Raw genomic sequence first — 57671 nt, 5'->3', positions numbered from 1 at the left:
GACCAGCTCGCAATGACGGCGTCACCGGCCTCGAGCGGCTCACTGGCATGCAGAATCGTTTCCATGAACGCGCTGGTGAGCTCTTCTCCCTCATCGGTGATGCCGACAGAGTACCTAAGATCCCAGGTGTCGAGGTTCCCGAGCGTGATGGGGACTTCGACCTCGATGAGCTCGATATGCGGATGAGCGTCCAGGACATCGTGCAGGCCCGCCCCGCGCTGCTCTTCCTGCGCGGTCGCCATCTGCGGCTTTACGTAGAGCACCCGGCGCGGGCAGCGCTCGATCACGCGGTCTGCAAGCAGCCGCGCACCCCCGCGGTAATCGAAGTCAACGGAGCTGAAGGCATCGGAGGACTGCTGGCAATCGAACGTCACGAACGGAACCCCGTCGCTCCCGATCCGCTCGACGCTCGCATCATCAGGGCCCACGTTATCCTTACCGAGGAAAATGACCCCGTCGACCCTGCCCTCGTAATACGCGAGAAGATAATCGGACAGGCCGTTGTCCTTCATCTTGTTGGTGCACAGCAAAACCATGAGGCCATTGCGCTCAAGCTCGCTTTGGATTCCTTGAATCGTCTGGCTGAAGCGAGGGACCGCAAGGTTCTTCTTCGCAACGACGCCCACGCATCCCGAACGTTTGCGCCTCAATGCACGTGCCGCGCTACTGGGTATGTAATGGAGGTCGCGGGCAACGCGCAGCACACGTTTACGGGTCTCGGGCGCGATCTTCTGCCCGGGGGTGTCGTTGATGACATAGGAGACCGTAGCCGTGGTCACGTTCGCTGCCTGCGCGATGTCCTTCAACGTGACGCGCTTGCCCATCTCCAGCCCCTCCCGATCATTCCCGCGCAAAGTCATTCGCATGCCGTATATACACCCATAGCATATAACTTATACGATTAAGTAAGAAGAAGTATTTTGCCGAAAAACCGCTGACGGCGAAACAGAATGGAAATCAACCACTCGCGCGTGATTCCGTACCGTTCGCAGAATGGCACCAGGGTGTTCATGATGATTTTCATGGCATGTTACCTGCTCGTTCACTCATGGACGGTAGGTTTTTAGCGATGAACGGTAACCGGTTTGTCCCAACATTTCTTCAAATCGCGCTTTACACTTTGATTACCTGAGTCCTGCATGACTACTTAAACGTATAAGTGATAGTTCAGGACTTTGGACCGCGTGAGGAAGGAGTCCCATACGATGGATCAAAAGAAAGTGCCAATCTGGGCGAAGATCCCCAACGTAGTTTGGGTTTTGATCTCGTTCGCCTGCGCGATCGTGCTCTGGCTGGCGGCATCCAGCCAGATGCCCGCGGTGTTCGCCCCACCCGCCGAGGTGTTCGACGCCATGATGAGCCAGATCGAGAGCGGACGCCTATTCGAGCACATCTTCGCATCGCTGTCGCGCGTGCTCATCGGCTTCGGCCTCGCGTTCGTGACCTCGATTCCGGTCGCGTTCCTCATGGCCTGGTACGACCCGATCCGCCACATCGTCGAGCCGTGGATCCAGTTCGTCCGCAACATCCCGCCGCTGGCCTACGTGTTCCTGCTCATCGCATGGCTCGGCATCGGTAACGAGTCCAAGATCGCGGTCATCTTCATCGCTGCCTTCCTCGTTCAGGTGGTCACCATCTACCAGGGCGTCAAGGGCGTCGACACCACGCTCATCAAGGCTGCCCGCGTGCTGGGCGCCAAGCAGAAGGACATCTTCTTCAAGGTCACCATCCCGGCAACGACCCCGTTCATCCTCGTCGCAGCGCGTCTGGGCCTCTCCACCTCCCTCACCACGCTCATGGCGTCCGAGATCGTCGGTGGCGACCGCGGCCTGGGCATGATGATCCAGCAGGCAAGTGGTTACTACGACATGGCGACGGTCCTTCTGGGCATCATCCTGCTCGGCGTGATCGGCATCTGCTTCGAGAAGATCGTTCGCTTCCTTGAAAGGAGGTTCACCGGATGGCAGGAAACGATGCAGCAGTAAAGGTCCACATCGACCATGTGGTGAAGAAGTTCCAGACTCGCAAGGGTGAGATGACCGCGCTCAACGGCGTGGACCTCGACATCCACGAGAACGAGTTCATCACGGTGGTCGGCCCCTCCGGCTGCGGCAAATCCACGCTTCTGAACATCATCGGCGGCCTTGAGACCCCCACCGAAGGCCAGGTTCTCGTGGACGGCAAGCCCGTCGACGGCCCGAGCCCCGAGCGCGGCATCGTGTTCCAGCAGTACGCGCTCTTCCCTTGGCTCACGGTCATCAAGAACGTCATGTTCGGCCTTAAGCTCCAGGGCAAGTCCAAGGAAGAAGCCGAGGAGATCGCCCACAAGTACCTCAAGATGGTCGATCTCGAGGACTTCGCCAACCATTACCCCAAGGAGCTCTCCGGCGGCATGAAGCAGCGCGTCGCCATCGCCCGCGCCTACGCCACCAACCCGAAGGTCCTGCTCATGGACGAACCCTTCGGTGCATTGGACGCGCAGACCCGCACCCAGCTCCAGCAGGAACTCATCGAGACCTGGGAGAAGGAGCGCAAGACCTGCTTCTTCATCACCCATGACGTCGAAGAGGCCATCATCTTGGGCCAGCGCTGCGTCATCATGTGCGCACGCCCCGGCCGCGTGAAGGACATCATCGACATCGATATCCCCTATCCGCGCGACCAGGCCACCAAGATGAGCCCGCGGTTCCTCGAACTCAAGAACGAGATCTGGAGCCAGGTCTATCAGGAGTACCTGTCTGTCCGCAAATAGCGGATGCAAGGATACCCGCAGCGAATCGGCGCGATGCGATGCGGGTACGACATCGGTAATCATGCGCACCCGAATCCAGGGGCGCAGGAAGAGAAGGAGTGCCTTATGAAGTACCTCAACGATCTCATGGTCAGCCGTCGCGGCGTGCTCGCCGGCACCGCCGGTCTCGGCGCGGCTGCCGCGCTCGCCGGTTGCTCCGGCGGCGGCACCACCTCCGGCAGCACCGCCGGCAGCGCCGCTTCCGGGAGCAGCTACGAGCCGGTGACCCTGCGCGTGGCATACATGCCCAACCTGGGTTCCGCCTCCTCCCTCTTCACGGCCATCGAGCAGGGCTACTTCGAGGAGGTCGGCATCACCGTCGAGCCGCAGCAGTTCGAGGCCGGCCCGGCCGAGATCACCGCTATGCAGTCCGGTGACATCGACATCGCCCAGATCGGCCATGGCGCGCACTCGCTGTGCATCAACGGCGACGCCGTCGTGTTCCAGTTCGACCAGCTCTCCCAGGCTGACGCCGTCGTGTGCGACAAGAGCCGCGTAGCTTCTGCTGAGGAGCTCGCCGGCAAGACCGTCGGCGTGTCCTCTGGTACCTCCTCCGAGATCATCCTCCAGTTCGTGCTCGAGGATGCCGGCCTCACCATGGACGACATCAACGCCGTCGAGATGCAGGTCTCCGGTATGACCACCGCCCTGATCCAGGGACAGATCGACGCCGCCGCCACCTGGTCGCCCAACACCGTGACCATCGAGCAGGAGCTCGGCGAGAACTACCTGGTCCTTGGCACCAACATCGACTACACCGACCGCGCCGCCTTCCCCTCGAGCTTCGTCTGCCTGCCCGATTACGCCGAGGAGAACGCTGAGATCCTCGCCCGCTTCGGCGCCGCCATCGAGAAGGCCCAGGTCTATCGCGCCGAGAACATCGACGACGTCGCCTCCATGCTCGCTGGCGAGCTCGGTGTCTCCGAGGATACGATGCTTCAGGCAACCGGCGAGGGCGACTGGCAGGGTGCTGCCGACGCCATCGGCGACAACGAGACCATTCTCGGCTACTACGAGGCCCAGCAGCAGGTCTTCCTCAACAACGGCACCGTCGAGGCCGAGGTTCCCGTCGAGGACTACGTCAAGACCGACATTATGGACCAGTCCTACGGGATCTACGAGACGCTGTAGTGCCCCAACCTGCATCTCAGTGGCTCAGGTCTGACCTGTAGCGACTAACGACAGCCGGACCATGCGAGCGCGCAGAGTCCGGCTGTCTTATTTTGAAAGGAGCCCTTCCATGATTCATGACTACTACCGCATCCCGGCTGATAAGCTCGGTGAGGACGCGAAGATACCGCTGATGGTGCTCGGCGACTCCGGCGAGGTGTTCTACGAGATGGCCCTCGAGATGGTAAGCACCATCGAGGAGCATAACGCCAAGGGCGAGAAGACCGTCTTCATCTGCCCGGTAGGGCCAACGGGCCACTACCCCATCTTCGTGCGTCTGGTGAACGAGCGCAAGCTGTCCCTCAAGGACTGCTGGTTCATCAATATGGACGAGTACCTCGCCGACGATGACTCCTGGATCGATCACGACGACCCCCTCTCGTTCCGCGGCTTCATGGACCGCGAGGTCTACGGCAAGATCGCGCCCGAGCTCCTTATGCCTGAGAGCCAGCGCGTCTTCCCCGATCCCAAGGATCCGGAGCGGGTGCCTGCGCTCATCGACGAGCTCGGCGGCGTCGACATCGCCTTTGGCGGCATCGGCATCACGGGGCACCTCGCCTTCAACGAACCGCAGGAAGAGCTCACGCCGGAAGAGTTCGCCGCACTCAAGACGCGCACGCTCGACATCCGCCCCGAAACCCGCGCCGTAAACGCCATGAACGACTCGGGCGGCGTGCTCGAGGACATGCCGCGCCGCTGCGTGACCATCGGCATGCATGAGATCCTGCACGCGCGCAAGGTGCGCCTGGGCGTCTTCCGCGTGCTGCACCGCGCCGTCGTTCGCCGCGCTGCCTACGGCGACATCACCGCATCCTTCCCCGTCACGATCCTCCAGAACCACCCCGATGCGCTCATCTATGTGAATGCCATCGCCGCTGAGCAGCCGCTCTAACGCATCGCCTGAAAGGACGTTACCATGGATCAATCTCTTTATGTCACCGGTGCCAACGTCCTGACGCCCGAGGGCATCGAGCGGCGCGACATCGTGGTTGAGGACGGTCGCATCACCGGCCTTCCATGCTCCTATGCCAACCTCCGAGGCTTGCCCGAACTCGACGCAACCGGTCTCACCGTGCTCCCCGGCTTTATCGACGTGCACACCCATGGTGCTGCCAACGTCGACGTCAATGCCGCCGATGAAGAAGGGCTTCGCACCATCGGCCGCTTCTTCGCGTCCCAGGGTGTCACCGGTTGGCTCTGCTCCGTGCTCACCGACACGCCCGAGCAGACGCTCTGGTGCATGGAGCAGGCGCGCAAGGTCATCGAGGGAGGCCCTTACGATGGGGCGGCGCTTTTGGGCATTCACCTCGAGGGGCCGTGCCTATCAAGCGAGTACAAAGGCGCCATGCCCGAGCACCTGCTTATGCACGAGGCCAGCGTAGAGCTCTTCCGCCAATACCAGGAGGCGTCGGGCGGGCACGTGCGCTACACGACGCTCGCCCCCGAGATCCCCGGCGTCGAGAAGCTCATCCCCGAACTCAACGCCATGGGCATCACCTGCGCCATCGGACACAGCGGCGCGGGATACGATCAATCGATGGCATGCGTGAGGGCGGGAGCGGCGAGCGCGACCCATCTGGGCAACGCCATGCGCCTCTTCCACCAGCACGATCCCGCCATCTGGGGCGTGGCGCTCGAGACGGACCTGTACGTCGAGGCCATATGCGACGGTCGCCATCTACATCCAGGGAGCGTGCGTCTCTACCTCAAGGCAAAGGGCTGGGACCGCGTCGTCGCGATCACCGACTCCATCATGGCGGCGGGCCTCCCCGATGGAAACTATAAGCTCGGGGTAAACGATGTCGTGGTGGAGGATGGCGACGCAAAGCTCGCCAGCACGGGTGTGCGCGCGGGTTCCACGCTCACGCTCGCCCAGGCGCTCCGCAACATCGTGAAGTTCGCGGACACCGATGTCGAGCATGCCGCCCGCCTTATGACCGCAAACCCCGCAAAGCTCATCGGCTTCCCCACCAAGGGCAGCATCTCGCATGGCTTCGATGCCGACCTCACGTTTGTCGATGACGACCTCGAGGTCGTACGCACCATCGTGGGCGGGCGAACGGCTTTCGAACGCTAGCCTGCGTGAATCGGCCTAGCTGGAGCACATGAGCAGCTCACAGCGAACGAGGCCGGCACCGCTGACAGCAGAGGCGATGATCCCATTGCCTCCGCGCTGCCAAGTGATGCCGGCCTCAATTGTCTCAATTCATGGCGAGAAGCGGTCCTGCAGGCGCTACGCGCTTCGTCCCGGGAGATGGTTGATGAGCGACGCCTGGAAAGCGGCGCCGAAGCCATTGTCGATGTTCACGACCGAGACCCCGCTCGCGCAGCTGTTCACCATCGCCAGCAGCGTCGTGAGCCCGCCCAGGTTCGCACCGTAGCCCACGCTCGTGGGAACCGCGATCACCGGGCATGAGGCGAGTCCGCCCACCACGCTCGGCAGCGCCCCCTCCATGCCAGCGATCGCAATGATCACCTGTGCGCGGGCTATCTCGTCGCCATGCCGGAGCAGGCGATGGATCCCCGCCACGCCCGCATCGTGCACACAGGTCACCTTATTGCCCAAAAATCGCGCCGTCAGCACCGCCTCCTCCGCCACGGGCACATCGCTCGTTCCCGCCGTGAGCACCAGGATCTCGCCATTGCCATCGGCCTCGGGCAGGTCGCCGACGACGCCGGCACGTGCCTGCTCGAAGAAGGTGAAGGCGCAGCCAAGGCGCTCGAGCTCAGCTGCCTTGCCGGCATCAAGGCGGGTGATGAGCACGCGGCTCTGGCCCGCCTCGCGCATGGCGCCGACGATACCCGCAATCTGCTCAGCAGTCTTTCCGGCACCGTAAATGACCTCGGAGACTCCGGTGCGCACGCCGCGAAGGGTATCAACCTGCGCGTAACCCAGCTCTGCCACCGAATCGACGCGCACCCGTTCGACAAGTTCATGGGGGGCAAGGCTCCCCGCTGCCACGGCTCGCACCAGCCGCTCCAGCTCAGATGCATCCATGCTTCGCCTTTCCGTTCGTTTTCCGTCTTCTATGGTACCCGCTATGCGCCCGCAAAGGCATGCACTATCCTGTGGTGGAGACAACGGCACCGCGTCGCGCGGAAGGTGACGGCGGTCACGCGAACGGAAGGCGGCTACCATGAGCGAGCTCAAGAAGAACAGGCTGGAAGATGCCGACCATGGTCCTCGTACCGGCGGGCGCCATAGCCGTGGCCCTGCATCCACTGGTCCAGCGCTCTCTATAGCCGCGCTCCTCGCATGCGTGGTGGGCGCTCCCGTCGGCTACTTCGCCAGCTGGCCGGTGGGGATATTCCTCATCATCGCGAGCCTCGTATGCGCCATCGTCGCCATCCGCAAGCACGCTTCCATGCGCCCCCTCGCCATACTCGCCCTCGTTCTCGATCTGGTGCTCATCATCGCGATCATCGTGGTGTTCGCGATGCTCTTGCATCAAATCAACCAGATGAACGAGCTCATGGGTACCGTCTCATAGCAACAGCGCGCTAATCTAAGCCGTCGGAGGAAGCGGTCCAGCTGCCGCCGCAGCCGTTACAGGAGCGCCGCCTCCCATTCCTTCTCACGGAAACCCACCAGCACCGTATCGCCGGTCACGACGACGGGACGCTTGACGAGCATGCCGTTGCTCGCCAGCAGAGCGCGGGCATCTTCATCGGACATGCCGGCGTCAAGCTGTGCCTTCACGCCGAGTTCGCGGTACTTCATCCCGCTCGTATTGAAGAAGCGGCGCAGCGGCAAACCAGATGCCTGCTGCCAAGAGGCTATTTCTTCCGCTCGGGGATTATCTTCCACGATATGCCGGTCGATATGGGCAATGCCGTGCTCATCGAGCCAGCGCTTTGCCTTCTTGCAGGTGGAGCATGGTGGATACTCGATGAACAGCACCGGTTCGTTAGCAGGCATGGGCCCTCCTCGCTAGCAGGTTCGCGTCTCGGTTGCGCGATACGTGGCGCGCAATGCCAGTATGCCCCTTAGCCGCAAGTCGCAAACGGAGGAGCCCGATGAGCGTCGTTCGCGGTACGATACCGTTGAGTCCAGGCACCGCGATCGAGGAGTTCCCATGAGCACGCTCACCATCCCCCTTATCGACTGCCATACGCACACCTGCTTCTCGGACGGCACGTCCACCTTTGAGGAGAACGTACGAGCGGCGGCAGCTCGGGGCTGTCGCGTTCTGGTCTCGACCGATCATCTGACCTTGCCCGCCTCCATGGACCCTGCCTGCGAAGCTTCGGTGCCTGAAGCCAACCTCGCAGCGCACCGGGCCGCCTTCGAGGAGGCGCGCGAACTTGCCGCCGCACTCGCTCCGTCCTTGGAGCTCGTATACGGCTTTGAATGCGATTGGTACGAGGGGTGCGAGCCGCTGGTCGAGCACTGGGCTGCGGGCGCTATGGTGCGCCTAGGCAGCGTGCACTGGCTCGGAACAGCTGAGCTCGGTGATCGGATACCCCTCACCTCGGCAGAAGCTTCGCGAGGAACGGACGCGGTTGCAGGAGATGGCACCGACCATCCCGCGGGATGGATAGACGACGGCAGCGATATGCATCTTTGGGAGGAGCTCGGCGCTGATGAGGTATGGCGTCGCTACGTCGTTACCTGGTGCCGCGCCTGCGAGAGCCCGCTCGCCTTCGACGTGATGGCCCATCCGGACTTGCCTGCCCGCTTCTCGAGGGAGGGCTGGGCGCCGACCATAGACCTTGCGCCCCTCTGGGAAGAGATGGCTGCCTGCGCACACGACACCGGACGGCGCATCGAGCTTTCCACAGCCGCCCTTCGCAAGGGCGTTGGCGATTACTATCCTTCCTTTGGCCTACTTGAACGCTTCGCCCGCGCCGGCGTGCCGCTCACCTTTGGCTCCGATGCTCATCGGGCGCAGGATATCTGCTACGGCATCGAGGGCGCTCGAGAACAAGCGTACCGCTCAGGCTTTCGAACCTTCGACCTTCCTCATATCGACGGCTCTTGGGAAACCTGCGAACTCGTATAGGAACCACGATCATAGGTCGTGGAGGGTGCGAGGCATCAGGGCGCGGAACCAGCGCCGATGCCGTCCAGCATGGCCGAAGCAAGCCCCGCGATTGGCGGTCCCTGCGAGCGGCCGCCCCTATCTCATGCGCGCATCGAGCTCGCCTGCGAGCTCCTCGACGGTAACGCCGTAGCGCTCAAGCGCTACGAGCAGATGGTACACGAGGTCTCCCGCCTCGTAGCGGATATGATCGTGGTCGCAGTCCTTTGCCGCCATCACGACCTCGCAAGCCTCCTCGACCACCTTCTTCAAGAGCTTGTCCTCCGGACCGAAGAGCAAGCGCGCGGTATAGCTTTCCTCGGGCACCGCAGCGCGCCTGCCGTGTATGGTCGCCGCCAAGCTGGTGATGGTGGCGCCGATGTCCCCATCGTGCACGTGAGCGGTTCTCTCTCCCATGGAAGACCCCCTAGTAGTCATCTCCGCACCTTGCGGCACGGCTCGCAATCGATCGTGTGTGCCGAACGTTCCGCCCGGCTGCATACGCGTCGTCTAGGTGTCGAGCCGCCTGAAGAAGCAGCTCCGGTTACCGGTATGGCAAGCAGGGCCAGGCGAATCGACCTTCACAAGAAGGGTATCGCCATCGCAATCCGCCCAGAGCTCCCGCACCTGCTGCATGTTGCCGCTCGTCGCGCCCTTGTTCCACAGCTCCTGGCGGCTCCGGCTCCAAAACCAGGTGGTCCCCGTCTCGAGCGTGAGGCGCAGGGATTCCGCGTTCATCCACGCGACCATGAGCACCTCGCCTGTATCGTGCTGCTGCACCACCGCCGGGATGAGCCCGTCCGCATCGAATTTCAGCTCTTTGAGGTCCATCTTCTTCCCCTCAGAAGTCGAGTCGCATGGGGATGCCCTGAGCCGCCATGTACTCTTTGACCTGACGGATGCTGAACGTTCCGAAATGGAACACGCTCGCCGCGAGCACCGCATCCGCCTCGCCCTCGATGATGCCCTCGGCGAAGTGCTCGAGCGTGCCCACGCCGCCGGACGCGATGACGGGGATGGACACCGCGCGCGCCACCGCGCGCGTGAGCGCCAGGTCGAAGCCCTCCTTGGTGCCATCACGATCCATGCTGGTGAGCAAGATCTCTCCGGCGCCGCGACGCGCGGCCTCCTCGGCCCATGCCACGGCATCGATGCCCGTGGGCGTGCGTCCGCCCGCAACATAGACCTCCCAGCGGTCGGCACCGGGCGCACCTGGCTCTCCCACCCGCTTCGCATCGATAGCGCAGATGACGGCCTGGCTGCCGAACGCCTGCGCCGCAAGCGCGATGAGGTTTGGGTCGCGCACCGCGGCCGAGTTGAGCGAGATCTTGTCCGCACCCGCAGCGACCATGCGGCGCATGCCCGCGAGGTCCCGGAACCCTCCGCCCACGGTGTAGGGAATGGAGAGCTCCTCTGCCGCATGGGCCGCCATTTCGATGGTGGTCGCACGATCGTCGCTCGTCGCGGTGATATCGAGGAACACGACCTCGTCGGCTCCGGCGCGGTCATAGGCAGCTGCGAGCTCGACCGGATCGCCCGCATCGCGCAGCGCCACGAAGTTCACGCCCTTCACGACGCGGCCGTTCTTAACATCAAGGCAGGGTATCACCCGTTTGGTGAGCATAGCGGTCCTTTCAGCGTTCGCCCGCGGCGGCTTCGAGCGCCTCGGGAAGGGCGAAGGCGCCCTCGTAGAGCGCACGGCCCGTGATTGCCCCCTCGATCACCTGGGGGCCCGCAGCGGCGAGCGCGCGTATATCATCGACCGAGGAAATGCCGCCGGATGCGATCACGGGGAAGCCCGCGATGGCCGCCACATGCCGGTAGGCGTCGACGTCGATACCGGTTTGCATGCCGTCGCGGGAAATATCGGTGAACACGAGGTGCTTGAAGCCCAATCCGGCGAGCTCGCCCACGACGTCATCGACGGAACGCGCGACGCCCTCGCGCCAACCGTTGACCTTCACCTCGCCGTCGCGTGCGGCAACGTCGGCGGCGAGCAGCTCGCCGAACCCGCGGGCGGCGATCTCGGCAAAACCAGGCTCGAGCACGAGCACCGTGCCGAGCGCGATACGCGCCGCGCCCATCGCCGCGAGCTCGTCGATGCGCGCAAGCGAACGCACGCCGCCACCTACGTCGACGCTGATGCCATCGACGGTGCAGATCGCACGGATCGCCTCGTTGTTGGCGGCGCAAGCAGCCTCGTCTTCCTCGAGCGCGGCCGAGAGATCCACCACGTGGATCCAACGGGCGCCCTGCTCGGCAAAGGAACGCGCGACGGCGACCGGGTCATCGGCATAGACCTTCATATGCGCGCGGTCCCCGCGCTCGAGACGCACGACCTTGCCGGCTACGAGGTCGATGGCGGGAAAGAGAATCATGCATGTGCCCCTCTCGCGCGGGAAGAGATCGAAACGAAGTTGCGAAGTATCTCATGTCCGTGGTTGGATGACTTCTCGGGATGGAACTGGCAGCCGTAGAGGTTGCCGTGCCACACCACCGAACCGAAGTTCCGCCCATAATGCGTGACCGCAGCGACATCTTGAGGCTCGACATCGTCATCGAGGGCAAACGAGTGGGTGAAATAGACGTTGGAGCCCTCGGCGAAACCCGCCAGCAGCGGGCAGATGCGCCCTCGCTCGGTCAGATGCACCTGGTCCCACCCGACATGGGGCACCTTGAGGCGTCGAGCAGGCAGGATCGTGCACGAACCGGCCAGAACGCCCAAGCCGCTCACCCAACGCCGCTCGCCGGCAGAGAAGACCGTTCCTGGAGCGAGGCGCGCACCCTTGGAAACGGAATCCGCTGCTATAGGGGCGGGAGAGGCATCCCCATCCGACGGAAGCGAGGCGCCCTCGGTCTTGCCGGATGCGGGCACACCCTCGTCGCCGCGCTCGAAAAGCAACTGGAGTCCCAGGCAGATGCCCAGAAACGGCGTGCCCTCCCCTCCTGCGACCGCATCGATCACCGCCGTATCCTGGCCATGGTCGCGCATGAACGTAATGGCATCGTAAAACGACCCCACGCCGGGCAGCACGATGCCGTCCGCCGTGCGGATGCGCTCGGGGTCATCGGTCACGAGCGCCTCGGCACCCGCTCGCGCAAGCCCGCGAGCAACGCTCGACAGATTGCCCTTGTGGTAATCGACCACCGCGATGATAGGCGCATCCATAGGTACCTCCCCGTGCGCCCGCTACAGCGAGCCCTTGGTCGAGGGGACGCCCGTTACCCGCGGATCGAGCTCGCAAGCGTAGCGCATCGCGCGGCCCACGGCCTTAAAGGCCGCCTCGATGATGTGGTGGGAATTCGCGCCCGCGAGCTCGCGCACATGGAGCGTGACGCCCGCATCGCGCGCAAACGCGTAGAAGAACTCGACGGCGAGCTCGGTATCGAAGCTGCCCACCCGCTCGGTGGGGCACGGCAGCTCGCAGTATGCCTGCCCGCGCCCGGAGATGTCCACGGCAGCCATCACGAGGGTCTCGTCCATAGGAACCGCCACGTTGGCGAAGCGCGTGATGCCTCGCTTGTCGGCAAGCGCCCGAGCGAACGCCTGCCCGAGCACGATGCCCGTATCCTCTACGGTGTGATGGGCATCGACCTCGGTATCGCCCAAGGCCTCAACCTTGAGATCGAACAACCCATGGCGTCCAAACGCGTTGAGCATGTGGTCGAAGAACGGCACATCGGTCGTGATATCGCAGTGCCCGGTTCCATCGAGGCCGAGCGTGAGCGTGATGTCGGTCTCACCGGTGACGCGGTGGACGTTCGCGGTGCGCGGCTCGCCGATGGACAGGGTCGAGCCCTTGAACAGCGACGTGAGCCCGGCGCTTTGTCGCGCGGTGCTCTCGGCCATCGTTGCCTGCGACGTCTCCTCGAGGTTGCGCGGCTGCTTCTTGTAGATGGTCATCGGGTCTCCTCCTCGATAAGGGCCGCGAGCGCGGCGAGGACCTCGTCGTTTTCCTCAGGCGTGCCGACGGTGATACGCAGGCACCCATCAAGGCCGGGCGCGTAGCTAAAGTCACGCACCAAGATAGAATACTCGTCGCGCAGGCGCGTGCGGATGCGGCTTGCCTGCGGTAGCCGAGCGAGTATGAAGTTCCCGGAGCTCGGCCAGGTTCGTGCAGGCGCGGGGAGCCCCGCCACGAGAGCGGAGATTCCCTCATGGAGTCGGGCGCGCTCCTGCTTGATCCGGGCGATCACGGGCTCGAAGTCAGCACGATGCTCAAGCGCGGCGAGCGCGGCAGCCTGAGTGAGGCAGCTCACGGAATAGATCTGCCGCACAGCCGCGTAGACGTCGATGATGTCCGGAGCGGCAACCACGTAGCCGCAGCGAACGCCCGCTTCGGCGAAGGCCTTGGAGAACGTGCGCAGCACCACCAGATTGTCATGTCGGGGCAGCAACGCGAGCGCCGAAGCGCCAGGCTCCGCGAACTCCATGTACGCTTCATCGATCATGACGAGACCCGGACAGGCGTCGCACAGGCGCTCGATGAGGTCGAGCGGCATGAGGTCGCCCGTGGGGTTGTTGGGTGATGTGAAGATCGCCAGATCAGCTGTTGCTACAGCAGCCACGAGCGCGTCGGCATCGGGCAGCATCGTGTCGGGGTCGCGGAACACCTGCTTGACGGCGGTCTGCGTCAAGCCAGCGAACTGCGCGTACTCGCTGAAATCTGGAGGGCAGGTAACGAGCGTGCGGCCCGCGCCGCCAAATGCGAACAGGAAGTTGAAGATGCCCTCGTCGCCACCGTTGCCCACGCAGATCTGCTCACGATCCACTCCGAGCCACGAAGCAAGCTCGTCGCGCAGGGGATTTGCCATGGCATCCGGATAGCGGTTGAGCACCGCTTCTGCAAGCGCCTCATCGATAGCGGTACGCGCCGCATCGGGCAGGCCGTAGGTGTTCTCATTCGCCGACAGGTTGATGCGCGTGGGGGAGAACATCGGGTCATAGGGCTCGGTGTCAACGAGGTGCGCCTGCACCAGGGTACGCATACGGCTAGACAACTGCATCACTTGCCTCCGTTCCCTTCTTGGTCCCGCATGAAGCCTTCTGAAGCGGCGACCGCGCCGCGCGAGATCGTCTGAGGATCATCCTCGGGCCATGCCACGGCCGTCAAATCCTCGGCGCCGAGCACATCGAGCGCCACCGCATCCGCGCCCCCTTCGAGCATCCGGCGGCGCAGCCCAACCGAAAGCGCATGCGCCCAGAGGCCCTCTCCCTGGGCGAGCGTCTGGGTGGCGGGCGCATCGGCGATAAGACCATCCGGCGTGTAGCAGATCACCGAGGAGCGCTTTTGGAAGTCGCTCACCGACAGCGGACTCGAGAAGCGCGCCGTACCGCCGGTAGGCAGCGTGTGGTTGGGCCCGGCAACGTAATCACCGAGCGGCTCGGAACTCCAAGCGCCCACGAAGATGGCGCCCGCATTGCGAATCTTGCCAAGCAGCGAGAGGGCGTTGGCGCAGTGCAGCTCCAGATGCTCGGGCGCGATGACGTTCACCGCATCGATCGCCGCATCGATGTCGGAGGCGACCACGATGGTTCCCTCGTTGGCGAGCGAAGCCGCGGTGATATCGGCGCGCGGACTCGCCGCCACGAGGACGTCGAGCGCGCGCTCGACCTCATGTGCGAACGCCGCATCGCAGGTTACCAGGTAGCAGGCGGCAAGCGGGTCATGCTCCGCCTGGGCCATGAGGTCGGCGGCGACCACCGCGGGCATCGCCTCGGCGTCAGCGAGCACGCACACCTCCGATGGGCCCGCGACCATATCGATGCCCACATCGCCCGAGACGAGCTGCTTGGCCGCTGCGACATAGGCGTTGCCCGGACCCGTAACGACATCCACCGCGGCGATGGACTCGGTGCCATAGGCAAGCGCCGCGATCGCTTGGGCTCCGCCTACGGTGTAGATCTCGTCCACACCGGCGATGGCTGCGGCGGCCAGCGTGTAGAGTGAAATGCCACCCGTGTCGCTACCCGCCGCGTCACGCTGGGGCGGGGTAACCATGACGATGCGCTCGACACCTGCGACCTTGGCGGGAATGGCATTCATGAGCACCGTTGAGGGGTACTGCGCACGGCCGCCGGGGACATAGATGCCAGCAGCGGCAACCGGGGTGATCTTGACGCCTAGAAGCGTGCCATCCGAGCGCGTTGTGAACCACGATTGCTCTAGCTCGCGCTCGTGGAAGGCGAGGATTTGCCGGGAGGCGCGTTCGAGGGCGGCGCGGAAGGGCCCGTCGACGAGATCGAGCGCGCGATCGAGCGCAGCTCGCGGGAGCCGCAGCCCGTCCAGCTCGACACCATCGAACCGCAGGCTGTATTCCCTGAGCGCCGCATCGCCGCGACCGCGCACATCTGCCACGATGTCGCGAGCAGATGCCACGATATGCTCGGGCAGCGCGCCCTTGCGGATGAGTTGAGCGGGCTGCAAGCGCTCGCCAGGCTCGAGAACGATCGTCTTCATACGGGGATCCCCCTCTTTGCACGAGATAACTGGCAAGGGCGCCTATAGCGCCCGTTCACCCTGAGGGGGCGCACGGCGAAACCGTACGCCCCCAACTGCGATTCTCGGCTAAACTTTAGCATGATAAAGCGTTCCGCACAAACCGCGGCACATCTCTTAACCGTTTGATGTCGCCCGCACGCTGCACGGGGGCAACGACCCGAACGGCACAGACGAGCCGCACCAAATACCTCGCTCGGAACGCGGCGCGCGACGGGACGCTCAAAGCCGCAGCTGATTACGGAAGGCGTTGCGATGAAGCTCATACTTGATTTGGATACAGGCATCGATGACACCCTCGCCCTTACCTACGCGCTCGCCTCCCCCGAAGCCGAGCTCATCGGCATCACCGGGACGTTTGGCAACGTCCCCATGGAGCAAGGGATCGCGAACGACCTCGAGCTGCTCGGGCTGTTCGGGCGAGCCGACGTCCCCGTCTTCAGGGGCATCGACCACCCGAGCTGGTCGGAGTCGTTCGCCGTCATGCCTGCAAGCGGGCGGTTCCACGGAACGAACGGCACGGGCGATGTTGCCATCCCCCACGTGGAAGGATCAACGCCGGCAGCGCTGGACAGGATGCCCGCAGTCGACTTCATCATCGATGCCGTACGCGCGAACGAGTCCGATGACCTCATGATCGTCCCAACTGGCGCTTCGACCAACATCGCAGCCGCACTGAAGGCGGCACCCGACATCGTCGGGAAAGCGCGCATCACCATGATGGGCGGAGCGCTTACCCAACCGGGAAACGTCACGCCCTTTGCCGAAGCGAACATCGCGCAGGACCCCGAAGCCTCAGCCGCCCTCTTTATGAGCGGCGCGCACATCACCATGATCGGTCTTGACGTGACCACGCAGGTGAAGCTCACGCGCGAGCAAGCCGAGGAGTTCCGCGCGACCGGCACGGCAGCCGGGGCGTTCCTTGCCAACATGCTTGCCTACTACATCGACGTAACCGAGACCTCCGAGCCCCACAGCGCCCCCGGCTGCAACCTGCACGACCCGCTCGCCGTGGCGGCAGCACTCGATCCCGCGCTCGTGAGCACGTTTGCCTGCGACATCGCTGTCGATGTGGACGGAGCTGGACGCGGTCGCACGATCGGCGACCCAAGGCGCGTAGGCTGCCCGAGCGGTCGCGTCAAGGTCGCGCTTTCAGTCGATGCCGAACGCTTTGTTGATCGCTTCATGGAGCGAACGCTCGACCTCGTACGCCGTGGATGTTGAGCCCCGCGACCGGATCGAACCGCCGGCGGACGCGGTACCATAGGGGAAACCATCGGCGAAGGGGGACGATTATGCCGCGCGTCATCGTGTTCGGGAGCTTGAACATGGACCTCTCGATCGCCTGCGAGCGCGTGCCGCAAGCAGGAGAGACGCTCATGGGGTACGGGTTTCTCACGAACCCGGGCGGCAAGGGGGCGAACCAGGCTGTCGCCGCAGCAAAGCTCGGTGCGCCAACCACCATGATCGGCGCGGTGGGTGCGGACGGGTTCGGGGAACAGCTCGTCGCCACCCTGGAAAACGCCGGCGTCGATTGCTCTGAGGTCGCACGTGCCGAGGAGGTGCCGACGGGCGTGGCCTCGATCATCCGCACGAACGGTGAGAGCCGCATCATTCTCGATCCCGGTGCGAACCATGTAGTCGAAAAGAATGCCGCCGTGACCGCGCTCGACCGCGCCGCACAGCCTGGCGATGTGCTGGTGACGCAGCTCGAATGCCCGGCTGCAGCGACCTACGCCCTGCTGAGGCATGCCCGTGAACAAGGCCTCGTCACGATGTTCAACCCAGCGCCGGCACAGGAGATCCCCGCCGACGTGTGGCCCAGCATCGATTTGGTATGCCTTAACGAGACCGAATGCGCGCTCATAGCCGGCATCGAGCCCAACGACAGCGCCTCCTGCGAGCGGGCGATGCGCGAGCTCGCCGTCCGCGGGGCGCACAGCGTCGTGGTTACCCTCGGCGAGCACGGCGCGATGGCGCTTCGCGAGGGACGCATCGTTCACATCGACGCTTGCCGGGTTGACGCGGTGGACTCCACGGCGGCGGGCGATACCTTCGTGGGCGCGCTCGCAGCAGCAAGCGTAGAGAACATGCCGTTTGAAGACGCGCTGCAGCTCGCCACCTGCGCCGCGGCGCTCACGGTAACAAAGACGGGCGCGCAGCAAGCGATCCCCACGCGCACCGAGGTCGAACAGTTCCTGAAGCAGCGCTAGACAGCTGACCCGCAAAGGTTGCGAGGCGCCGCGTGAGCTCGCGAACCCGGGCGTCCAGACGAGCGCGGCCGGGGTTCACGAAGAAGCGCGCCGTGCACTCCATGATCTCGCCGGTGATGACCAGGTTGTTCTCGCGGAGTGTCGTGCCCGTGGCCGTGATGTCCACGATGCGATCGGTCATGCCCACGATGGGTCCGAGCTCGATGTTGCCATGGAGTGAAACGATATCCGCCGCGATGCCGCGCTGCTCGTACCATGCCGCCGCGATGCGCGGGTACTTGGTCGCCACGCGCAAGCAGCCGCGACGCGCATAGACGCGCTCCGCCTGGCCGGCGCGGTCGGCCGGCTCCGCTTCGATGAAACGGCAGGACCCGTAGCCCATGTCGAGCAGCTCGAGCAGGTTGAGATTCGCCTCGATGAGGGAATCGCGGCCGCAGAACCCGCAATCCGCTCCCCCGCCGGCGACGAACGCCGGGGCATCGCTCGCGCGCACGATCACGAACTCGACGCTGCCGATATCGAAGCCGTTCGCCTCGCCTCGCTCATCGCGCGAGGAGACGATCAGGTGCCTGCCGGGATCGCGCAGGGCACTCACATCGAGCCCGATAGCCTCAAGCGCCTCGATGGTCCCGGCGTTGAGCGAGCCTTTGGGGACCGCGATGCGCAGCGGCTCCTGCGCCGTGCGCGCCACGGCATGGTCGGCGCTCGCATCACGCTGTTCCGAGCGCGCCTGGCATGCGCTCTCGAGGCGTTCGAGCGAGAACGCAAAACCGGCAGCAGGCGTATGCTCGCGACCGGGAAACACCCCGTCGAAGATGGCGTCGTAGCGCCCGCCCGACCCCACCGGATCAGGCAGGTCACCCGCATAGACCTTAAGCACCAGGCCCGTGTAGTAGTCAAATGAGTTAAGTATGGAAAAATCAAAGGTGAGGGAGCTATCCGCAGACGGCTCGCCGTATGCGCGCGCAAGTGATCGAAGCTCGCCCGTAAGCTGCTCCTCGATGCCGGCCTCCCGCAGCAAGTCATCGATGCGGTCGAGCGCCTCGACGCCGCCGAACGTCCTCGGCACCTCGCAGATCGCGCGCTTCATCGCATCGGGAATCGCCGCTGCACACACAACGCTATCGAGATCGACGAGGTTGTTCGCGTGGACGCGGGCGAGCGCCTCCCGCGCAAGCTCCTCGTCGTCGCACCGGCTCAGAAGCTCCAGGAAGGGGCGGACGCTTCCGCAGACCACGCGCCACGACGATATCCCGAGCGCCTGCATGGTATCGACCACCATGCGCACGAGCTCTGCGTCTCCCGAGCTGCCTTCCTCACCGATGAGCTCGAAGCCGAGCTGCGTGAACTGCCGCGAGGCACCCGCGTAGCGCGCCTGCTCGCGCACAACCGGGGCATCATAGCGCAAACGAAGCGGAAGCGGCGCCGCGTGCATGCGCGTGGAAACGAGGCGCACGATGGAGAGCGTGTTATCTGGCCGTACCACGAGCAGGCGGCCATCGTCATCGAAGAGCTTGAACGGCGTGTCGTCCGCGCTGCGGCCGCCCTGGGTGATGGAACCCTTATCTTCCAGAAGCGGCGTTTCGATAGGAAGGTAGCCGTGCCGCTTGAAGCATGCCTTCACGGTATCGGCGATGTCCTCGCGCACCTGCGCTTCCTCGGGCAGGATGTCCCTGAACCCCCACGGCGTTGCCTTCATGCAGCAGACCCTCCTCGGGCTGATGGAATCGATCATGGTCGAATCACTTTACCACAGTAGAGTGCGCCCCTGATCGAGACCGTGCGCACAGCATACAAAGACACGCTGATGCAGGAAGCCCCGGCTCCCCTTTGGGCGCTTCCGCAGCAACTCAGGATTGCCGAGCTGCAGGCATGAGCGAAGGGGAACCGGGGCTTCCGAAGGGAGCGAAAGCTTTGGCGACTTTAAGCCTTCTCGATGGAGCCGAACTCCTCCATGAGGGCCTTGGTCTTCGCGACGATGGCATCGCGGCCGGGCTTGAGGAGCTTGCGCGGATCGAAGCCCTTGCCCTCGAGGTCCTTGCCTGCCTCGATGTACTCGCGGGTAGCGGCAGCGAACACGAGCTGAAGATCGGTGTTGACGTTGATCTTCGCGACGCCCATGGAGATGGCCTTCTTGATCTGGTCCTCGGGGATGCCCGAACCACCGTGGAGCACGAGCGGCAGCTCGCCGACCTCTGCCTTGATCTCGGAGAGGCGCTCGAAGGAGAGGCCAGCCCAATCCTCGGGATACACGCCGTGGATGTTGCCGATACCGCAAGCCAGGAAGTCGACGCCGAGCTCAGCGATCTGCTTGCACTCATTGGGATCGGCGAGCTCGCCCGAGGAGGTCACGCCGTCCTCGGTGCCGCCGATACCGCCGACCTCAGCCTCGATGGAGATGCCCTTGGAGTGGGCGAGCTCCACGAGCTCCTTGGTGCGGTCGAGATTGAGCTGGAAGGTCTCCTCATGGGAGCCGTCATACATGATGGAGGTGAAGCCGGCCTCGATGGCCTTGAAGCAATCCTCATAAGAACCGTGGTCGAGGTGCAGCGCCACGGGCACGGTCACGCCGGCGGCCTCGACAGCGGCCTTCACCATATCAGCGCAGACCTTGAAGCTGCCCATCCACTTGGCGGCACCGGCGGTGCACTGGATGATGAGCGGGCTCTTGGCCTCCTCGGCCGCCTGGAGCAGCGCAAGGGTCCATTCCAGGTTGTTGGTGTTGAACGCGCCGAGGGCGTAGTGGCCTGCCTCGGCCTTCTTGAGCATGTCGGCAGCATTGACGAGCATGTGAACCTCCAAGCGATTGGATGTGCCGATTACGACATAAGGATACCACGTCGGGCAGCGCCAGGTGCCATCGGAGCGCACATGGAAGGCGCGCTACCGAATGAATTCTGGCAACGAGATCGTCGGGCAGGCAGCTATTCGTTCTTGAGGGCGAGCTGCATGAAGGGATTCGTCTCGAGCTCGCGCGCGATAGTCGTCACCGGCCCGTGACCAGCGCACACAAGCGTGTCGACCGGCAGCAGGCGTCCCAGCTTGCCGAGCGATGCCATGATGGCAGCATCATCGCCGCCGTCGAGATCCGTCCGCCCATGGCTTCCCGGGAAGAGCGTATCGCCCACAAACGCGATGTTGCCGTCCTGCGTAGCCGCGAAGAGCACGATGCCGCCGCGCGTGTGGCCGGGCGTCTCGATGACCTGAAGCGTTACCGAGCCGAACTCAACCGTATCGCCCTCGCGAAGCAGCCGGTCGGGCTCGGGCGGCATCTCGATATTGAGGCCCCAGTTGCGCTTCATATGGGTTACGGCACCCTCGATATAGGGAGCGTCGATGGCCGAGATGACGAACGGCACCTCATCGCCAAGCTCGCGGCGCATGCCGGCAACGCCGCCAACATGATCGCCATGGCAATGCGTGCACACGATAGCGCGAATGCGCAACTCGGGATGGTCGGTGGCGATACGGCGCGCGATGCCCTCGCCTTTCCATGCGGGGTCGATCACGATGGCCTCGTCTCCGGATGCGACGAGATAGGTGTTCGTCGCGATGGGGCCCTCCTCATGGCTATCGACGTGCATGGAACCCATCGGGGTGCAATCGAGCTCAAAGGACATGTTCGCTCCTTCATAATGTCGCGGCTTCTCATGAGAAGCGCCGCGGTCGTCGCCCAACGGAAGCGGTCTTCTAAGCGAAGGGCCTCAGGGTCTTGTTGCCCTCGCCTGGCATGAGGCGGCGCGCGTCGTAGACGCTCTCCACCCTGCCGATCGTGGCAAGCAGCGGATCGAGCCCGCTCGCATCGGAGATCTCGACCAAGAACCGTAGGATGGCAACGCCCTCGCCATCGGTCGAGGTGCTCGCCGAGAGGATATTGCCGCCCGCATCGCCGATCGCGATGGTCACGTCCTTGAGCAACCCCATGCGGTCCAGGCATTCGACCACGATCTCGACCTGGAAGGTGGCATCGGCGTCGTTGTCCCACTCGACGTCGATCATGCGCTCGGCATGCTCCATAAGGCCCTTCACGTTGGGGCAGTTCGCCCGGTGCACGGAGACGCCGCGACCGCGCGTGATGAAGCCCACGATCTCATCGCCTGCAACCGGGTTGCAGCAATGGGCAAGACGGACGAGCAGGCCGTCGCCGGACTGCCCCTTGACGATGACGCCCGAGTTGCGGCGAGCGCGGCGCTGGGGTTTGCGGTTCGAGCCGCGCGATGGCTGCTGCGCGGTTTCTGCCGGGATGACGTGGCGCGCGGAATCGAGCGGCTTGGGATCGAGAATCTGCTCCACGCGGTTCCCCACCATGCGCGACGGCACCTTGCCCGAACCGATCGCGGCGAACAGGTCCTCGATCGTACGATAGTTGAGATTCTCGCATACGGTGCTGAGCGCACGCGTAGATCGCGGTGTAGAGATGCCGAACCCTCGTTTGCGAAGGTCCTTGGCGAGGATATCGCGACCGGCAGCAGCGTCCTCGTCCTTGGTCGCCGCGGAGAAGTACCGCTTGATCTTGGAACGCGCCGAGGGCGTCTTCACGATGTTCAGCCAGTCACGCGACGGCTTGGCGTTCTTGTTGGTGAGGATCTGCACCTGATCGCCGGTGAGCAGCACGTGCGTGAGCGGTGCCACCGCGCCGTTCACCTTGGCACCGATGCAGTGGTTGCCCACTTCGGTATGAACGGCATAGGCGAAGTCAAGCGGTGTCGCGCCTGCGCGCAGGCTCATCACCTCGCCCTTAGGAGTGAAGACGAAGATCTCCTGGTCGTAGAGGTCGACCTTGAGGGAGTGCAGGAACTCCTTGGGATCGTCGATCTCGTCGGAGGCCGCCCAGTCGAGTGAATGCCTGAGCATGTTGATCTGGTCGTCCAGCCGCTGGGCATCGGAGGACTTGGTCGCCGTGGAGCCGCCGGACTTCTTGTAAAGCCAGTGGGCAGCGATGCCGTACTCCGCCTGCTCGTGCATCTCGTACGTGCGGATCTGGATTTCGAGCGGGCGCGCCGTGGGACCGATGACCGTCGTGTGAAGCGACTGGTAGTTGTTGGACTTGGGCATGGCGATGTAGTCCTTGAAGCGCCCCGGCATGGGGTGCCACAGCGAGTGGACCGCACCGAGCGCAGAATAGCAATCGCCCACCGAGCGGCAGATGACGCGCAGCGCCACCAGGTCGTAGATCTCGGAGAACTCCTTGCCCTTGCGCTTCATCTTCTGGTAGATGGACCAGTAGTGCTTGGAGCGCCCGTTGACCTGGAAGCCCTCCATACCCAAGTCATGAAGCTCGTCGGTGAGCACGCGAATCGTCTCGGCAAGGAAGCGCTCGCGAACCTCACGGCTCTCGGCCACCATCCGCGCGATGCGCTGGTATGACTCGGGCTCCAAGTAGAAGAAGGAGAGGTCCTCGAGCTCCCACTTGATGGAGCTCATGCCCAGGCGGTCGGCGAGCGGCGCGTAGACGTCCATGGTCTCGCGGGCCTTGAACAGCCGCCGATCTTCTCGAAGCGCCGCCAGGGTCCGCATGTTATGCAGACGGTCTGCGAGCTTGACGATGATGACGCGAACATCCTTCGACATGGCGAGGAACATCTTGCGCAGATTCAGCGCCTGTTTCTCGTCCATACTGTCGACCTCGATATTGGTGAGCTTGGTGACGCCGTCGACGAGTTCGGCGACCGTCTCGCCAAAGATGCCCTTCACGTCGGCGAGCGAGACCTCGGTATCCTCGACGGTGTCATGAAGCAGAGCCGCGCACACCACATCGCAGTCCATGTTGAGCTCCGCCAAGATGATTGCCACCTCAACGGGATGGTTGATGTAGAGCTCACCCGAACGCCGCTTCTGGCTCGCATGCTTCTCCGCGGCAAAGCAGTACGCGTGCTCGACCATGGCGTTATCGGCCTCGCTCATGTACTTGCTGCAGAGCTGCTGCAGGCGATCGAAGTTGTCGGCGCAGATCTCGGGCGGGAGCTCGCTAGCGGAGGTGTAGTGCGCCATTTGCGAGAACGAGGTGAGCGACGCATCGTGCGCCGCGCGCGTTGCAGCATCCATCGAGATCCCCTACCCTTCACGGCCTTCGGTGAACCGCTCCGACCACGGCACGATCGGACGGTTTACCTGTGCAAGCATATCACGAGCAGACGCCGTGAACGCCCAGTTGCGAAACGCAGTGAACGCCGAGCGCGTGCGCAAGCCCTCGAGATACCTGATGGAGCGCGTGAGCGCGATGTGCCCGGGCTGCTCGATCATCTTGATCGAGCGCGTACCGGCGCGGTCGCGCACCTGCGCGAACCCGAGCTCCTCGAAGATGGCGATGCCGCTCTCGACCGAACGCTCGTCCACCGGCGTGCGCGCATCGATTGCCAGGCACATGTTGGCGATGTCCACATCGCTTGCCGAGAAGCTCTGCTCCCCGGTTTTACCGCGGTGGGCGCGCCACATCGTTTGCAGCGCCCGGTAGAGCGTCACGAGCTCCTCGCGCTCGGGCGCGGCGGCGTCAAGCATGCGCTCGTTGATGCGAGCATCTCGCGTGGAGTAGAGCAGGTGGATGCAGGCCGGCTCGCCATCGCGCCCGGCACGGCCGCTCATCTGGTTGAACTCGGTCGCGGAGAACGGCATGTGGTAGAGAACCACATGCCGGATATCCGGCAGGTTCACTCCCTCGCCGAACGCGGAGGTCGAGACGATGCAGGTTAGGGCATCCGAGCGGAAGGCCTCCTCGACCCGAGCGCGCTCCTCGCGCGTGAGCCCGGCGTGGTAGAAGGCGATGCGCTGCGCGAGTTCGGGCACGCGTTTGCGCAGCGTCCGCACGAGCGTCATCGATTGGTCGCGCGAGTTCACGTAGACGACGCACTTCTCGCAGGTGGCGACGATGGAGACCAGCCGCATCTCGCGCGCCGCCGAGTCGCGGTCGTCCTCGAGCTCGAGGTTCTCGCGCACCGTCCCGTCGATGACCGTGTGCCCGATGGAGAGGAGCCGTCCGATTTCCTCCGCGCAGGAGGCATCGGCGGTCGCCGTGACGGCGAGCACGGTAGGGTTCCTGAGCGCCCGTATCACCTCGGGCAGCTCGAGGTAGGCCGAGCGCTCGCCGCTCTTGGCGCGCGCCGCATGATGCGCCTCATCAACCACGATGAAGCCGGTCCTTGCCGCCCCCGCGAAGCGCACACGATGAATGGCGAGAAACTCGGGCGTGGTGAGCACGATATCGAGCTTGCCGGCTGCATAGGCGGCGAAGGCGCGCTCGCGGGCGGCGTAGACCGTCTCGCCGGTGAGCACCGCCGCGCGAATTCCCAGGCGCGCGCAAGAGGAAACGAGATGGAACGCCTGGTCCGCGACGAGCGCGCGCAACGGGTAGACGAGGATGCTTCCGCGCCGGTTCGCGATTGCCTCGCGCGCAGCGTGAACTTGGAAGATCAGCGACTTTCCGCGGCCCGTGCCCATGACGGCAAGGGTGTTCTCACCCTCCGCTAGGGCATCGAGCGCCTCGCGTTGAGCGGGGTGCGGGGACGCTTCACCGATGAACTCGTGGATGAGGGTACGGGTGAGCTCGTCGTAGGAAAGGCTCTCCAGGGCGTGCCGACGCCGAGCCGCCTCATCGGGGCTTGCCGGGAGGGTAGCAGCCTGGACGTCGCGAGCAGCCGCTTCCTCGGTAAAGAGGGCGTCGCCATCCCCCGCGCTGGATTCTTCGGCAAGGCGTGCGACACCGTCCTCGAGGTGCGGCAGCTTCGCATCGCCCGGAGCGCGGCACAGGATATCCTTCACCATGAGCTTGGGCTTCACGCGCCCCTGCCAATGCTCGGCCACCGCCTCGAAGACAAGATCGACCACCGAATCGCAGGCGCACATCGAATCCACGTCGGGCACCCGGAACATGATGGCAGCAACGCTCGCCTGTCCATCCGTCGCCGTGAAACGCATATGGTCGCCGGTCTTACCCACGCAGAACCGGTCGGTCATGGAGACGCCGGTCGCGGCGAGCAGGGGGACCTTGTTTCCCTGGCCAAAGGGCTCCAGCAGGGAGATCTTCTCGATGGTATCGACATCGAGCTCGGAGAGGTGCACCACGGCAGCAATCTCGCCGGTATCCTCGAAGGCATCTTCCGGCAGCTCCGAAAGGACCGCATCGAGCCTCACCCGCAGCTCATCGAGCTTCTCAGCAGGAAGCGTGACGCCCACGGCGCCCGCATGTCCGCCGAAGCGCGTGAGCAGATCCGAGCATCGCTCGACAGCATCGAAGAGGTTCACCGCACCCACTGAGCGGCCCGAGCCGCGGGCGACCCCGTCCTCGATCGAGAACAGCAGCACCGGCACGTGGTAACGGTTGACGAGGCGACTTGCGACGATGCCCTTGACACCCTCGTGCCAGCCCTCGCCACCGACCACGATCACGCGGCCGCCGGTATAGGTCTCCTCGACACGGGCGACCGCCTCATCGGCAAGCGCGGCTTCGATGTCGCGTCGCTCCTGGTTGATGGCCTCGAGCTCCGACGCCAAGCGCCCTGCCTCGACCGGATCGCGCTCGAGAAGGAGGTTGAGGGCGAGCGCCGGGTCTGCCATGCGGCCGGCTGCATTGAGCCGCGGAATAAGGGAGAAGGAGAGCGCATCGGCGGTGATGGTTGAAAGGTCGGTGCGGGTGACCGCAGCCAGCGCGATGAAGCCCGGCCGTTCAGTCGAGCGCATCTGCGCGATGCCCTCGGCCACCAGCGCGCGATTCTCAGGCGTGAGCAGCATCATGTCCGAAACGGTTCCGAGCGCTGCCACCTCGATGTAGCGTCGCCACAGATCAGAAGCACCCAGGCGGGACCCCAAAGCCTGCACGAGCTTGAGCGCTACCCCCGCGCCGGCGAGCTCGTGCGAGGGGCCATTCGCCACCAGCTTGGGATCGGTGAGGGGAATCCCCTCTGGAACCATATCGGCTGGCTCGTGATGATCGGTGACCACCAGATCAACACCGCGCTCGGAAAGAAATGCGACTTCGTTACGGGCGGCGATCCCGTTGTCGACCGTCACTACGAGCGCGGGGTCGCACACCTCCATCACGCGATCGAGGGCTGTCTGAGAAAGGCCGTACCCCTCTTCGAACCGATGCGGAATGAACGGATGCACCGATGCCCCGAGCTCGCGAAGCGCCTCGGTGAGCAAGCAGGTCGAGGTGATCCCGTCGACATCGAAGTCACCGAATACCGCAATCCGCTCGCCATCGCGCACCGCACGCGCCACGCGCTCAACCACCGCAGGCATACCCGGAATATCCAGTGGATCCGCCCAATCGCGGTCCAGCGAAGGCGTCAGGAAGGCACGGCCTTCCTCAACGGACCCGATGCCGTGCGCCACCATGATGCGCGCGACAAGCGAGGGGACTCCGAGGCCCACGGCAAGGTCATCGGCAAGGCGCGGGTTCTCGGGAGCGAGGACCCACCGATGGGTGGTCTTAAGCGATGCCATGGGGCATCACCTCGACAGGCTCAGACGTAGCGGAAACAGAAGCGAAGCGTGCACAGACGAGGTCGCATACGAAGCGACCGCACGCACGGGAAATGCGTTTCATAGCGGCATCCTTGTAAAAGCGCCCGCTGCGGCGGGCTAGGCTGTTGTCCGCTGTCCATTATAGCCGCCGGGCAAACAAGCCCGTGCGTTTCCCGGCGAACGGTATATCCCGCTTCAGCAACCCCTAGCCGCGCGCGGCGAGATACCTCACCGAATAAGGCTCCAGCTCGATAGCGCCGTTGAGTTCGACGGGCTCCCCGTTCTCGATCAGATCGTCGAAGGTGCCCGCGAGCTCGCCTGCACTGAGATGCGCCGGCTGGGCGCTGGCGTTCACGGCGACGAGCACCCGCGCGCCTTCGCAAGCGCGCTCGAACAGCAGCTGTTCGCTCGCGATGACCACATTGCGGTAGCTGCCATAGGCAAGCGCCGCCGACGCCGGCGCGAGGGCGCCCGTCGTTGCATCTCGCGCGGTACGCGCCCTGATCAGCCGCTCGATGAAGGCAGTGACCTCGGTGTGCTCAGGCTGCTCGAGCGCGGGCCTCAGCGACCAGTCGCTACCAGCGCCCTTGACGCCTTCTATCCCCCACTCGCTGCCATAATACAGGCAGGGAATGCCCGGCATGCCGAAGAGCACGCCGTATGCGCAGGGAATATGTCCGGGATCTGCAAGGATGCTTGCCAGCCGCGTCACATCGTGGTTATCAGCGAACGAGAGGAGATGCATGCCGCGGTAGATGCACCAAGGATCGCCACCAAACTGGCGGTGCAGCGAATGGGCGATCTCGAACATGTTATGGGAGTTGAAACTGGAGTAGAGGCCCTTGTAGCACTCGTAATTCGTGCACGAATGAAGCATGCCATCGCCTACGAGCTGGCTGTAGTCTCCATGGAGGGTCTCGCCGATGAGCACGAACTCCCGACCGGGGCCCCCTTGCGCCCCGAGCTCATCCGCAAGCACGCGGAGCCGCCCTATGAACCCTCGATCCAACGAATAGGCGACGTCGAGCCTCAGGCCATCGATTCCAAACCGCTCGCGCCAGAAGCGCACGCAGTCCAGAAGGTACTCCACCACCTCAGGGTTGGTGAGGTTGAGTTTAACAAGCTCGAAATGACCCTCCCAGCCCTCGTACCAGAATCCATCCCCGTAAGGCGAATCGCCGTCGAAATTCGTGATGAACCAGTCGCGATAGCGCGAATCCCAGCCATGCTCTTTCAGATCCTCGAACGCCCAGAACTCACGACCAACATGGTTGAAAACGGCATCGAGCACGACGCGGATCCCGCGATTGTGCAGCTCGTCTACCACAAGCGCGAAATCATCTTCGGAACCGAGCCTGCAATCGATGCATCGGAGGTCGCGCGTATCATAGCCATGCGTGCTGGATTCGAACACCGGATTAAGCAGTACCGATCCGATACCGAGGTCGTGCAGGTAATCAGCCCAATCGATGATGCGCTTGATACGCGGCTCGAATATGCCGTCGTTTTCTTGCGGCGCCCCGCACAGACCCAGCGGAAAAATCTGATAGAAGATGCTCTCATACGCCCACATGATTTGCCCTCCCCATGCAGCTGCCCCTCAATCAACGGCATCATGCTCGCAGAATATCTCATATTCCGCATGCACCATAGACAAACGCACGCCGACCATGCATGCCGGCGGCAGTTCGCATACTCATTTTGACGGTTTATCAACGAGCACTCAAGCACGCTGTCAATTGGCACCGACGATATCCTCGATGCTTGCAGCGCGGGCTGGCTCTCTCCTCGACAATCAGCTGAAAGTAATGAAGAGGCCTCCAAATCGAAATAGGGCAGATCCATTGCACATTATTCGAATCTATGATCTTCTATCGCAATATAAATCCGTTTCTTTTTTGTCGTAAATTTATGCATTCTTTTAAACTCTTATCGTTAATATTATTCATTCTATAATACACATCGTAAGATATCTGCAATTATCAGATGGTTGTCGTAGTTTTATTTCATTAAATATAATAGTTATCAATTATTTTTACGATATGTATCACTATTTTGCAATTATTTTACGATTCCATTCGTTAAATGCGAGAATCTTACGTTGGAGCGGGACGGTGCGCGCCCGAGCGATGCCGCTTCCCAGCCGCCTTTAGGCCTCATGTACGGTTCAAGCCTTATCCGGCCAGCGCTCCCCATTTGCCCCAGGGCGAGACCGACTGTCCACGAGCGCCACCGAGAGCATGCCGAACTCCATACGCGACCCCTGCATCCAGCTCTTGCGTACAAGAAACAGGGCCGCGAGCGAACCCGCGACCCTGTTTGATCTGATGCTCGATATCGACCGTGCTCGGAGGCTACTCCTCCACCAGCTCGAACTGATCGGGACCGACTCCGCAAACGGGGCACACGAAGTCCTCAGGCAGCTCGGGAGTGTCGACCTCGACCTCGTAGCCGCAGACGACGCACACGAACTTGTAGGTCTTCTCGTCAGACATGGAAACCATCCTTTCGTAGGCGATGAAACTTATCCGCTAGTATATCCACACCGCGCCATCTCAAACGGCATAACACGCGATCAGGAAATCTTAAACATTTAGGACATAATCTCGATAACAGGAGCATTCGCCGCTCGGTGCACTCAAGCAGAAACTCATGCGCCAAGGCGCTTATGATGCCTGGTATGAAGAGGCCTTGGGCGGCGTCTTGCCTTTGAGCACCGCGTGGTAATAGCTGTAGGTGAGAGGCTCTTCGTCAGAAAGCACCCGAGCGTCTTCAACCTCGCCGATAAACAGCAGGTGCGTGCCCACATCGACGGTATCGATAAGGCGGCATGCGAGCAACGCGCAGACGTGTTCGGGGGAGTAGGGGCTCCCCACGGCAGATGTTTCGCAACCGTACTTCTCGAACTTGTCGTAGGTATCACTCGAACGGAACCCAAAGTTGCCGATATAGGGCATGTCCGCCGTCTTGTCGATAACGGTGATCGTGAAAGCCCCTGCATCGGCTATGACGCCAGCAGTGACGTTGTCCTTGTTCACCGCAACTGAAACCGCTGGCGGCGCGGCCGTTACCTGCACAGCCGTGTTCACCACGCAGCCGGCCCGCTTGCCCTCGGCCTCAGCCGAAACGACATAGAGACCGTAACTCATCTTGAAGAATGCCGAGAGATCCATGCGGGCTCCTTACCTTTGGGTGCAGATTAGGCCGTTGCCCGTATGGTACCCGATGGCAGCGCCTGCGCGCAGATGGATTCCGCGAACGCGCGACGCGAGGTGAAAGGCAGCTAGGATGGGCAACGCTAGCGCCTAGCGGTAGCGCTCCTTGAGGGCGCGCTCGATCTCGCGCTGCATGTCGCGCTTAGCCATATCCTCGCGCTTGTCGTAGAGCTTTTTGCCACGGCCAAGACCGAGCAGCAGCTTGACGCGACCGTTGGCGTCGAAGTAGAGCTCAAGCGGCACGAGCGCGTACCCGCGCGTACGGAGCTTCTCGTCAAGATGGTCTATCTCCTTGCGATGAAGCAGCAGCTTGCGGCGGCGCTCGGGATCGCGGTTGAAGATGGTGCCGTGGCTATAGGGGTGAATGTGCACGCCCACGAGCCAGCACTCGCCTCCGCGAATCAAAGCGAAGGTGTCGGTGATCTGGCAGGCGCGCTCGCGCAGGCTCTTCACCTCGGTACCGGTGAGGGCGACGCCGCACTCATAGGTCTCCTCGATGAAGTACTCATGCCGGGCAGAGCGGTTTTTGGCTATGGTCTTGCGCTCCCTACGCGTTGGCATCGCGATCCTCCTCGGAATTCTCACCGCGCTCGGCGGCAAGCTCGGCATCGGATTCATGAACGAGCTGGATGAGGGCCTTTACGACGTTCTCCCCCACCAAGTCGCGAGCGCGGAGCGTGAGCCGCGCCGCCTCGTTGCGATCGCCGGCGCGAGATGCATCCATGGCGCACATGATGAGGCAGATGGCAATCTCGGCATTGGGCTCGGTGGGGATACCTTGGGCGGCGAGCGCTGCGGTCGCCTCGTCTTCGCCAAGCTCAGCGGCATCGGATGCGACCTCCATGAGGTGCGTGATGAGCCTCCGCGTGACCATATCTTCTGGGGCGAAGCGCGCGGCGCGGCGAGCGCACCCCGCCGCAGCGGACGCCTCATCTTCATCGAGGAAGAACTCGCCTAAACCAGCGTACGCACGACCGACATGCGCCGCATCCGCCGCGCGCTCGAGCACGGAGAAAAGCAGCGATGCCCATTCGCGCCTGTCACCCAAGATGTGGAAAACTTCGGCGAGATCAAGTCGATAGGCACAGTGCATGGGGTTCCACCTGACCGCCTGCATGAGGGCATCACGCGCAAGAGCGTGCTCCTGGCTCTGGATGTAAGCGAAGGCCAGATCGGCATAGAGACGGTCAAAAGGCGCCCCCACCTGCACGAGCGTGCGTGGATCACCTTCTACGCGGCGGTATGCAAGGCGCTCGAAGGCGTCAGAGAAGCAGAAATACTGCACCTCGTCGGTGGTGGTGCACTCCGTCTCCACATACTCCTCGACGGCATCGCGCAGCTCGAGCAAGGCGGGCAGCGAGGCCTCGACATCGCCCTGTCCCAGGAAATTCTCTATACGGTTAAGGTCGCCCACATCGAACGGTAGGTCCATAGCCCCTCCTAGCGTCAAGGGTATCAGTGTAGCGTACGCGGGCCCGCGATGAGCGCGAGATCGAGATGCCCGCGCAGCACATCGCAGCGGAGCACCTCCGCAACCACCCGGTCGCCCGGCCGCACCAAGCGCCCGGTTGCCGAACCTGTGTAGGTGAGGGTCCGCTCGTCGAGGTCGAACCACTCGTCACCCAAATCGCGCACGTGGATGAGCCCCTCGGCATGGAAGTCATCAAGCCGTACGAACGCGCCAAGCTGATCCACCCAGGTCACCGTGCCGCGGAAGCGCTCACCCACCCGCCGAGAGAAGAAGCGGGCCACCTCGACCTTTTGCGATGCACGGGCGGCGGCGTCAGCGATGCGCTCTCGGTCGCTCGATGCGCTGCAGAGCTGTGAAGCGATTCGCTCCAAGCACTCGCGCCCCGCGCCGATGAGAGCACGGGAGCGCTCGCGGGCGGCGCGCTCGCCCAAGTGCTCGCGGACGAGCTCCACCTTAAGCGCCCGGTGCACCAGCAGGTCGGGATAGCGCCGGATAGGACTCGTGAAATGGCAGTAAGCATCCGCCCCCAGGGCGTAGTGCCCCTCGTTGCTCGGGCGATAGACCGCGCGTTGCATAGCACGCAGGAGCAACGCGTTCACCAGCTCTGCTGCCGGCGTCCCCGCAGCACGCGCAAGCACGGACCTCATGGCAGCCTGCTCGCCGAGCGAAATCTCCGCAGCCTCCGTACGGGTCGCTATCTGCAGCTCTGCCAGCGTCATCGCCGCATCATGCAAATGGTCGGGAGATGGCCGGTCGTGAACGCGATAGGCGCATACCGTACCGCGGTCGGCAAGCCATGCCGCCACGCATTCATTGGCGGCGAGCATTGCCTCCTCGATCAGGCCAGTCGCCTCGGTCCGCTGTCGGCTCACGAGATCCACGGGCTCACCGTCATCACCGAGCAAGGCATGGACCTCGACGGTATCGAAATCGACCGCCCCGCGATCGAAGCGGATCTGGCGCCGCAGGCGCGCCAGCTCTGCAGCATCCGCTAAGAACGATGCGAGATCCACGCCCTCCGCCGCCGAAGCGCTCACCTCGTCTGCCGCCGACGAAGCATCGCCACGGAGCAAGGCGTCCGCCTGCTCGTAGGAAAGGCGCACCCGCGAGCGCATCGCACTGGGATAGAACTCGCTGGTACGCAGGCGTCCCTGGCGATCGAAGCGCATGGCGGCCGTGAATGCGAGACGGTCCTCGCCGGGGCGCAGCGAGCACAGATCGCAGGAGAGCCGCTCCGGCAGCATTGGCAGCACGCGATCGGCCAGATAGACAGAGGTCGCGCGGCGGCGCGCCTCCAGATCGATCGCATCTTCCCAGCCCACGTAGTGCGAGACGTCGGCGATGTGCACCATGAGCGCAAAACCGCCATCCGCCGTTCGCTCGATCGAGATGGCATCGTCGAAATCCCGCGCATCCACCGGATCGATCGTAAGCGCGAAGCGGTCGCGCAAGTCGCGGCGGAGCGGGTCGGCGAGCGCGCCATCGATATCGAGGTCGAGCTCATCGGCAGCGCTTGTTGCCGCCTCGGGATAACCATCCTCGAGGTCGTAGCGCGCCATGATGCAGCGAATCCCTAGATCGGGCGCATCGGCATCACCAATCCTGCGCTCGATGGTCACGACCCCCGACTCATAACGCGAAGGATAGCTCTCGATGCGCGCGCTCACCACGTCGCCCTCATGCACGCCGAGCTCCTGAGCTGAGCGATCGCGCGGCAGGACGAAGAAGTCTGCCTTGAGGCGCGTGTCAAGCGGACGCACGCAGCCCAGGGGACCGGCAGGCGCATACGTGCCCACAACGGAAGCCGCCGCGCGCTCGACAACGCTCTCGACGACCGCGCGCCGCTCGCCACGGTGCCCGCGGTGCATGCTTATGGCAACGACATCGCCCGCCATAACCTGGCGCAGCGAGCTCCCAGCAAGTTTGAAGGAGCCCTCAGCCGTCTCGACCATGCCGCCGGCATCGGAAAGCCGAACGGTACCGGTAAGGCTCGGACGACGCTGGCTGCGCGTCGGTTTGCGCCGATTGGTTGCGCGTCGCTTGCGTCCCATGGGATCACTCCTTCCCATCGATTCGACCGCGTCCCATCAATAGAGCAAAAGGCCGGCCCCCTTGACACCCCATGCGACTTAATCGTCTCCATGCGGTGGCAAGGAAAGGCCGGCCCCAATACAGCCTGCAGGCGGCTACACCTTGAGGTAGCGCCTCATGGCGATCGCGGAGCCAAACAGGCCGATCACGATACCAACGATCACGAGGGCGCCGTACGTCATGAGGAAGACGTCGAGCGGCACATCGAACGACAGCCAGCTCACCATCGTGTGCAAGCGCGGCATGAGCAGGTTGCGGATGAGCTCGAGCACGCCGATCGAGAGGGCAGCGCCGAGCAGGGCCTGCAGCACGCCCTCCGTGATGAACGGCCCGCGGATGAAGCCGTTCGAAGCGCCCACGAGGCGCATAATCGCGATCTCGCGACGACGCGCGGTGATGGAGAGGCGAATCGTGTTGTTGATGAAGATGAAGGCGATGAACGTGAGCAGCGCCACGAGCACGATGAGCGCGACGCGGATGTAGCCGGTGATCTGGAAGAGGCGACCGACCTCCTCCTGGCTGTAAAGCACGCTGCCTTCAACGTCGCCGCCGTCAGCGATCGCCTGGAAGCCAGGATCATCCTTGATCTGCTGGGCCATGGCCTCAACCTGGGAGGAGTCCTCCATCTCGATCACGAACGAGCGCGGAAGCGGGTTCTCACCGTCGAGCGCGGAAAGCGTGGAGTCGGCATTATCCGTCATGCCCTGCCAAGCCTCGAGCGCCTCATCCTTGGTGCGGAAGTCGACGTGCGCGACGTTGTCCCAGCTCTCAAGCGTGGCACGGAACGCCTCGACATCCTCATCGGATGCCTCGTCCGAAATGAACGCGTTGATGGTGACCGAGTCCTCGATCGTACCGATGGCCGAGGTGATCATGGCGGAACCGATGATGAACAGGCCGATGATGAACAGCGACAGGAAGATGGTGATGACTGCGCCGACCGACGTGGTCCAGTTGCGGCCGAAGTGGCTGAAGGCCTCGCGCAGCGAGTAGCCAAGGTTAGAAGGAGCCATAGTTACCGTAGCCTCCCCTCTCCTGGTCGCGGATGACATGGCCTGCTTCGAGCGCGATGACGCGCCGGTGCATGGAGTCGACCATCTCGCGGTCATGGGTGGCCACGATGACCGTGGTGCCCGTACGGTTGATGCGCTCCAAGAGCTTCATGATACCGAGCGAGATCGCCGGGTCGAGATTGCCCGTGGGCTCGTCGCAGATGAGCAGCGGCGGGCGGTTGACCATGGCGCGCGCGACGTTCACGCGCTGCTGCTCGCCACCGGAGAGCTGGTCGGGGCGAGATTTCATCTGGTCGCCGAGGCCCACAAGGCGAAGCACCTCGGGCACCTGCGAGCGGATGACGCCACGCGGCTTGCCGATGCACTCAAGCGCGAAGGCCACGTTCTCGTACGCCGTCTTGTTGGGCAGCAGACGGAAGTCCTGGAAGACGATGCCCATCTGGCGGCGCAGATAGGGGACCTTGCGGTTGCGAATGCGGGTGAGGTCCTGCCCCGCCACGATCACGCGGCCGGAGGTGGGCTTGACCTCGCGCATGATGGTGCGTAGGAGCGTCGACTTGCCGGAACCCGAGTGACCTACGAGGAAGACGAACTCTCCCGGATAGATCTCGAGGTTGACGTCCTCGAGCGCGGGCTTGTTGGGCTGTGCCGGATAGACCTTGGTAACATGCTCCATCAAGATCACGGGCTCGACGCCGGCATCGCGCGCCATCTTCTTGCGCGACTCGCCTATCGGTGCGAAGACGGACGTGAAGTCCGAGCTCTCGAGCGCATTGTCGAGCGAGGCGACCTCATCTGCCTGGTCGGCGGTGACCGCGGGTACCGCGGGAACGGTGACATCGGGCACGCGCACTCCGGCGCTCGCCATGAAGGCACCGGTATCGCCCGGGGCAACCGAGCCCGAAGCTGCGGGCGTAGGAACATTGAGGATGGGGTTCGGCGGCGCCGCGCCCGCCACCACGTCGTCACTGGACGGATGATAGGCGAATGGGTCCTGCGCCAAGTCGGCGTCGAGGGGCGACACCGCAGACGAGGGAACGTTCAGCGAAGGCTGCTGAGCCGGTTCCGAGGAGTACGCGAAGTGCGAAGCAGGCTGCGCTTCCTGATGCAGCGGAGCATCCTGCTCGTCACTCGGCTTGCGAAAGTGGCTTCCCACAGAGGCTCCTTCAAGTCGTGCGATTGAACTACAGACGCGACATATTGTAGCAGGAACGGTACATATGCACAGAAACAGCAACGGACGCCGCCGCCCAGATGCAGGCTGCGGCGTCCGATGGATGACGCTCCGATGTGGATCGCTAGGCCTTCAGCACCTCGCGCACGCGCGCGGCGATGCCGTCGGCATCGATGCCGTAATGCGCGAGCAGCTCGGCAGCCGAACCGGACTGGCCGAACGTCGTGAGGCCGAGGCGCGTCACCTGGACGGGGTGCTTCTCGCTCAGGAGCTCAGCCACAGCGGAACCCATGCCGCCGTAGATGCTGTGCTCCTCGACCGTGAGCACGCGCCCGCACTTAGCGGCGGATGCAACGATGGTCTCCTCATCAAGCGGCTTCACGCTCATAACGTCCACGACCTCGGCAGAGATGCCCTCAGCTGCGAGCTCCTCGGCAGCCTTGAGGGCATGCGCCACCTCGACGCCGCACGCCATGATCGAGATGTCCGCGCCCTCCCGAACCACGTTTGCGAAAGGCAGCTCGCACGTGAAGTCGTCGCCGTACACCTCGGGCAGCGGCTCGCGGCCTAGACGCACGTAGAAGGGGCCGGGGGTCTGGGCCGCCAGACGGATGGCCGCCTTGGCGCTCGCATAGTCCGCCGGCACGAGCACGCGCATGCCGGGCAGCACGCGCATGAGCGCGATGTCCTCGAGCATCTGATGCGTGGCGCCGTCGGCGCCCACGGTGATGCCCGCGTGCGTGGGGCAGACCTTCACGTTGAGGCCGGAATCGCACACGGTGTTGCGAATCTGCTCGTAGCAGCGGCCAGAGCCGAACACGGCAAACGAGCCCGTGAAGACTGTGCGCCCGGTGAGCGCGAGGCCCGACGCTACGCCGATCATGTTCTGCTCGGCGATGCCGACGTCGACCAAACGGTCGGGATATGCCGCACCGAGCTTCGCGGTGGTGGTGGAGCCGCACAGATCGGCGTCGACCGCCATGATGTCCATGCCCGCTTCAACGAGCTCGATGAGCGTTTCGCCAAATGCAGCACGTGTTGCCTTAGCCATCGCTTACGCCTCCTTACCGGCGCAGGCGAGCTTGTCGCCGGCCGCATCGATCTCTGCCAGGGCGGCCTCTGCCTGCTCGGCACTCGGCGCGTTCCCGTGCCAGCTCACCTGGTCTTCCATGAAGGAGACGCCCTTGCCCTTGATGGTGGTGCAGATGATGGCTGTGGGCGCGCCCTCGTGCGCAACAGCTTCCTCAAGCGCCGCACGAACCGCCGGCACGCTGTTGCCATCGGCGACCATGATGACGTTCCAGCCGAACGCCTCGAAGCGCGCGTCGAGCGGCTGCACCGCGCACACGTCGCTCACGTGCCCGTCGATCTGCAAGTTGTTGCTGTCGACGATGGCAACAAGGTTGTCGAGGCCCTTGTGCGAAGCGAACATCGCGGCCTCCCAGTTCTGGCCCTCCTGGAGCTCGCCGTCGCCCAGAAGCGCGAACACGCGACGAAGCTCACCGCCATCGCGAGCCGCATCGAGCTTGAAGCCAAGCGCCATACCGGAAGCGACCGAAAGGCCCTGACCCAGGGAGCCGGTACAAACCTCGACACCGGGGCAGGCATGGCAATCGGGATGGCCCTGCAAACGCGAACCGAACTTGCGCAGGGTGACGAGCTCCTCGCGCGGCAGATATCCCACCTGGGCGAGCACCGCGTAGAGGGCAGGTGCCGCATGTCCCTTGGAGAGCACGAAGCGATCGCGCTCGGCGCACTCCGCATCGGCGGGGTCATACCCCATCACGCCGGAGAAATAGAGTGTCGCCAGGATGTCCGTCGCGGAGAGCGATCCACCCGGGTGACCGCTGCCCGACGCTGCGAGCATCTCGATCTCGTCGTAGCGCATGCGGTTGGCGATGAGGGCGATCTCCTCGTCGCTCCGCGCACAGGCACACCTGAGCTGTTCAGTTGCCATGTCCATCCCTTCGATGTAGGAAGTCTGTAAAGACGCGTTCATCATAGCAGCTACAGCCCATCCCATAGAACCGGCACGGCTCTGCACCATCTTTTCGCAATGTGCGGGAATGCTTCACGAAGATCCCAGCGAAACCCGTTCTGTCGATAGTGGCAGGGAACAACCAGTACGAGATTCTTTGTCGGCTGCCTAGAAGCCCGCCTTGGAAACAGCGACCCATGGACCACCGACGTCATGTGCCGGGGTTCTTGCTTCATGAGATATCGAGCCTCTGTAAACCACGATATCCGATGCCGAAGCGCCTACGCTCCGAACTCCTTAAAGCCCTCTCCGAGCGCCTCGTTCACATCGGTGATGATTACAATGGCATCGCGGTCCCGCTCGAAGACGATCGCCTTGAGGTATGAGACCTCGCGCGGGCTCAACACGACCATGAGCATGGGGCGCTTCTCGCCGCTCCACATACCGATGGCGTCCAAGCACGTCACACCTCGCACCATGCCGTGCATGATGTCATGTGCGATCTCGTCGTAGCTGCTCGAGATGATGAACGCCGCGCGCTCGCGGTTCCCGCCGTCCACCACCATGTCGATGACGTATCCAGAAAGCACCATGGAGAGCGCCGCGTAGAGCGCGTTCGTGAGGGAGAACACCGGGATGGACGCCGCGCACACGGCAACGTCGAGCGCCATGACCGTACCGCCCACGGGAAACGATGTCTTGCGCGAGATGATCTGCGCGATGGTGTCCGACCCGCCGGTGTTGCCGCCCGCACGGAACACCAAGCCATAGCCGATACCCGAGATGATGCCGCCCCAGAGTGCGGAGAGCACAAGCTCGCCCTGCTCCATCATGTCCGCGAGTGGCATAAAGAGATCGCAGAAGAAACCGAAGAGCATGAACCCTGTGATGGTCTGAATGGCATAGCGAACGCCACCTGTACGCAACACGAACAGGAGCAGCAACGCGTTCATCACAATGGTTTGGAGGCCGATGGGAAGGTAGAAACCGTTCGCATCCGCAACGGCAGAGAGGATGGTCGCAAGGCCGGTGAGCCCACCCGCCGCAAGGCCGTTCGGAACCATGAAGAGGTCCACAGCGAGCGCGGCAACAGCGCAGCCGGCAACCACAAGTGGCAGATCGCGCACGAAGCTCGAACGGATTAGGCGCTTGATGCGCTCCCTGGTTTGCCTAGGCTTGCTTGCCATGGCCCGCTCCTCTCTGCGCACGGCCGCCGCTACGCGGCGCACCGCCGTACCCTAACAGGCGCATGACATCGGATGATATGCATCTGGAGGCCGTGGCGGGCAGCAGCCGCCATCTGGCCAAGAGGATTGTAGCACTCAGAACCACTGCCGGTAATCCCGCTGGAACAAAAACGGCTTATCAAACCCTTCAGTGCTGAGCTTAAAATCCCGAATGCAGGGAATTGCCGAAGGGCTCAGAAGCCGCCAGAACCAGAGATCCCATCAATCATCTGGCAGTGAAGGGAGGCTGCTAAGCCACGTTTTGTACTCTTCATCGTCCAGCCAGTCAATAATGTCTCCAGGCTTGCACCTAAGTGCCTTGCATAGCCCCTCAAGGGTTGAGAACCTTATCCCCTTTAGCTTACCGGTTTTGATTCTGGATATGTTCACAGGGGAGATACCGACCAACTCAGCCAACTCAACAGAACTAATCTTCCGGTCAGCCATTACACGATCTAACCTCATAACAATCGGCACAACATGCTCCCTGCTCACAACACGCAGAAAATCAAAGAATATTATCTGCTTCTTCCTGCAGAACTCTTCCATATTCAAATATTGTCGAGAATACGAAAAATACCACAGCTACAGATATTGCGCGTATGTCGAGCATCGGTTCAACGGCCTCAAGCACGATACCGTCATTCATAATCGGAGGAAAGCTAATTGAAGGAAGAAGCAATCCAAAGAGAGCGTATAGCAGATGAGCAGTTCCTATGGATATCAGGCGAAAAGTTTGAATGTTACTAAAAATGGACCTGCTTCGAACAATGGACAATGCAAACGAAATGATGAGAAATAGGGAGCAGATGTCCATGAGGTTCATGAGTACGGATACAACAATATATTGCCATGCGGCTGCGGACCCAATAAGGGTCCGTGACTCTACTACCAGTTGTATCTCAAAGATGCTGCATATCGTATTAAACAGACAACCGACAACTAAAATCGCAGAGAGCACAGTGAGCAATATCGTCAGCCGTTTACCCCGGCGGCGCCCCCATCCATTTACCTCTCTAGGGATCTCAGGCATTCCAGCGCTCCAATGTCGTCAGAAACCTATTTTGATTCCTCCAATTATCCAACATGGTTTTCTGCAACTACCACACTCAATCACGAATAGCATTGTTCTGTTCTCCTAACACGCTCGACAAGAACTCAGTAATTTTGAAATCAATCCTCTGTGAATAGTATGCGCAATATGGATCCTTTCCTTCGGCGAATCCCTCATTCAAAAACATCCGTGCCCTGCATCCTCCTCCGCAAATCTATCGATTGCTGCATGTATTACAATCGTCCAATTCGTCGACCGTAGGCAGCAACATTTTTGACAGAGCGCTCTGAATATCCTTCGCTGAATCCAAGAAAGCATTTCCACAGCAATATTCCGGATAGTGAAGCATGTGGCAGGGGTACACGTTCCCCTCTGCCGAGATGCTAAGCGTTGTTATTCCCGCGCCACATTGTTTGCATGCGCGCAAACTCCACTCCGAAATGTCCGGAGATATGGTGCTTATATCCTCCCATTCGCCAACTTCATGCATGACGCGCGCCAAAAGCCTTAACCGATCGTCAGTTGGAAATAATTCCCCAAGCATCTCTCTTTTGCCACTTAACAGGCTAAAACCTACCGTTGCTCCACTCTGCTTCCCAAATTCCAACATCTCTGGCACATCGCCAATATTCTCAGCATGCAGCGTAAATAGAATATGGGGGCGTATTCCTGCCTCGGCGATTCTCTTAACTGCCTGCTTGATTTGATTGACTCGGCAATCGTTTCCAAACGGACTTCGAACCCAATCCCCCGTATTGTTAAACGATACCGATATGACATCAACACAATCCGAGAGCAATTCAAGCGCGCTCGGAGCACAAAGCGTACCGTTTGTCAGGACATTAACCGATTGAATACCGACATCGTTTGCATAGGCAACCAAAGCAGGCAGGTCATCGCGGAGGAAAGGCTCTCCTCCAGATACCACCAGCTGTGATATCCCAATCTTAGCTAGTACTCGAAGCGAGTGGGCAAGCTCATCATAAGTAGGGTCAATGCTATCGTTGCGATTGTTCGTATATGAATAATATCCTTTGCAAGCCATATTGCATCGATTGGTAACATGCAGGTAAGCGGTCTCAAGCCTCGAAGCTGTTTCCGCGGAACTCTCCTTACCTTCGTCCACCACAAAACCGTTGCGAACGAGATATTCTAGAAGCATCGTTTGCCCGACAGAAACAGCGTCAGCACCACAGCAACCACTGCCCAACGCATCGCAAAGCTTTATTCCATCCTCAGTGAGCCCGACAATTGCCCCAGTTACAGTGTTTCCGATTACGGGCACGTCACCTAAAGAAAAGCGAGTGACAGCATTAGAAAACTGCATATACGCCTACATCCAGTCTATATATTGGATAATGCATTATTAATTTCTTATATTATTTCTGACTTTATCGAGTACCATTGACCCCCTATAATCTACCGCTCAACCTATAACATAATATTTTATGTTATTTCTAATATATATTACATATATGGCTAGCCTTGGAACTCTTTTATCAAGGGAGGTCACCATGCAAACAAAGATTGACCCTCGTTCATTTTTAGCGGCCGCAGTTTTGGGCTGTTCAAGCATCCTTGTCCCACGTGAAGCGTTTTCTATAGCGTTGAACTGAACAAGCGGCGCGTTTAGCGATATCATGCTTCAGCGAAAAAAACCAATGTGGGCAGCTCTTTTGATCGTCTGTAGCTTATGCCTCAATCTTTACCTTGCAAACTACAGCATCCTGTACCGCCATATGCAGAATGGCGCGCTCAATGGGTTCAGCATCGTTGGCTCATATCAATCGGTTGGGACGCAACATGTCAGCTTGTCGATGATTGAACGCGAGCGCGAAGGGCCATCTACCGAAACGCTTCGTGAATGGCAGCTCGTGGAATATGACGGTACGGTGCTGGAAGGCCATTTCCGTCCATTGGGAGACCCGAACATCTTCGTGCTCACAACAGTCGATGGAAAACGTTTGGGAATCGCCCACCTATCCTATTCGACACCAAACGGGACCGACGGTGCGCTGTATCTTGTCGAGGAAGATGGCACGACTACCCAGTTCGCGAAAACAAGCGATATTCCCGGCTTCCTTGCGCTGGAATAGCAGCGAGCGGGCGTTGTCCTAATCGGAAGCGCCCGCTCATCCACTCTACTCCGCGGTCGTCTCGGCGTTGCCGGTCGCCCAGCGATGATAGCCGATGATGAACTGATCGAGGTCACCGTCCTCGAGCACCGCGTCGACGTTGCCCGTTTCCACACCCGTGCGCAGGTCCTTGACCATCTGATACGGATAGAGAACATAGCTGCGAATCTGATTGCCAAAGCCGATATCGGTTTTGGGGCCGCGGATCTCATCCAAGGCCTCCTCGCGCTTCTGGAGCTCGAGCTCGAACAGGCGCGCCTTGAGAATCTGCATGCACGCCGCCTTGTTCTGGATCTGACTGCGTTCATTTTGGCAGGTAACGACGATACCCGTAGGCAAGTGCGTCACACGGACGGCGGAGTCGGTGGTGTTCACGCCCTGACCGCCCGGACCGCTAGCATGGTAGACGTCCACCCGGATGTCATCCGGTGCGATCTCGATCTCGATATCATCGGGCAGCACCGGGATGACCTCGACGCCGGCGAAGGTCGTCTGACGGCGCTTCTTGAGGTCCGTGGGGCTGATGCGCACAAGGCGATGGACGCCGGCCTCGGCGCGGAGCATGCCGAAGGCGTCCTTGCCCTCGACGGTGAAGGTCGCGCGGTCGATGCCGATAACCTCTGCCGCAGGGCAATCGTTCACCGTCACCTTCCAGCCGCGGCGCTCACAGTACTTCATGTACATTTTGAACAGCATGAAGGTCCAGTCCTGGGCCTCAAGCCCGCCCTGACCGGGCTTGATCGTCACGATGGCGTCGCCGTGATCGAATTCCCCCGTAAACCAGCTGGAGAGCTCCATCTGGTCGATTCCCTGCTTGAGAGCGGCTACGGTCGAAGAGGCCTCTGAGAGGAACTCGGAAGTCTCGTCCGGATCGTCCATCTCGGTAGCAAGTTCGAGCGCTGCGCGCGCATCTGCCAACTGCCTCTGAGCTCGCTCAAATGCATCGACGTCATCTTTCGCCGCCGAGAGATCTGCCATGGTGGCCCGGGCTCGGTCTGCGTCATCCCAGAAACCCGGCTGGGCGCTTTGGCGCTCGAGCTCTATGATTCGCCCGCGCTTCTCATCAAGGTGGAGATAGGACTCCACCTCACCTAGACGATCAGCGAGCTTGTCGAGCACTTCGGGCGTGATGTCGCTGAAATCGGCCATTAGCGGTTCCTGCCATGACAGTTCTTGAACTTCTTGCCACTGCCACACGGGCAGGGGTCGTTGCGGCCCACGTTGGCAAACGGGTCGCCGCTCTCGGCCTTGACGTAGGTCTTGACCTTGCCTTGGGCGGGCGCGGGTGCACGACCCGCGGCGTTGGCTGCTTGCGCGGCCGCCTCGCGACGGAACGTGGAGGAGCCGGCATCGCCGTCAACCTCGGAGGGACCGGAGAAGTGGGCACCACGCAGCGGAGCGTCGTCTTCGGTGCGCTGCGTCACGCGCGGAGCCTGCTTGACCTCGATGCGCAGCACCGTGCGCAGGTAATCCTCGTACATGGTGTCGACGAGAATCTGGAACGCATGGTGCGCCTCTGCCTTGTACTCGGTGAGCGGGTCGCGCTGACCGAAACCTCGAAGGCCAATGCCCTGCTTGAGATAGTCCATCTCCTGCAGATAGCTCATCCAGCGCGTATCGATGACGCGGAGCATGACCTGGGTGTTGAGGTCGCGCATGAGCTCCTCGCCCAGACGCTCGGCCTTCTCGTCGTAGCGCTCGGTCACATAGCCGTGAACGCGCTCGACGAGCTCGTCATAGGGCGCATCCTCGAATTCGGGAGCCTCCCGGTCGCCGGTAAGCTCTACGATCCACTTATGGAGCCCCTCGAGATCGCGCTCGTCGGCATGGGAGCCCTTGGGGCAGAACTCGGCCACGCAGCGCTCGACCGTATCGGTGATTACCGTGTCGATGTGCTCGGTGAGGTCCTTGCCGTCCAAGACCTTGTTGCGCTCGGCGTAGATCTCCTTGCGCTGGGTGTTCATGACGTCGTCGTACTCGAGCACGTTCTTGCGCATGGAGAAGTTGATGCTTTCAACCTTGCGCTGGGCGCTTTCGACGGCCTTCGATATCCACTTGTGCTGGAGCGGCAGATCATCCATGTCGGCATCTCGCATGAGCCCCGAGATGCGCTCCATCTTGCCGTCACCAAACAGGCGCATGAGGTCGTCCTCAAGCGAGAGGTAGAACTGGGTCTCGCCCGGATCGCCCTGACGGCCGGAACGGCCGCGCAGCTGGTTGTCGATACGGCGGCTCTCGTGCCGCTCGGTGCCGATGACCACAAGGCCGCCGGCTTCGACGACCTGTTCATGCTCCTTGGCGCAAATCTCCTTGGCCTCGACGAGCGCGCGCTCAAGCTCTTGAGCATAGCGCTCCTCGTAGTCCTCGGACTCCGGATCGAGGCCAAGTGCGTCGACCATCTCGTGGGCGAGCTCGTCAGGATTACCGCCGAGCAAGATGTCCGTACCACGGCCGGCCATGTTCGTCGCGATGGTCACCGCGCCCAGACGACCCGCCTGCGCAACGATATGCGCCTCGCGCTCATGATACTTGGCGTTCAGGACCTCGTGCTTGATGCCGCGTTTATCGAGCAGGCGCGAGAGCTTCTCCGAGCTCTCGATGGAAACGGTGCCCACCAGGACCGGCTGGCCGGTGGCATGACGCTGCTCGACCTCGTCGGCAACGGCGCGGTACTTCGACTCGATGGTGCGATAGACCAGGTCATCATGGTCAATGCGGATAACCGGCTTGTTGGACGGTATGACCTGAACCGGCAGGTTGTAGATCTGGCGGAACTCGGCATCCTCTGTAAGGGCGGTACCTGTCATGCCCGAGAGCTTGTCGTAGAGGCGGAAGTAGTTCTGCAGCGTGATGGTGGCGAGCGTCTGGTTCTCCTCGCGCACGAGCACGCCTTCCTTGGCCTCGATGGCCTGGTGCAAGCCTTCTGAATAGCGCCTGCCCTCCATGATGCGGCCGGTGAACTCGTCGACGATCTTGACCTCGCCACCGGTGACCACGTACTGCTTGTCGCGATGGAACATGTACTGCGCCTTGAGGGCTTGCTGCAGATGGTTGACGAGGGAGCCGGACAGGTCGGCATAGATGTCGTCGATGCCGAGACGCTGCTCGATCTTTTTCAGACCGCGCTCGGTAGCTGCGATCGTGTGCTTGGCCTCGTCCATCACGAAGTCGCCGTCGGGCTCCGGCGCAGGCTCAGGCGAGAGCGGGTCGCGCACGACCTCGGGGGCGCGCTTGAGGCCGCGCACGGCGCGGGCGAAATCCTTGTAGGTGCTCGCCGACTTGGTGCCCTGGCCGGAGATGATAAGCGGCGTACGGGCCTCATCGATGAGAATCGAGTCGACCTCGTCCACGATGGCGTAGACGTGCCCTCGCTGGACGCGCTGCTCGGGGCGGACGACCATGTTGTCGCGCAGGTAGTCGAAGCCGAACTCGGAGTTGGTGCCGTAGGTGACGTCAGCAGCATAGGCGGGGCGCTTGGCATCGAGGCGCATGCCGTTCTGCAGCAGACCGACCTTCATACCCAGGAAGCGGTAGATCCGGCCCATCCACTCGGAGTCGCGCTTAGCGAGGTAATCGTTCACGGTAACGATGTGCACGCCCGTGCCAGGGATGGCATTGAGGTAGCCGGCGAGGGTGGAGACGAGCGTCTTGCCTTCACCGGTCTTCATCTCGGCGATCTGACCCTCATGGAGCGCCATGCCGCCGATGAGCTGCACGTCGAAATGGCGCAGCCCCGTCGTGCGCTTGGATGCCTCGCGCACGACGGCGAAAGCCTCGGGAAGAAGCTCGTCGAGCGTCTCCCCCGCCTCGTAGCGCTCGCGGAAAAGCTCCGTCTGCCGTGCAAGCTCGGAATCGTCCATCTTCTCGTACGTTGGCTCGAGCTCATTGATGCGCTGGACGGTCTTCTGATAGCGCTTGAGCTCCTTATCGGCGCCGACGGAAAGAAGTTTTGAGAACAGTCCCATACGATGACCCTTCTGCAATGCAAGAGGGTTCGGCCTCCGCAACGCGCCTGCTGCGCGCCAAAGCCAGATGGCCGCCCCTCCGATGGGCATACTCAGACTGCTTAACTCTAGCCGTTTTGCCGCGCCATCGACGGCAGGTTGGGCGTTCGCACGTAGAAACCATGCACGGATTCGCGCATAGCGCGCACATACGCGCAGAAACCGTGCGCGACCTCGCGATCGCACGCATATACTTGAAGGAAACGTGAAGGAAACCGTCCCGACTTGAGAGCAACCACCCGAGTATCGCAATCATTCCAGCACCCCCTTAGAAAGGATCATCATGAGGCAGATGAGGAACGAGAAGCGCAAGGTCACCGATGAAGGCGAGCTGAAAGCCATCGTGGAAGCATGCCAGACCGTGCGCCTCGGCGTCATCGATGAAGAAGGCATGTTCATCGTCCCGATGAGCTTCGGCTACGAATGGGACGCAGACGATACCGAAGCGTTTTGCTCAACTAGCGCAAACGCACCTGCGGCGTGCAGCGATGCGGAGGAGCCGGTGGCGCACCTTACCCTTTGGTTGCACTCTGCGGGCGAGGGTCGCAAGGCGGATGCGTTTCGTGCCAATGGCGCTGGCGGCGCGCCCGTGGCGATCGAAATGGACTGCGAGGACGGCGTCATCGAGGGGCCCTACGCCTGCAAGTACTCCTATGCATTCCGCAGCATCATGGGCTCTGGCCGCATCTTCGCAATCGAGAACGGCGAGGACAAGGTATACGGACTCACCAAGATCATGGAGCACCTGGCGCCTGGAGCGCCAATCGCATTCGGACCGGGGATCATCGAGCGCGTGAGCGTATGGCGCGTCGAGGTCGACCACCTTACCGGCAAGCGCCGCGAACTCAAGGTGTCCGCTCCTAACGAGCTCAAGGCGCCCGCTCCAAAAGATGGAGAGAAATAGCCAAATTAGAGCATCTCGGTGAGCTCTTTCGACTGCCTCTGCAACCGAGATGCTGCAGGATAGCCATTTTCGGGCCTTTTGCGGCCGATTCTGTCCGTTTTTCCGCATCTCGATGAAATGCGAGCCATCGAGATGCGCCGGGATAGCCATTTCCAGTTTTGTGGGCTTAGAGCGCCAAAGCGCATCGATCGAATCCCGAAAGCCGAGCTCAGCAGGAACTATCTCATCGAGCGCCCGCGGGCGATGGGAGCACAGGGCGCCGACCTCGTGCATGCCGGCCACATTCCCTGCTGCCAAGCAGACGAGGACGGCGGCAGCACCAGCTCGGCCATCCCTCGATACAAAAGAAGGGCCCCGCACCGCAATGGCGGCACGGGGCCCGAGCGTTCCGTTATTGGACGCGCTACTCGGCAGCGGTCTCCTCGGCAGCGGGAGCCTCCTCCGCTACGGCCTCAGCAGGAGCCTTGGCGGCCTCCTCCTCGGCCTTCTTGGCGGCCTCAGCCTCGAACTTAGCGGCACGCTTGGCCTTCTCGGCAGCCTTGGCCTCGCGCTCGGCGGCACGACGGGCGGCCTCCTCCTCGGCCTTCTTGGCGCGCTCGGCCTTCTTGGCAGCCTCGCGCTCGAGGGTGGCCTGAGCGGCGCCACCGAACTTATCAGCGAAGCGCTGAACGCGTCCGCCGGTATCGACGAACTTCTGCTGACCGGTGTAGAACGGATGGCACTCGTTGCAGAGCTCGACGCGAATCTCGGGGACGGTGGCACGGGTCACGAAGGTGTTGCCGCAGGAGCAACGCACCGTGCACTCCATGTACTCGGGATGGATTCCAGGTTTCATGCAGGGTCTCCTTATACTCGTGTCCTGGTTTCCGACCAGAACGTATAGGCGCCTTGGTTTCCGACCAAGGCAAAACAACTTGCTAAGAATAACACAGGGCACACGAAGACGGTCAAACTCGCAGCATCCCACAAAGGCTCCACGCGCTTGCATGCGCGAAGCAGCTCCATGTACCTGAGCCGGCGCCCGATGCGGATGAATCCTTGTTGCCGGACATCCCCTGCAAGATGTGGAGGAAGCCGTCGGCAGAATGATAGAATCGCTGCTATGGCAGGACGGTCGACTCGACCCGCGAGAAAGGCGCACGATGGCTGATACCAACTCCAACCGCATCGTCATCATCGTACTGGGTAAGAACCGCCCCGGAATCGTGGCGGACATCTCCAGGGTCCTCGGCGATGAGAACGTGGACATCCGCGAGATCACGCAGAGCATCATCGACGATATCTTCACGATGACCATGATCGCCGACATGAGCGCCTGTCCTTCGGACTTCACCACGCTGCAGGGAAAGCTTGCCGAGCAAGGCAATCGCTTGGGCATCGACGTGCGCATCCAGCGCGAAGACGTCTTCACCTACATGTATAGGCTCTAAGCGCAGGAGCTGACTTTCAGGCATGATGATCGTCTTCTCGGATCTCGATGGCACCTTCCTGACCTCGCGCAAGCAGATCCCGGCGCGCAACCTCGAAGCGCTCGGCACCTTGGCAGCCGAAGGTATACCTTTCGTCCCCTGCAGCGGTCGCGCGCTTACCGGCATCCTGCAATCCATCCTCGAACACCCCGCCACCCGCTACGCCATATCAACGAACGGCGCGGTTGTGACCGACATTAAGACCGGCAAGGCACTTCGCCGCGCGGACCTTGGCCAAGAGCGAGCCCTCGACCTTTTTGAAATCGCGCGCTGCCACGATGTGACGTTCGACATCTTCGCCAACGGGCGCATCTACACACGCCGCGATGTCTTCGATCGCTTCAATGGGTTCGTGAGCGATACCCTGCTCCTCGCTTCCATGCGTGCCATGCGCACGCCGTACGACGGCGATACCGCAGAGCTCCTGCGCACGCTCGACCATATCGAGCGCGTCTCGCTCTACTGGCGCGACCCCGCCGACCGCGATGCCCTCCTCGCGGAAATCAAACGCGTTCCCGATGTTAGCTGCGTGCGCTCCTATCCCACGAACTTCGAGATCTCCGACGCGCGCGCAACCAAGGGGGCTGCGCTCGCATGGCTCTGCAATCACCTGGGCATCCCCCTCGATGAAGCGGTCTCATTCGGAGACAACCTCAACGATGTCTCCATGATCGAGAAAGCCGGCACGGGCGTCGCCATGGAGAACGCCGAGGCCGAGATCAAAGCCATCGCAGACGCGATAACGCTTACAAACGACGAAGGCGGCGTGGGCGAGTTCATCTTGCAGCGGCTTGCTGGTAATCGCTGAACGGCTAGCGCGAGAGCGGCCTCGTCGATGTGCCTCGCGCACGCATCGCCTCACCGCGCGCGATGAGGCGATGTTCCTCCAAGATGCACCGCCTTAGGCGGCTCCCCGTCAAAACCGGTCTTTTCATGCAGCCTACCGTTCACCGGTCGTTTCCGCCCGCTTTGAGACGACGCCCCCGCTGCGCACGATAGAGTAGGTGCCCAAGCATAGCCCCAGCCCGCCTGCTGGGGCGACATGCAAAGAGAGGGGACGTTATGCTGTTTGAAAACGACAGTTCGTATGGAGCGCTCGGCGAAATGTGCGCCAACACGAGCCGCCGCTTGGGCGCGAACGCCCGTGGCACCTGCCCCGTCGACATGACGCGGGCGCTCGTGGGAGTGGCGCATGCCCAGAGCTGCGGGAAGTGCACTCCATGCCGCGTGGGGCTTGGCGCCATGACCGACATGCTCGAGCAGATCATCGGCGGCACGGCAGAGGCGGGCACCATCGAGCGCTTGGAAGACCTCGCTGAGCAGATTCGCGTGAGCTCCGACTGCGCGGTGGGCTACCAAGCAGCCGAGCAAGTGCTCATGTCCATCAAGGCCTTCCGCGACGACTTCGAGTACCATGCCGAGACCGGCGGCTGCCTGCGCAGCTCGAGCCAGGGCGTGCCCTGCGTGGTGAGCTGTCCGGCTCATGTGGACATCCCGGGGTACATCGCCCTTACGGCTGCCGGCCGGTATGAGGAGGCTGTCGAGCTCATCCGCAAGGACAACCCATTCCCTTCAGCCTGCGCCTACGTGTGCGAGCATCCCTGCGAGGAGACCTGCCGGCGCACCATGGTGGACGACGCCGTGAACATCCGCGGCATCAAGCGCTATGCGGTGGACCATGCCGCGGCGCCGCGCTCCTGCGACCGCGGCCCTGCCACCGGAAAGCGCGTGGCGATCGTAGGCGCCGGCCCCTCCGGCCTTACCTGCGGATACTTCCTCGCGCGCATGGGACACGAGGTCGTCGCCTTCGAGCAGCGCGAGAAAGCCGGCGGCATGCTGCGCTACGGCATCCCCAACTATCGTCTGCCGAAGACCATCTTGGATGACGAGATCGCCTCCATCGAGGCAGCCGGCGTCGAGATCCGCTGCGGCGTTACCGTAGGAACGGACGTGACCCTTGAGGAGCTTCAGCGCGATTTCGATGTGGTATACATCGCCATGGGAGCCCACGGCGACAAGAAGCTCCGCATGCCCGGCGAGGACGCCGAGGGCGTCGTACCCGCAGTGAAGATGCTGCGCGAGATCGGTTTGGGGCATACGCCCGACTACACCGGCCTCGATGTTTGCGTGGTGGGCGGCGGCAACGTCGCCATGGATGCCGCCCGCTCCGCAGTGCGCTGCGGTGCCAAGAGCGTAACCGTAGTCTATCGCCGCCGCACCGCCGACATGACGGCGCTCCCCGAGGAAATCGAAGGCACCATCGCCGACGGCTGCGAGATCGCCGACCTCATGGCGCCGCTCGAGATCCTTACCGATGAACAGGGCCATGTATGCGCGCTCAAAGCGCAGCCGCAGATCATCGGCCCCGTCAAGCGCGGGCGCCCAGCGCCCATCGAGGCTGAGCGCGAGCCGCATGAGTACCCATGCCAGGTTGTCATCGTGGCCATTGGCCAAGACATCCAGTCCGACTACTTCGCTGAAAAGGGTCTGCCCACCAGCTGGAAGCAGTTCGACGTCGACGAGAACCTCGCCGTTCCCGAGCACCCCGGCATCTTTAGCGGCGGCGACTGCATGCGCGGGCCCGCGACCGTGATCCTCGCCATCGCCGACGGCAAGAAGGCCGCCCGCTCGATCGACACCTATCTGGGATTCCATCACGCCGTATCCGTGGACATCACCCTGCCCACGCCACGTCTCGACGACCGCGTACCCTGCGGTCGCTCCGTGCTGGGCGAACGAGCAGCCGAGGAGCGCGTGCGCGACTTCGATCTGGTTGAGTACGGCCTCTCCGAACAGGAGATTCGCCAAGAGACGCTCAGATGCCTCAACTGCGACCACTTCGGCTGCGGCATTCTGCATGAGGAAGGACGTATGTCATGGTAACCATAACGATTGACGGCACGTCCTTCGAGGCGTGCGAGAACGCGACCATACTCGAGGTCGCCCGCGAGCATCGCATCGAGATTCCCACCCTGTGCTACTTGCGCGACATCAACGAGATCGGCGCCTGCCGCGTGTGCCTCGTCGAGGTCGAGGGCATCGACCACCTGGTCGCCGCCTGCAACAACAAGGTCGCAGACGGCATGGTCATCCACACCGACACACCGCGCGTGCGTAGGGCCCGCGCTGCGAACCTGCAGCTCATCCTCTCGCGACACGACCGTCGCTGCCCGACGTGCTTCCGCAACGGAACCTGCCAGCTGCAGGCGCTCGCCGACCGCATGAACGTCCACGAGGTTCCGTACACCACGTTCTTCGAGACCAAGCCCATCGATGCGCGCTTCCCACTCGTCCGCGAACCCGAGAAGTGCGTGAATTGCCTGCGCTGCGTCTCAACCTGTCAGAAGGTGCAGGCTCTCGGCGTATGGGACCTCGTTGATTCCGGTAGCCGCGCTCATGTTGATGCCATCGCCGAGGACGAGTGCGCCTACTGCGGCCAGTGCATCGCGAACTGCCCCACCGGCGCCCTGCACGAGCGCGATGACACCGATAAGGTGTTCGCCGCCATCAACGACCCCGATAAAATCGTTATCGCGCAGGTTGCCCCGGCGGTGCGCGCCTCATGGGCCGAGTACCTCGACCTCAACGGCAAGCGCGCCACAACCGGGCGCATGGTCGCTGCCATCCGCCGCCTCGGCTTCGACTATGTCTTCGACACCGACTTCGCCGCCGACGTCACCATCATGGAGGAGGGCAGCGAGCTCGTCGAGCACCTCAAGGAAGGTGTCGAGGGCCCCATGTTCACCTCCTGCTGCCCCGGCTGGGTCCGCTTCGTAAAGGCCCGCTATCCCAAGCTCGCCAAGAAGCTCTCCAGCACCAAATCCCCGCAGCAGATCTTTGGCGCGCTCGCGAAGACCTACTATGCCCAGCTGCTCGGCATCGACCCTGCACGCATCTACGTCGTCTCGTACATGCCGTGCGTCGCCAAGAAGATGGAAGCGGCCTACCCCGGCATGGACTCCACCGGCACCGGCCCCGATGTCGACGCCGCCCTCACCGTGCGCGAGCTCACGCGCCAGCTGCGCGCTCGTTTCGTGAACGTCGATTTGCTCGATGAGGAGGAGTTCGACACCCCGCTCGGCATCGCAACAGGTGCCGGGCACATCTTCGGCGTCACCGGAGGCGTCATGGAGGCCGCCCTGCGCTCAGCGTACTACCTGGTCACCGGAACGAACCCCGACGCGGATGCCTTCCGCGAGATCCGTTACGAGGGCCCGGAGCGCGGCTGGCGCGAGTGCGAGTTCGACCTCGACGGAAAGACCCTGCGCATCGCGGTGGCGAGCGGACTCAAAAACGCAGACGACCTCTGCCGAGCCATCGAGCGCGGCGAGGCTTCCTACGACTTCGTCGAGATCATGGCCTGCCCGGGCGGCTGCGTGGGCGGCGGCGGACAGCCCATCATCGAGGGCTTCAACCTCTCCGCCGATCGCGGCTGCACGCTGCGCATCATCGACGAGGAGAGCCCGCTGCGATTCAGCCATGAGAACCCGGCAGTACAGGCCTGCTACCAGGATTTCCTGGGTGCTCCGCTCTCCGAGAAAGCCGAGCATCTGCTCCACTCCAACCATGCAGACTGGTCGATGCCCTACCGCGTGACCGCGGACGGCGCGCCTGCATGATACATGTCTACGCCGGCGCCTGCCCATCGCCCCTCGCAGGCGCCGGCGGCGTTATCCGCGCACGCACATGAGCACAACCACATGAGTTGCGACAGCAGCTAATCCATACCGCATGATTGCCCGTACCGCAAGGTTCTCGCTGTAGCGCGCTTGAGCACGTTGCCGCAACTGTTCTCTGTTCGGATTAATCGGGACATTGTCCTATACTGAGCGGTGCGTTTACCCATCACGTGGATAGGACCTGTCATGGATAGCATGCTCAGTACTTCAGTTGTAACGCGCCGCGGCCTGCTTGCTGCGGGCGCCGCCGTCGCGGGACTCGGTCTTACCGCCTGCGCGGGCGGCACGGGAGCAGGCAGCGCTACCGGGAGCTCTGCCGGAAGCGCGGCTACCGGGAACGCAGCGGTAACCACCATGCGCGTCGGCGCGCTCCAGGGCCCCACCGGCATGGGGCTCGTCGGCCTCATGGACAACACCGGAGCGGTCGAGGACCTTGCCGAGACGAACGGGACCGAGCTTGCCGAGGATTCCCCCGTGGGCACGAATCCTGCCGACATCGACGCCCTTGCCAACAGCTACGAGTTCACGCTCGCCGGATCTGCCGATGAGCTCGCCCCGCAGCTCATCCAAGGAGACCTTGACGTGCTCTGCGTGCCTGCCAACCTTGCAGCGACGCTCTACCAGCGCACCGAGGGCGCTCTCACGGTGCTTTGCGTAAACACGCTCGGCGTGCTCGACATCGTCGAAGCAGGCGACACCGTGCACGAGATCGGCGACCTTGCTGGTCGCACCATCTACTCCGCCGGGCGAGGCTCCACCCCGCAGTACGCCCTTGAGTACCTGTTGCGGGCAAACGGCGTCGACCCTGAAACCGACGTCACGATCCAGTGGGCGAGCGAGCATGCCGAGTGCCTCTCCGCGCTCCAAGCGGACCCGAGCATCGTGTGCATGCTTCCGCAGCCTTTCGCCACAAGCGCCCTAACGCAGGTAGATGGCGCGCGGATCGCGCTCGACCTCACCGAGGTTTGGAACGAGACCGCCGAGGCGACCGGCGAGAGCTCGCAGCTCATCACCGGCGTCGCCGTGGCTCGTCGCGAGTTCGTGGACGAGTTCCCCGCCACGGTTGCCGAGTTCCTCGACGCCTACGCTGCCTCCGTCGACTTCGTGAACAGCTATCCCGCCGCCGCAGCCCAGCTTATCGAGGCAGCAGGCATCATCGCCGCGCCTATCGCGGAAAAGGCGATCCCCTATTGCAACATCGTCTGCATGACGGGCTCCGACATGCGCGGCGCGCTCGAGGGCTATCTCCAGACGCTCTTCGACGCCGATGCGGAATCCGTCGGCGGCTCGATGCCCGCGGACGATTTCTATTACGAGGCGTAAGCGGGACGGAGCCCGGCGTGGCAAGGAGCAGGTCAAGCAAGGGGAATACCGCGCATCTGGGAACCGGAGCGCCCGCGGCACGAGGGGCATCTGGCCTCGCGCCGTGGGCGGTCATCGCATGGCTCTTGATATGGCAGATCGCATCGATAGCATGGGGAAGCCCCCTCCTGCTCCCCGGCCCCATCGATGTGGCCGCGCGCCTCATCGCCCTTGCACCCGATCCGGCATTCTGGCAGCGCGTCCTTTTCACGCTCAGCCGCATCGCAGGGGGCTATCTTCTGGCTGCTGCGATAGGAATTGCCGCTGCACTTGGAGCGGCGCGCTGGCGTACGGCAGAGGAACTGTTCGCCCCGCTCGTGGCGCTCACGAAAAGCGTGCCCGTCGCTTCGATCACGGTGCTCGCTCTCGTATGGCTGCGCGCCGCGAATTTAGCCGTGTTCGTCGTCTTCCTTGTCGTATTGCCCTTGGTGTACGCGAACACGCTCGCAGGATTGCGAGCAGCCGACCCCGCGCTCGATGAGGCAGCCAAGCTGTTCTCGATCAACGGAGCTCGACGCCTGCGGTTCCTCGTCATGCCCCGCCTCTATCCTTACCTGGAAACGGCGCTCGGCACAGCACTCGGCATGGCTTGGAAGGCAGGTGTCGCTGCCGAGGTCATCGGCATCCCCACCGGTTCGCTCGGTGAGGCCGTCTACGATGCAAAGGTCTACTTCGATACCCCCGGCCTCTTCGCCGTCACGCTCGCAATCGTCATCGCCAGCGCGGCGACGACCGGCATCGTGAAAGCAGCGCTCCGCGCACTCGAGCCCATCGCCTGTGGCGCTGCGGGACATGCGAAGACCTTTGATGCAATCCACTCGAAAGCAACCGAGCGCGCCGCCCGCGCCAAAGGATCCGGAGTTGCCGCGCGCAACTTGATGCGCACCGCCTCGACGATTCATCTCACCGGCATCACGAAGGCTTTTGCTGGCCTCAGCGTACTCGATGGCATCACATTCGATGCGCACCCCGGCACCCCCGTGTGCCTCATGGCGCCCTCGGGATCAGGCAAAACGACACTGTTGCGCATCGCAGCGGGCTTGAGCGACGCCGACGCCGGCTCCTTGATTTGGGGAGATGCGGCAGACCGAGACGCACCGGGTAGGGTCTCGATGGTATTCCAAGACGACCGCCTCGCCGACCAGGCAAGCATCCTTGCCAACGTACGCCTGCCACTCGAAGCCGACAGCACCGCCTGGCACGATGCTCCCGCACTGCTTAACGCCCTCGGCCTAGGCGAGCACCTGCTCTCCCCCGTCGGCACGTGCTCGGGCGGCGAGCGTCGACGCATCGCCCTTGCGCGGGCGCTCCTCGCCGATCACGACCTCCTGTTGCTCGACGAGCCCTTCGCCGGGCTGGACGACGCAACCCATAAGCAGGTAGCAGCACTCGTAGCGGCGCATGAGCGCTCAACCGTCGTTATCGTGGCAACACATGACCGGCGTGACGCGGACCTGCTCGGCGCACGGGCTATCTCGCTTGCCCGCAAGGAAGCCTCTTCCAATGGGGCGCTTCTCCCATAGCGCGATAAAATGTGCGCTTTTTTCTTATTTATCGTAATTATTCTTCAGTTATTCATATTATTTTGCATAAGTATTACGATATGCTCTATATAGAGAGCACCTGATCCACCCATTTTTTCAACGAATGGCCAGCCGGCATCCATTGATCGAAAACATGAGCATCAAGATCTTGGCAAGCAAGCGATACGGGTTCGCTCTGACACCGAGCCGCTATCCCAACGATTCCAGCACCGTGCGCATCTCAGCTTGGACGGCGTGATCGCGGTTGCATCCCACCACGCGGTTCGCCACCGCCTTGAGCGCGGGACGCGCGTTGGCCATGGCGCATCCGCACCCCACGAAGCGGATGATCTCGTAGTCGTTCATCGAGTCACCGAAGGCCATGACCTCATCGGGCTTGAGCCCATAGCGGTTCATGACCTGCTCGATGCCCGTCGCCTTGGAGACGCCGCGCTGCATGGGATCCACCCACGCGTTACCCGAAGGCGCGAAAACGAATTCGTCGCCCAGCTCGCGCGAGAGCGCGTAGGCGTAATCCATCACGTGACCATCGTCGCAGAAAATCGATGCCTTAAGGATGTTCACATCCGGCGTAGGTAGGTACCAGATGCGCTCGGCATTGGGCAGGTCCTTGTCCACCTCGCGCACGAACTTGTCCTCATCGTCCAAAAGGAACGACTTGGTGCGGTCGAACAGGACCAGATGCAGGTGCTCGAACATGCCGACGGTCTTAGCGAGCCGCCTGATGGCAAGGTGCGAAAAGACCTCGCGATCGATGAGCTCACCGGACGCCATCACCTGAGAACCATTGGCGGCGACGAAATCCATCTCGTCTACAACCGGAGCGAAGAACTCGCAGAGCTTGTCGAGGCGGCGACCCGAAGAGGCGGCGAAGTGCACGCCTTTAGAGCGAAGCGCGCGAATGAGGTCGTAGGTCTCAGGCGGCACCTGGCCGTTCTCATCGAGCAGCGTGCCGTCCATGTCCGATGCAATGAGCTTGATCATGTACGAATCCTTTCCATCTCGCTCGCGCCGACGCGACGAGCGCACCTGCGGGTCAAATCGAGCCTAGGGGAGCTTGCCGCGAAGCAGCCCATTACAGTTTGAGAAGTAGTTAGCCCAATCGCTTAAGCCATCCGCTTAGACGGTCGGACTACGATTGACATATGTCCCGAGGGACTGCCGATCGGGCGCCCGCGGACGGCCTTATGCCCCTGCC

At 62.6% G+C, this 57671-nt stretch carries 50 protein-coding genes (1 of these 50 running past the window's edge); 17 read left to right on the top strand and 33 right to left on the bottom strand.

Translation table 11 applies throughout. The features are described from left to right. Nucleotides 1-824: the 5' portion of a LacI family DNA-binding transcriptional regulator gene (locus C1717_RS00315; protein WP_180965775.1), read on the bottom strand. The gene continues 265 nt to the left of window position 1, outside the view; 824 of the gene's 1089 nt are visible here — the first part of the coding sequence; the start codon lies at nucleotides 822-824; the stop codon falls past the left edge of the window. A 381-nt stretch (nucleotides 825-1205) separates the two neighbouring features. Between C1717_RS00315 and C1717_RS00310 the strand changes: the two genes are divergently transcribed. From C1717_RS00310 to nagA, 5 genes are all read left to right on the top strand, one after another. Then, on the top strand, nucleotides 1206-1985 hold the full coding sequence (locus tag C1717_RS00310; protein ID WP_102371249.1) for an ABC transporter permease: 780 nt from the start codon (nucleotides 1206-1208) through the stop codon (nucleotides 1983-1985). Next, a complete protein-coding gene (locus tag C1717_RS00305; RefSeq protein ID WP_102371247.1) occupies nucleotides 1961-2752 on the top strand; it encodes an ABC transporter ATP-binding protein in 792 nt (263 codons plus the stop codon). The genes C1717_RS00310 and C1717_RS00305 overlap by 25 nt, the downstream gene beginning before the upstream one ends. Nucleotides 2753-2857: 105 nt before the next feature. Beyond that, nucleotides 2858-3922, top strand: coding sequence for an ABC transporter substrate-binding protein (locus C1717_RS00300; RefSeq protein WP_102371246.1), 1065 nt, complete (start codon nucleotides 2858-2860; stop codon nucleotides 3920-3922). A 109-nt stretch (nucleotides 3923-4031) separates the two neighbouring features. Beyond that, nucleotides 4032-4853 carry a sugar phosphate isomerase family gene (locus C1717_RS00295; RefSeq protein WP_102371244.1) on the top strand — a complete coding sequence of 274 codons (822 nt, stop codon included), beginning with the start codon at nucleotides 4032-4034 and terminating at the stop codon, nucleotides 4851-4853. A 24-nt stretch (nucleotides 4854-4877) separates the two neighbouring features. Next, nucleotides 4878-6038, top strand: coding sequence for an N-acetylglucosamine-6-phosphate deacetylase (gene nagA, locus C1717_RS00290; RefSeq protein ID WP_102371243.1), 1161 nt, complete (start codon nucleotides 4878-4880; stop codon nucleotides 6036-6038). Between the two features lie 156 nt (nucleotides 6039-6194). On the opposite strand, the gene larB is transcribed toward nagA, so the two are convergent. Beyond that, on the bottom strand, nucleotides 6195-6959 hold the full coding sequence (gene larB, locus C1717_RS00285; protein WP_102371242.1) for a nickel pincer cofactor biosynthesis protein LarB: 765 nt from the start codon (nucleotides 6957-6959) through the stop codon (nucleotides 6195-6197). A 139-nt stretch (nucleotides 6960-7098) separates the two neighbouring features. On the opposite strand from larB, the gene C1717_RS00280 reads away from it, so the two are divergent. Beyond that, nucleotides 7099-7452 (top strand): hypothetical protein, encoded by a 354-nt coding sequence (locus tag C1717_RS00280; protein WP_102371240.1) that lies wholly within the window; start codon nucleotides 7099-7101, stop codon nucleotides 7450-7452. Nucleotides 7453-7508: 56 nt separating this feature from the next. On the opposite strand, the gene C1717_RS00275 is transcribed toward C1717_RS00280, so the two are convergent. Continuing rightward, nucleotides 7509-7880 carry an arsenate reductase family protein gene (locus C1717_RS00275; RefSeq protein WP_102371239.1) on the bottom strand — a complete coding sequence of 124 codons (372 nt, stop codon included), beginning with the start codon at nucleotides 7878-7880 and terminating at the stop codon, nucleotides 7509-7511. Nucleotides 7881-8037: 157 nt separating this feature from the next. Here C1717_RS00275 and C1717_RS00270 point away from each other — a divergent pair, with 157 nt between their 5' ends. Further along, nucleotides 8038-8964: a PHP domain-containing protein gene (locus C1717_RS00270; protein ID WP_102371237.1), complete on the top strand. Its 927-nt coding sequence runs from the start codon at nucleotides 8038-8040 to the stop codon at nucleotides 8962-8964. Between the two features lie 117 nt (nucleotides 8965-9081). On the opposite strand, the gene hisE is transcribed toward C1717_RS00270, so the two are convergent. The 8 genes from hisE to hisD form a co-directional block, all read right to left on the bottom strand. Beyond that, a complete protein-coding gene (hisE, locus tag C1717_RS00265; protein ID WP_102371235.1) occupies nucleotides 9082-9399 on the bottom strand; it encodes a phosphoribosyl-ATP diphosphatase in 318 nt (105 codons plus the stop codon). Nucleotides 9400-9492: 93 nt separating this feature from the next. Further along, nucleotides 9493-9813 carry a phosphoribosyl-AMP cyclohydrolase gene (gene hisI, locus C1717_RS00260; protein ID WP_102371234.1) on the bottom strand — a complete coding sequence of 107 codons (321 nt, stop codon included), beginning with the start codon at nucleotides 9811-9813 and terminating at the stop codon, nucleotides 9493-9495. 10 nt (nucleotides 9814-9823) lie between these two features. After that, nucleotides 9824-10606: an imidazole glycerol phosphate synthase subunit HisF gene (hisF, locus tag C1717_RS00255; protein WP_102371232.1), complete on the bottom strand. Its 783-nt coding sequence runs from the start codon at nucleotides 10604-10606 to the stop codon at nucleotides 9824-9826. 10 nt (nucleotides 10607-10616) lie between these two features. Further along, nucleotides 10617-11360, bottom strand: a complete 744-nt coding sequence (locus C1717_RS00250; RefSeq protein ID WP_102371231.1) for a 1-(5-phosphoribosyl)-5-[(5-phosphoribosylamino)methylideneamino]imidazole-4-carboxamide isomerase — start codon at nucleotides 11358-11360, stop codon at nucleotides 10617-10619. Further along, complete coding sequence (locus tag C1717_RS00245; protein WP_102371230.1) at nucleotides 11357-12151, bottom strand: glutamine amidotransferase-related protein; 795 nt, start codon at nucleotides 12149-12151, stop codon at nucleotides 11357-11359. The genes C1717_RS00250 and C1717_RS00245 overlap by 4 nt, the downstream gene beginning before the upstream one ends. A 21-nt stretch (nucleotides 12152-12172) precedes the next feature. Continuing rightward, a complete protein-coding gene (hisB, locus tag C1717_RS00240; RefSeq protein WP_102371229.1) occupies nucleotides 12173-12886 on the bottom strand; it encodes an imidazoleglycerol-phosphate dehydratase HisB in 714 nt (237 codons plus the stop codon). After that, complete coding sequence (hisC, locus tag C1717_RS00235) at nucleotides 12883-13989, bottom strand: histidinol-phosphate transaminase (protein ID WP_102371228.1); 1107 nt, start codon at nucleotides 13987-13989, stop codon at nucleotides 12883-12885. The genes hisB and hisC overlap by 4 nt, the downstream gene beginning before the upstream one ends. Beyond that, the gene (hisD, locus tag C1717_RS00230) at nucleotides 13989-15443 is read right to left on the bottom strand and encodes a histidinol dehydrogenase (RefSeq protein ID WP_102371227.1); all 1455 of its coding nucleotides are present in this window, start codon (nucleotides 15441-15443) and stop codon (nucleotides 13989-13991) included. Before hisD ends, hisC begins: the two co-directional genes overlap by 1 nt. A 294-nt stretch (nucleotides 15444-15737) precedes the next feature. On the opposite strand from hisD, the gene C1717_RS00225 reads away from it, so the two are divergent. Then, on the top strand, nucleotides 15738-16706 hold the full coding sequence (locus C1717_RS00225) for a nucleoside hydrolase (protein ID WP_102371226.1): 969 nt from the start codon (nucleotides 15738-15740) through the stop codon (nucleotides 16704-16706). A gap of 71 nt (nucleotides 16707-16777) precedes the next feature. Beyond that, nucleotides 16778-17695 (top strand): ribokinase, encoded by a 918-nt coding sequence (gene rbsK / locus C1717_RS00220; protein WP_102371225.1) that lies wholly within the window; start codon nucleotides 16778-16780, stop codon nucleotides 17693-17695. On the opposite strand, the gene hisG is transcribed toward rbsK, so the two are convergent. The 18 genes from hisG to C1717_RS00125 form a co-directional block, all read right to left on the bottom strand. Beyond that, nucleotides 17619-19394, bottom strand: a complete 1776-nt coding sequence (gene hisG, locus C1717_RS00215) for an ATP phosphoribosyltransferase (RefSeq protein WP_102371223.1) — start codon at nucleotides 19392-19394, stop codon at nucleotides 17619-17621. The genes rbsK and hisG overlap by 77 nt on opposite strands. Nucleotides 19395-19618: 224 nt before the next feature. Continuing rightward, nucleotides 19619-20485 carry a class II fructose-1,6-bisphosphate aldolase gene (gene fba / locus C1717_RS00210; protein WP_102371221.1) on the bottom strand — a complete coding sequence of 289 codons (867 nt, stop codon included), beginning with the start codon at nucleotides 20483-20485 and terminating at the stop codon, nucleotides 19619-19621. Nucleotides 20486-20619: 134 nt separating this feature from the next. Continuing rightward, nucleotides 20620-21315, bottom strand: a complete 696-nt coding sequence (locus C1717_RS00205; protein WP_102371219.1) for an MBL fold metallo-hydrolase — start codon at nucleotides 21313-21315, stop codon at nucleotides 20620-20622. Between the two features lie 70 nt (nucleotides 21316-21385). Beyond that, nucleotides 21386-23740: a RelA/SpoT family protein gene (locus tag C1717_RS00200; RefSeq protein ID WP_102371218.1), complete on the bottom strand. Its 2355-nt coding sequence runs from the start codon at nucleotides 23738-23740 to the stop codon at nucleotides 21386-21388. A gap of 9 nt (nucleotides 23741-23749) precedes the next feature. Continuing rightward, a complete protein-coding gene (gene recJ, locus C1717_RS00195) occupies nucleotides 23750-27133 on the bottom strand; it encodes a single-stranded-DNA-specific exonuclease RecJ (RefSeq protein ID WP_102371217.1) in 3384 nt (1127 codons plus the stop codon). 226 nt (nucleotides 27134-27359) lie between these two features. Continuing rightward, nucleotides 27360-28727, bottom strand: coding sequence for an alpha-amylase family glycosyl hydrolase (locus C1717_RS00190; protein WP_102371215.1), 1368 nt, complete (start codon nucleotides 28725-28727; stop codon nucleotides 27360-27362). Between the two features lie 781 nt (nucleotides 28728-29508). Further along, entirely contained in the window at nucleotides 29509-29649 is a 141-nt protein-coding gene (locus C1717_RS00185; RefSeq protein ID WP_102371214.1) for a rubredoxin-like domain-containing protein, read from the bottom strand. Between the two features lie 171 nt (nucleotides 29650-29820). Beyond that, on the bottom strand, nucleotides 29821-30327 hold the full coding sequence (locus C1717_RS00180) for a flavin reductase family protein (RefSeq protein WP_102371212.1): 507 nt from the start codon (nucleotides 30325-30327) through the stop codon (nucleotides 29821-29823). A 132-nt stretch (nucleotides 30328-30459) separates the two neighbouring features. Continuing rightward, a complete protein-coding gene (gene smpB, locus C1717_RS00175) occupies nucleotides 30460-30930 on the bottom strand; it encodes an SsrA-binding protein SmpB (RefSeq protein ID WP_102371211.1) in 471 nt (156 codons plus the stop codon). Further along, nucleotides 30917-31801 carry a hypothetical protein gene (locus C1717_RS00170; RefSeq protein ID WP_102371209.1) on the bottom strand — a complete coding sequence of 295 codons (885 nt, stop codon included), beginning with the start codon at nucleotides 31799-31801 and terminating at the stop codon, nucleotides 30917-30919. The genes smpB and C1717_RS00170 overlap by 14 nt, the downstream gene beginning before the upstream one ends. A 23-nt stretch (nucleotides 31802-31824) precedes the next feature. Then, complete coding sequence (locus C1717_RS00165; protein ID WP_102371208.1) at nucleotides 31825-33891, bottom strand: ribonuclease R family protein; 2067 nt, start codon at nucleotides 33889-33891, stop codon at nucleotides 31825-31827. Between the two features lie 135 nt (nucleotides 33892-34026). Next, nucleotides 34027-34944 carry a permease-like cell division protein FtsX gene (gene ftsX / locus C1717_RS00160; protein ID WP_102371207.1) on the bottom strand — a complete coding sequence of 306 codons (918 nt, stop codon included), beginning with the start codon at nucleotides 34942-34944 and terminating at the stop codon, nucleotides 34027-34029. Further along, the gene (gene ftsE, locus C1717_RS00155; RefSeq protein ID WP_102371206.1) at nucleotides 34931-36100 is read right to left on the bottom strand and encodes a cell division ATP-binding protein FtsE; all 1170 of its coding nucleotides are present in this window, start codon (nucleotides 36098-36100) and stop codon (nucleotides 34931-34933) included. The genes ftsX and ftsE overlap by 14 nt, the downstream gene beginning before the upstream one ends. A gap of 142 nt (nucleotides 36101-36242) precedes the next feature. Next, nucleotides 36243-37169, bottom strand: coding sequence for a transketolase family protein (locus C1717_RS00150; RefSeq protein WP_102371205.1), 927 nt, complete (start codon nucleotides 37167-37169; stop codon nucleotides 36243-36245). A gap of 3 nt (nucleotides 37170-37172) precedes the next feature. After that, nucleotides 37173-38075 (bottom strand): transketolase, encoded by a 903-nt coding sequence (locus C1717_RS00145; RefSeq protein WP_102371203.1) that lies wholly within the window; start codon nucleotides 38073-38075, stop codon nucleotides 37173-37175. A gap of 302 nt (nucleotides 38076-38377) precedes the next feature. Then, nucleotides 38378-39283 (bottom strand): YitT family protein, encoded by a 906-nt coding sequence (locus tag C1717_RS00140; RefSeq protein WP_102371202.1) that lies wholly within the window; start codon nucleotides 39281-39283, stop codon nucleotides 38378-38380. Between the two features lie 261 nt (nucleotides 39284-39544). Beyond that, nucleotides 39545-39871: a helix-turn-helix domain-containing protein gene (locus tag C1717_RS00135; protein WP_219722238.1), complete on the bottom strand. Its 327-nt coding sequence runs from the start codon at nucleotides 39869-39871 to the stop codon at nucleotides 39545-39547. A 719-nt stretch (nucleotides 39872-40590) separates the two neighbouring features. Continuing rightward, nucleotides 40591-41703: a radical SAM protein gene (locus C1717_RS00125; RefSeq protein WP_102371197.1), complete on the bottom strand. Its 1113-nt coding sequence runs from the start codon at nucleotides 41701-41703 to the stop codon at nucleotides 40591-40593. A gap of 334 nt (nucleotides 41704-42037) precedes the next feature. Between C1717_RS00125 and C1717_RS00120 the strand changes: the two genes are divergently transcribed. Then, complete coding sequence (locus tag C1717_RS00120; RefSeq protein ID WP_102371196.1) at nucleotides 42038-42472, top strand: hypothetical protein; 435 nt, start codon at nucleotides 42038-42040, stop codon at nucleotides 42470-42472. Between the two features lie 45 nt (nucleotides 42473-42517). On the opposite strand, the gene prfB is transcribed toward C1717_RS00120, so the two are convergent. Then, nucleotides 42518-43660 (bottom strand): peptide chain release factor 2, encoded by a 1143-nt coding sequence (gene prfB, locus C1717_RS00115; RefSeq protein WP_102371195.1) that lies wholly within the window; start codon nucleotides 43658-43660, stop codon nucleotides 42518-42520. Further along, nucleotides 43660-46476 (bottom strand): preprotein translocase subunit SecA, encoded by a 2817-nt coding sequence (gene secA, locus C1717_RS00110; RefSeq protein WP_102371193.1) that lies wholly within the window; start codon nucleotides 46474-46476, stop codon nucleotides 43660-43662. The genes prfB and secA overlap by 1 nt, the downstream gene beginning before the upstream one ends. Before the next feature lie 322 nt (nucleotides 46477-46798). Between secA and C1717_RS00105 the strand changes: the two genes are divergently transcribed. Then, a complete protein-coding gene (locus C1717_RS00105; RefSeq protein WP_102371192.1) occupies nucleotides 46799-47419 on the top strand; it encodes a pyridoxamine 5'-phosphate oxidase family protein in 621 nt (206 codons plus the stop codon). A 403-nt stretch (nucleotides 47420-47822) separates the two neighbouring features. Here C1717_RS00105 and rpmE read toward each other — a convergent pair whose 3' ends face one another. Next, nucleotides 47823-48254 (bottom strand): 50S ribosomal protein L31, encoded by a 432-nt coding sequence (gene rpmE / locus C1717_RS00100; RefSeq protein WP_102371190.1) that lies wholly within the window; start codon nucleotides 48252-48254, stop codon nucleotides 47823-47825. Nucleotides 48255-48561: 307 nt separating this feature from the next. Here rpmE and C1717_RS00095 point away from each other — a divergent pair, with 307 nt between their 5' ends. From C1717_RS00095 to C1717_RS00070, 6 genes are all read left to right on the top strand, one after another. Then, a complete protein-coding gene (locus tag C1717_RS00095) occupies nucleotides 48562-48849 on the top strand; it encodes an ACT domain-containing protein (protein WP_102371283.1) in 288 nt (95 codons plus the stop codon). A gap of 22 nt (nucleotides 48850-48871) precedes the next feature. Further along, on the top strand, nucleotides 48872-49696 hold the full coding sequence (locus C1717_RS00090; protein WP_245859318.1) for a Cof-type HAD-IIB family hydrolase: 825 nt from the start codon (nucleotides 48872-48874) through the stop codon (nucleotides 49694-49696). A gap of 254 nt (nucleotides 49697-49950) precedes the next feature. After that, the gene (locus C1717_RS00085) at nucleotides 49951-51771 is read left to right on the top strand and encodes an NAD(P)-binding protein (RefSeq protein WP_102371188.1); all 1821 of its coding nucleotides are present in this window, start codon (nucleotides 49951-49953) and stop codon (nucleotides 51769-51771) included. Beyond that, a complete protein-coding gene (locus C1717_RS00080; RefSeq protein WP_102371186.1) occupies nucleotides 51765-53507 on the top strand; it encodes a [FeFe] hydrogenase, group A in 1743 nt (580 codons plus the stop codon). Before C1717_RS00085 ends, C1717_RS00080 begins: the two co-directional genes overlap by 7 nt. 246 nt (nucleotides 53508-53753) lie before the next feature. Beyond that, complete coding sequence (locus C1717_RS00075) at nucleotides 53754-54890, top strand: ABC transporter substrate-binding protein (protein ID WP_245859317.1); 1137 nt, start codon at nucleotides 53754-53756, stop codon at nucleotides 54888-54890. A gap of 17 nt (nucleotides 54891-54907) precedes the next feature. Then, nucleotides 54908-56452: an ATP-binding cassette domain-containing protein gene (locus C1717_RS00070; RefSeq protein WP_245859316.1), complete on the top strand. Its 1545-nt coding sequence runs from the start codon at nucleotides 54908-54910 to the stop codon at nucleotides 56450-56452. A 210-nt stretch (nucleotides 56453-56662) separates the two neighbouring features. Here C1717_RS00070 and C1717_RS00065 read toward each other — a convergent pair whose 3' ends face one another. Continuing rightward, complete coding sequence (locus C1717_RS00065) at nucleotides 56663-57457, bottom strand: Cof-type HAD-IIB family hydrolase (protein WP_102371184.1); 795 nt, start codon at nucleotides 57455-57457, stop codon at nucleotides 56663-56665. Nucleotides 57458-57671 lie beyond the last annotated feature (214 nt).

This window comes from Enorma phocaeensis (assembly GCF_900186505.1).
In the GTDB taxonomy this organism is placed as follows: Bacteria; Actinomycetota; Coriobacteriia; order Coriobacteriales; family Coriobacteriaceae; genus Enorma; species Enorma phocaeensis.
This window is presented reverse-complemented; position numbering and strand designations above follow the sequence as displayed.

What these genes read in the sequence shown, in the direction of transcription:
- C1717_RS00095 (WP_102371283.1), top strand. Translation starts at nt 48,562, where the DNA reads ATGGCTGATACCAACTCCAACCGCATCGTCATCATCGTACTGGGTAAG.
- hisC (WP_102371228.1), bottom strand. Translation starts at nt 13,989, where the DNA reads ATGCAGTTGTCTAGCCGTATGCGTACCCTGGTGCAGGCGCACCTCGTT.
- C1717_RS00280 (WP_102371240.1), top strand. Translation starts at nt 7,099, where the DNA reads ATGAGCGAGCTCAAGAAGAACAGGCTGGAAGATGCCGACCATGGTCCT.
- prfB (WP_102371195.1), bottom strand. Translation starts at nt 43,660, where the DNA reads ATGGCCGATTTCAGCGACATCACGCCCGAAGTGCTCGACAAGCTCGCT.
- nagA (WP_102371243.1), top strand. Translation starts at nt 4,878, where the DNA reads ATGGATCAATCTCTTTATGTCACCGGTGCCAACGTCCTGACGCCCGAG.
- C1717_RS00270 (WP_102371237.1), top strand. Translation starts at nt 8,038, where the DNA reads ATGAGCACGCTCACCATCCCCCTTATCGACTGCCATACGCACACCTGC.
- hisG (WP_102371223.1), bottom strand. Translation starts at nt 19,394, where the DNA reads ATGAAGGCAACGCCGTGGGGGTTCAGGGACATCCTGCCCGAGGAAGCG.
- hisB (WP_102371229.1), bottom strand. Translation starts at nt 12,886, where the DNA reads ATGACCATCTACAAGAAGCAGCCGCGCAACCTCGAGGAGACGTCGCAG.
- C1717_RS00225 (WP_102371226.1), top strand. Translation starts at nt 15,738, where the DNA reads ATGAAGCTCATACTTGATTTGGATACAGGCATCGATGACACCCTCGCC.
- hisD (WP_102371227.1), bottom strand. Translation starts at nt 15,443, where the DNA reads ATGAAGACGATCGTTCTCGAGCCTGGCGAGCGCTTGCAGCCCGCTCAA.
- C1717_RS00135 (WP_219722238.1), bottom strand. Translation starts at nt 39,871, where the DNA reads ATGGAAGAGTTCTGCAGGAAGAAGCAGATAATATTCTTTGATTTTCTG.
- hisF (WP_102371232.1), bottom strand. Translation starts at nt 10,606, where the DNA reads ATGCTCACCAAACGGGTGATACCCTGCCTTGATGTTAAGAACGGCCGC.
- C1717_RS00140 (WP_102371202.1), bottom strand. Translation starts at nt 39,283, where the DNA reads ATGGCAAGCAAGCCTAGGCAAACCAGGGAGCGCATCAAGCGCCTAATC.
- C1717_RS00200 (WP_102371218.1), bottom strand. Translation starts at nt 23,740, where the DNA reads ATGGATGCTGCAACGCGCGCGGCGCACGATGCGTCGCTCACCTCGTTC.
- C1717_RS00275 (WP_102371239.1), bottom strand. Translation starts at nt 7,880, where the DNA reads ATGCCTGCTAACGAACCGGTGCTGTTCATCGAGTATCCACCATGCTCC.
- C1717_RS00190 (WP_102371215.1), bottom strand. Translation starts at nt 28,727, where the DNA reads ATGTGGGCGTATGAGAGCATCTTCTATCAGATTTTTCCGCTGGGTCTG.
- rbsK (WP_102371225.1), top strand. Translation starts at nt 16,778, where the DNA reads ATGCCGCGCGTCATCGTGTTCGGGAGCTTGAACATGGACCTCTCGATC.
- C1717_RS00250 (WP_102371231.1), bottom strand. Translation starts at nt 11,360, where the DNA reads ATGATTCTCTTTCCCGCCATCGACCTCGTAGCCGGCAAGGTCGTGCGT.
- C1717_RS00295 (WP_102371244.1), top strand. Translation starts at nt 4,032, where the DNA reads ATGATTCATGACTACTACCGCATCCCGGCTGATAAGCTCGGTGAGGAC.
- C1717_RS00310 (WP_102371249.1), top strand. Translation starts at nt 1,206, where the DNA reads ATGGATCAAAAGAAAGTGCCAATCTGGGCGAAGATCCCCAACGTAGTT.
- secA (WP_102371193.1), bottom strand. Translation starts at nt 46,476, where the DNA reads ATGGGACTGTTCTCAAAACTTCTTTCCGTCGGCGCCGATAAGGAGCTC.
- C1717_RS00120 (WP_102371196.1), top strand. Translation starts at nt 42,038, where the DNA reads ATGTGGGCAGCTCTTTTGATCGTCTGTAGCTTATGCCTCAATCTTTAC.
- fba (WP_102371221.1), bottom strand. Translation starts at nt 20,485, where the DNA reads ATGCTCGTCAATGCTGCCGACATGCTCAAGAAGGCCGAGGCAGGCCAC.
- C1717_RS00105 (WP_102371192.1), top strand. Translation starts at nt 46,799, where the DNA reads ATGAGGCAGATGAGGAACGAGAAGCGCAAGGTCACCGATGAAGGCGAG.
- C1717_RS00090 (WP_245859318.1), top strand. Translation starts at nt 48,872, where the DNA reads ATGATGATCGTCTTCTCGGATCTCGATGGCACCTTCCTGACCTCGCGC.
- hisE (WP_102371235.1), bottom strand. Translation starts at nt 9,399, where the DNA reads ATGGGAGAGAGAACCGCTCACGTGCACGATGGGGACATCGGCGCCACC.
- C1717_RS00150 (WP_102371205.1), bottom strand. Translation starts at nt 37,169, where the DNA reads ATGGCTAAGGCAACACGTGCTGCATTTGGCGAAACGCTCATCGAGCTC.
- C1717_RS00080 (WP_102371186.1), top strand. Translation starts at nt 51,765, where the DNA reads ATGGTAACCATAACGATTGACGGCACGTCCTTCGAGGCGTGCGAGAAC.
- C1717_RS00165 (WP_102371208.1), bottom strand. Translation starts at nt 33,891, where the DNA reads ATGGGACGCAAGCGACGCGCAACCAATCGGCGCAAACCGACGCGCAGC.
- rpmE (WP_102371190.1), bottom strand. Translation starts at nt 48,254, where the DNA reads ATGAAACCTGGAATCCATCCCGAGTACATGGAGTGCACGGTGCGTTGC.
- C1717_RS00300 (WP_102371246.1), top strand. Translation starts at nt 2,858, where the DNA reads ATGAAGTACCTCAACGATCTCATGGTCAGCCGTCGCGGCGTGCTCGCC.
- C1717_RS00085 (WP_102371188.1), top strand. Translation starts at nt 49,951, where the DNA reads ATGCTGTTTGAAAACGACAGTTCGTATGGAGCGCTCGGCGAAATGTGC.
- C1717_RS00170 (WP_102371209.1), bottom strand. Translation starts at nt 31,801, where the DNA reads ATGGACCTACCGTTCGATGTGGGCGACCTTAACCGTATAGAGAATTTC.
- C1717_RS00065 (WP_102371184.1), bottom strand. Translation starts at nt 57,457, where the DNA reads ATGATCAAGCTCATTGCATCGGACATGGACGGCACGCTGCTCGATGAG.
- C1717_RS00125 (WP_102371197.1), bottom strand. Translation starts at nt 41,703, where the DNA reads ATGCAGTTTTCTAATGCTGTCACTCGCTTTTCTTTAGGTGACGTGCCC.
- smpB (WP_102371211.1), bottom strand. Translation starts at nt 30,930, where the DNA reads ATGCCAACGCGTAGGGAGCGCAAGACCATAGCCAAAAACCGCTCTGCC.
- ftsX (WP_102371207.1), bottom strand. Translation starts at nt 34,944, where the DNA reads ATGGCTCCTTCTAACCTTGGCTACTCGCTGCGCGAGGCCTTCAGCCAC.
- C1717_RS00245 (WP_102371230.1), bottom strand. Translation starts at nt 12,151, where the DNA reads ATGGATGCGCCTATCATCGCGGTGGTCGATTACCACAAGGGCAATCTG.
- C1717_RS00145 (WP_102371203.1), bottom strand. Translation starts at nt 38,075, where the DNA reads ATGGCAACTGAACAGCTCAGGTGTGCCTGTGCGCGGAGCGACGAGGAG.
- C1717_RS00180 (WP_102371212.1), bottom strand. Translation starts at nt 30,327, where the DNA reads ATGGATCTCTCGGCATTCTTCAAGATGAGTTACGGTCTCTATGTCGTT.
- larB (WP_102371242.1), bottom strand. Translation starts at nt 6,959, where the DNA reads ATGGATGCATCTGAGCTGGAGCGGCTGGTGCGAGCCGTGGCAGCGGGG.
- C1717_RS00205 (WP_102371219.1), bottom strand. Translation starts at nt 21,315, where the DNA reads ATGTCCTTTGAGCTCGATTGCACCCCGATGGGTTCCATGCACGTCGAT.
- C1717_RS00305 (WP_102371247.1), top strand. Translation starts at nt 1,961, where the DNA reads ATGGCAGGAAACGATGCAGCAGTAAAGGTCCACATCGACCATGTGGTG.
- recJ (WP_102371217.1), bottom strand. Translation starts at nt 27,133, where the DNA reads ATGGCATCGCTTAAGACCACCCATCGGTGGGTCCTCGCTCCCGAGAAC.
- C1717_RS00075 (WP_245859317.1), top strand. Translation starts at nt 53,754, where the DNA reads ATGGATAGCATGCTCAGTACTTCAGTTGTAACGCGCCGCGGCCTGCTT.
- hisI (WP_102371234.1), bottom strand. Translation starts at nt 9,813, where the DNA reads ATGGACCTCAAAGAGCTGAAATTCGATGCGGACGGGCTCATCCCGGCG.
- C1717_RS00185 (WP_102371214.1), bottom strand. Translation starts at nt 29,649, where the DNA reads ATGTCTGACGAGAAGACCTACAAGTTCGTGTGCGTCGTCTGCGGCTAC.